Raw genomic sequence first — 56,953 nt, forward strand, 5'->3', positions numbered from 1 at the left:
TGGGACGCGCAAAGGACGCTGTACCATTTTTATTTTGCGCATGATCCTTTCCGAAAATCGACTCCGATTTTCGGGGTCATGCGCAGACGCGTTTAACGCTCTTGTTTGACTTGGATGTAACAGCCCTCTCGGGCCATGTTCACATCGCGTTTCAGTCGATGCAAGCGGAAATCGGCATCAGCTTTGCCGGCGCAAGAAAACGGCGGCTTGAAGCCGCCGCCTTGTGCAAAGTCAATTCGGAATCGAACTTCAGGTGCGCCTGGTCAGCACAAAGTTCTGTCCGCTCGCGCTGGTGCAATTGAGCTGGCTGGTGGAGACCATCAAGCAGTTGAAGCTGATCGGCGTCTGGCGGATCAGCGAAGTGCCATGGATCTCGACCGAGGTGCCGCCGGTCATGGTGTAGCTGCCATCGGCAAGCTTCTGGCCGGTGTCGGTGGCGACGGTCGCGAAGCTGCCGCCCTTGAAGGTGGATAATCCGGTGCCCTGCGCGTCGATCCAGGAGCCTTCGACCCCTTTGGCGGTGATCACCGGTGGCTCGCCCGGGCCGGTGGTGGTGCAGGCCGCCAACGTGACGGCAGCGGCCGCGGCAATGCCAGCCGAAAGCAGTCTTTGCGCAATCGTCATCATCAAGATCCTCTCCTCTCGCATCGGCTCGAAAATCGATCCGATTTTCGGAAAGCACGATGCGCACATTCAAAGTGCTAGAGCGTACTTTGTGCGTCCAAATGGACGCACGTCGCTCTAGGCCGCCCCTCTTCAATCGCCCGATTTCCGGGCGATTGCAAGCTGGCGGAGTGTCGAGGCAACGCTGCTATCGAACGAGGATGTTGCGGAATTGCCACGGGTCTTTGGTGTCGAGGTCCTCGGGAAACAGACCAGGCCGATTGTCGAGCGGTGTCCAGTCCGTATAATAGCTCCTGACCGGCCCCAGATAGGCGTTCTGCACGTCGAGGCAGCGCTTGTAATCCATCTCATCGGCTTCGACGATGCCGGCCTCCGGATTTTCCAGCGCCCAGACCATGCCCGCCAGCACCGCCGACGTGACCTGCATGCCGGTGGCGTTCTGATAGGGCGCCAGCTTGCGCGCCTCGGCCAGCGACAGCTGCGAGCCGTACCAGTAGGCGTTCTTGGCGTGGCCGTAGAGCAGCACGCCGAGTTCGTCGATGCCATCGACCAATTCGTTTTCGTCGAGCACGTGATGCACGGGCTGAGCCTTGCCGGCGGCACCGAACATCTCGTGCAGCGACAGCACGGCGTCGTTGCAGGGATGATAGGCGTAATGGCAGGTCGGCCGGTACTGCACCTTGCCCTTCTTGCCATGCAAGGTGAAGAAATCGGCAATCGAAATCGCCTCATTATGCGTCACCAGGAAGCCGTATTGCGGACCGGCCGTCGGGCACCATGTGCGCACGCGCGTGTTGGCGCCGGGCTGCTCCAGAAAGATAGCGGCCTTCGAGCCGTTCTTGTGCTTTTTGGCGTTCTTCGGCATCCACGCCTCGTGCGTGCCCCAACCGAGCTCGGCCGGCTGCAGGCCTTCCGAAATGAAGCCTTCGACCGACCAGGTGTTCCAGAACACGTTCATCGGCTTGGGTTTCTTGGTGCGCTGGGTGTCGCGCTCGGCGATATGGATGCCCTTGACGCCGGCCTTCTTCATCAGCTTGGCCCAGCCTTTGCGATCGTGCTGCGCGGGTTCCGCGAAGTCGAGGCCAAGATCTGTGGCGAGGTTGACCAGTGCCTGCTTGACGAACCACGAGACCATGCCGGGATTGGCGCCGCAGCATGAGATCGCCGTAGTGCCGCCCGGATTCTTTGCGATTTCGGTACGCACCGTTTCGCGCAACGCATAATTGGTGCGTGAGGCGTTGTCGGCCTTTTCGTCGAAATAAAAGCCGAGCCAGGGCTCGACCACCGTGTCGATATAGAGGACGCCAAGCTTGCGGCAGAGCTTCATCAATTCGAGCGAGGAAGTGTCGACCGACAGGTTGACACAGAAGCCCTGGCCGCCGCCATTGGTCAAAAGCGGCGTCAGCAGCTTCTTGTAGTTCTTCTTGGTCACTGCATCCTGCATGAAGGTGATGCCGCGCTCGTCGAGCAATTTGCGGTCGGCGTCGTCCGGGTCGATGACCGTCATGCGCGACTTGTCGAATTTGAAATGGCGCTCGATCAGCGGCAGCGTTCCCCGTCCGATCGAGCCGAAGCCGATCATCACGACAGGGCCGGTGATCTCACCGTAAACGGGCCAGTTTTCATTCGCCATTTATCGATTACTCCCTCAAAAAACGCTTCGGAACAGCGGCTTGGCCGCGGCGCGACAAACCATAGATCATTGTCACAATAAAGCGAAAAGCGGACGGCCGGCCTCACGCCGCGCCATCCCGGCTACGGCTCGACCAGTCTTGCGAATTCAGGCTTGAAGAGGGCATGTGCCTCGGAGACCGGCAGTTCCAGCAGATCGTCGGCGCAGGCCTGGATGGCATGCGGTAGGGTCTGGAGCCCGAACACCAGAACCTGCTTGTCGCCCTCACGCCAGAGGCTGACCGCCAAATATTCGCCGATGAGATCGTCCATACCGCATTCGGCTTCGTGATCAATATCGGTCTGATCGGTCGGTTTCTTGCGCCGCTGCTTGACCAAGGAGACGAGGGAAGGACCGGGCTTGCCATCCACCGTATCCGAGAAAATGTCCTGAAGGCCAAGCAGGACGCCGCGCCGCACATCCATGATGTAGGCGTCCGAATAGTTGGTCGGATGCGCTCCGCCGCAGAAGATGCCGCCGGACTCCCGCCAGCTCATCAGCAGCGGCGTCAGCGAGCTCACTTCGAATGTGCTGTCCGCATAGCCTCCGAGCGTGCCGTCGTTCACGCCGTCAATCGGCCCGCCTTCGTTGAAACCGGCATATTGCGCCGCCACGCAGCCCAGTGCGCCGATGTTTGCGCGCCAGTGCCTGTCTTGCAGCAGAGCATTCGCGGCCTCGATCGGAACGTTGCCGGACAGTTCGACAATGCGCGGCGTGGCGAATTTGGTGCGGGGGTCGACGATATAGCGGTAGGTCGCGTCCGGCCAGCCAGTCGTCTTGCCGTTATCAAGCTGAGTGTTCAGCCGCAGATAGTCATACGGGGACGTCTCCATGGTGATCGGCGTGTCATTGGCGAAGAACTTCATGAAGCTGAAATCGTAGAGATCGAGCGGGCTGCCGGGCTCGTTCCCGGTCACCTGCCGACTTGCGACCCGCTCCAATCTGAGCGGCAGCGCCCTCTTTCCGTTCCAACTGCCTTCAAGGGTCTTGCCGTTACTGGATGAGGCCAGGCGCCACACGGCGGCAATCGGCGCGGCCTTTCCGTCATCGCAATTGTCGGCGCCGCATGCCTCCTCCTCGGCCAGTTCGAACCTGCTGCCCTTTTGGGACCGGGCCTGCAGCGGGATGTCGACGCCCTTCGAGCGGTAGAAATAGCGGCCGGCCAGCGGGCTGCCGGGCGCCGCGGGGTCGTCGGTGAATTCGACGACGATATCGCTCTTTCCAAGCTTGCCGGCATAAGTCACCGGCTCTGCCTCGGCTGCTGTCGACAGTACCAGGATCGCGGCCATGAACGTGACCGGCCTGCTAAGATGCTGGATCATTGTTCCCCCAAGCCACAAGTTAGAGTTGTCGTCCGCCAGCAGTCACGGTCGGCTGTCAGGCCCTTGTAGTCAAGTTGTGCCTCGTCCAGCACCAGACGCTGCTCAGCGAAAAAAAGCTGCGACGCCGCCCCTGGTGCGGATGCCGCATCCGCCCGTTTCAGCGGATTTTTGTCCTCGGCGCGGCTGTGGAGGCTCGAACCACCAGTTCTACCGGCAGAACGACCTGGCGGGGGGCTTCATTGTCAAGGACCATTCGGGCGGCAAGCCTGCCTTTTCCAATCACGTCTTGTGCGACAGTGGTCATCGGAGGCGTGGTGCGTGCGGATTCGGCGGTGCCATCGAAGCCGACGACCGATACGTGGCCCGGCACGTCTATGCCGCGGCGAACCGCCTCGTCCAATATCGTGATCGCCTGCCAGTCCGACATGGTCAGGATCGCGGTTGCTTCAGGCACCCTGTCGAACACCACTGCTCCGGCAGATGGCTCGCCTGGGATCGTCTCGATGATCGGGACATTATCGATTGACAAATTCGCCTCCGCCAAACCCTGTTTGAAACCGTCGAGCCTTTCATCGTCGAGCGGGAAGCCGGCCAGAAGCCGGCGCGTTGCCTGGCCTGGTATGCGGACAATCGGCGGGCCGGGAGTCCGGCGCACTGAAAGGATGGCAAAATGCCGGTGCCCCAGCCCGGTCAAATGCCGGACGGCAGCTACCGCGCCGCTCCGGCCGTCGATCTTTATCGAGTTGATATCGGGACCTGCGTCGCTTTCGAGAATGACGAAGGGCAGACGCCGTCTCTGCGCCGAAATTATGAGACCAATGTCGGCGCTGTGACCAAGGATAAAGCCGTCAACCAGCGCATCGCGGATGCTGGCGAAACGCGTGTCATCGGTGCCGTTTATAAGGCTGAGCGTCGTACCAGCCTCGTCGCAGGCGAGCGAAACGCCGAGCACCAGCTCGCGGCCGTAGGGGCTTCTCATCACTTCGGAGATGGCGTAGGCGCCAGGCGGCATGAACCCGATGGCATTGAACTTGCCGTCCCGCAGCAATCGTCCTTTCGGATCGGGGCCGCCAAACCCGAGCGCTCGCGCGGCCGCTTCGACGCGCTCGCGCAATTCAGGCCTGACCAGCTCCGGCCGGTTGAAGACGTTGGAGACAGTCCCCCGGGAAACTCCGGCAGCCTTGCCGACATCGGCTAGGGTGGGCATTGGCGATTCACTCATTTTCCCTGAGGTAGACCATTTTTTGGAGCGCTCCAAGAATTTTATTGACTCAAAATCGAAATTGGCGGATCGTGGCTCTTGGAGCGCTCCAAGAACATTTATTCTGAGGATTTTTGCGACTAGACATTGAAGATCGTAAAATGGCGTGGCCGCAGCGGCCATGCCCAAGGAGAGAATGATGGCAGAAACCGATGTTTTTCCAGCCTCGCTCGTCGGCAAGACTTTCGACTGCGTTTTCGGCCCCTTCGTGCCGCGCTGACGTTTCTCTCGCCGCAGGAATTGCACATCCAGGCGTCGATCGGGACCACCGAAATCGACGAGGTGGTCAATGTCGGCCTGACCAGCGTACGCCAGAATCTCGTGCTCGCGAGCTGGACGGAGAAAAGCGGCAACTTCATTGTGCAGTTGCAGGACCACGAGAAGGGGATCGTCCATAATTATGCGCGGCTGGCCGATGGGCAGCTCTTCTGTGCCCAGGGCGCCATTCAAGTCGTTCCTGCATAAGGGAGGAAAATGCGATGGAACTCGCTTACGACAGTCATCTGCTTGCTCGAATTCTGCTGAGCGTCGCGACCGTGGGCTACGGTGTGGTGACGATCAAAGCCGACTTGAACGCCACCCACGCCACCAATCCGCTCTGGACTCCCCACGCCCGGTTTCACGTCGTCTGGCAGGTGTTGAGCTACACCGGAGTGGCGCTGATTGCGCTCGGACTTATCTGGATCAAGGGGCAACTCGAAGCCGAGCGGCTCTATCTCGCCGGGGGATTGGCCGCGGCCATGTATGGGGCGTTCTTCGCGGCCATGCTCTCGGTCTTTACCGCGATGTCCGCGATCCTGCTGCTGGGCGTGGCTGCGATTTAGGGAATCCCAGGAAAAGTGTGAAACGGTTTTCCGTCCGGAATTGCGCAAGAACAAGCAAGGACAAAGAGATAGAGCGGTTCGGCGCTTCCGTGAAACGACGAACTGCTCTAGGACAGCGCCAGCGCCCCGAGCCGCTCGACCAACCGGTCACGGTCGGCGGTCATCCCCTTGTAGTCGAGCTGTGCCTCGTCCAGCGCCAGAAGTTGTTCGGCAAAGGACGCTGCGAGCGCCGCGCGATCGCGGTGGCGCTCCAGCACGGCGAGCGGGTCGAGATGAATGCGGATGGTGAAGAGTATGTCGCCGGAGACCGGGAGCTTTCTCAGCGTCTGACGCTCGACGCGGATGAAAGCATGAGCGTCGATGTCGCCGTCCGGGAATCTCGACGGGCGATTGCTGGCGCGGTCGATGCGTTCGATGTTGGAGAGCGGATGGTAGAGTGCGTCGCCCGCCTGGATCGACCAGTTGTAGCGCTCGACGGCTTGGCCCTGGAGGCCATCGAACATGCGGTTGATGAGATCGGCCGGGCGTGTGCCCGGGCCGAAACCCGGTACCGGCGCGTGGATCTGCTGCAGCGGCTTGCCGAATTTTTCGGTCAGCGACCATGACGACGGGAAGCAGAGCGAGCCGGCGGCCAGACGCCAGCCGCTGTCGTCGCGGCGCATCAGGATCAAATCCTCCTGCACGAGCAACGAGGCCGCGACAAGCGGCGCATCGCTGAAAGAAGCTGAGGTGCCTGAGCCCTCGAGATTGTCGATGCCGCCGATCACCTCGATCGCATTGTCGGTACGCCTGTGGGTCTCAGGAAAGTTCGCCGCCAGATGCGCACCGAGCAGATCGAGCACTTCGCGCTGAGCGTCGCGCGTTGTTTGCTCCTCGACAAAAACCTTGCCGGGAATTTCCGCATAAAGCCGGCGTTTCTCGGCAAGATAGGGCAGCAGATATTCGTCGACCTCGATCCAGCTATCGAGATTGAGCGGCTTCAGCCCGATGGTGAACAGTTTCGACGAGCCGTCATAGGGTGTGTGGGTCGGTGTGCGGAAACTCATGCTTCTTTGTAGGCTTCCAGTGCGGCAGCGGCCATTCTCGGCGTGAATTCGGTGATTTCGTAATCGGCGGCACCTGCCTTGGCGAAGGGATCGTCCGCCAGTCTGGCATCGAGCTCCTCGCGTGGACCGCGCGCGATGATGATGCCGCCGGTCCTTGGCCGCTTTGGCCCGGAGGCGACAAAGATACCTTGCGCATAGCAGGCCTTCAGCCACTCGACATGCGCTTGCTGCAGGCGGTCGATCTCGGTCAGCGGCACCTTGTAGTTCAGCGAAACCACGAACATTGTTGTCTCCAGATGCTTCAGCCCAGCCGCGCCGGGATCAATCCGCGCAGCGAGTTGCCGACGAACAGCGCCTTGGCCGATTGCAGTTCGTTCCACGTGTAGACCGCTTCACCGGCGCGGCCTTGATCCAGCAGTTCGCCGCGCAGGACGCCAGGCAGCAGGCCGCAATCGAGCCGCGGCGTGGCCAGCACGCCGTCGCCGAAATCGGCAAAGACGTTGGTGATCGTGCCCTCGCAGATTTCGCCGCGCTCATTGGCGAGCAGCACCTCGTCGGCGCGGCTGGCGAGATATTCGGCGCGGGCGCGCGTATAGGGTTGTCGGCGGCTGGTCTTGTGACGCAGCAGCGTGTCGCTCGGATCAAGCCGCACCCGTGCCAGTTGAAGTGTCCAGACCTTGTCTGCGGCGAGCGGCTCGTAGGGCTGTACCGAAACCGCTGCTTCGCCATTGCGCGACAGGACGAGGCGGGTGCGCAACACGATCTGTTGGCGGCCGACCGCATTCATCAGCGCTTCGCCGACCCTTTGCGGATCGCAGGCGAAACCGAGTTCGCTTGCCGAGCCGTAGAGCCGCGCGAGATGGCGGTCGAAACGGAGGAAACCGGAGCCGGGTTCCCAGCGCATTGTTTCGATCAGTTCGAAATCGGCAGTGTTCCCGTCGCGAAACGGGCTTTCAGCAGACACTCCTGGTACTCCTCTTCGGCTGTCGAATCGAAGACGACGCCGCCGCCGACATTGTAGACCGCCTCGCCATTGGCAAAGAGCGAGATGGTGCGGATCGCCACGGAAAAACGCATCCGGCCGCCGGGCGCGATCCAGCCTATGGCGCCGCAATAGACATCGCGCGGCCCACTTTCCAGCTCGCGCAGAATCTCCATAGCGCGGATCTTCGGTGCGCCGGTAATCGAGCCGCAGGGGAACAGCGCGGCGAAAATCTGGCGGATGGCGAGGCCGGGCAAAAGTTTTGCCCGCACGCGGCTCACCATCTGGTGGACCGTCGGGTAGCTCTCGATGCGAAAAAGCTCCGGCACATCGAGCGTTCCAACCTCGCTGATCAGTGAGATGTCGTTGCGCAGGAGATCGACGATCATCCGGTTCTCGGCCTGGTTCTTCTCGTCGTTGCGCAAGAACGCTTTCAGGCGATCGTCCTCGGCCTTGGTGGCGCCGCGCGGCGCAGTGCCTTTCATCGGATGCGTCTCGATCATGTCTTCCGCGTCGACCTCGAAGAACAGTTCGGGCGAACGCGACAAGACGATCGGATCGCCGAACGCGACCAGCGCGCCATACTTCACCGGCTGGCGTTCGGTCAGCGCGTTGAAGGCGGCCAGCGGATCGCCCGACCATTGCGCATGGACCGGAAAGGTCAGATTGCCCTGGTAGCAGTCGCCCTTGCGGATGTGGTCATGCAGCCTGGCAAAGCGTTTGGCGTAGTCGTCCGAAGACCAGGCTGCCTTGGCGTCGAAGATTGGGCCGTTGCTAGCCGGCAGATCGCCTGGCGCGACCGTCTCCTCGACCGGCGCATCGAACACGCCGAGGCAAAAAAGCGGGGCGCGGCGGCCGGCCGGCAGCAGCGGAACGAGCTTGGGTTCGAGCAGGTAACCGGCCTCGTAGGAGAAATAACCGGCCAGCCATTTGCCGCCGTCATGTGCTACCTGCGCGGCTTCCAGGGCAGGCAAAAAGTCCGCCTCGCCATGCGCTGCGATTATCTCGGCCGGCCGGTCGAAAACGAGCTGCCGCGCGGTCTCGTCGTTCCTGAAAATTGCAAAGGGCAGGGGCAGGGACATAAGGCTCGAATGCTGCGGTCACCAGCGATCGATCTATATGGGGGCTCGACCGTGTGCAATCGAGGGAGCGGCGTCTCAAGACGCAAAGGCGCGGCGGCAAAAACAAATGCGGCGCCAGTGGGCGCCGCCTTGTTCCAAAATGCCACCTTGCGATGGATCAGGTGTTGCTGGCTTCCCCCGCGGTCGGGAAGCGGCGCGCAAATTCCTTCTCGTCACCAGCGGCAAGCAGTTTCGCCTGCTCGATCCAGCGTTCACGTTCGATGCGGCCGTCGAAATTCAACGTCGCCTCGATCTGCTTGACATCGTCGGGCGTCCAGGCGGCGATCTGGGCATAGGTCGTGACCCCAAGCCCTTTGAGCAGCCGCTCGTTGGTCGGGCCGATGCCGATCAGGCGACGCAGATCGTTGGCTTTGCCTGCCGCGGTGGCTGTTGCCTTGCCGGTCGCGGCTTTCTTTGCAGCTGGCGCGGCCTTGCTTGCCGCTGGCGCAGCCTTGCTTGCCGCTGGCGCGGTCGTCGGCGCGGCGCTCGCTTTCGATGCAGGCGGTTTCGGTGTTGCCGTTTTCGCGGCACTTGCGCGTGGCGCGGTCGCGGCCTTCGCCGTTGCAGATTTCTTCGGCGCCGGTTTGGCTGGTGCGGATGTCGAAATCAGCGTTGACGGCGCCTGCATCGCGGCTTTGGTCGCGCCGGTCTTGGCGGCTGGCGCCTTGGCTGTTGCCGCCTTCGCGGTTGGCGCCTGGGTGGTTTTCGCCTCGCCCAGCCGGCGTTCGAGATCGGCGCGGGCACGGCCGCATGCATCCAACTCACCGGTCAGACGGTCGCTATCGGCCCGCAATCTGTCGCGTTCGCTGCGCGTGCGGTCTAGATCGCCGCGCAAACTGTCGAGTTCGCCACGCAGGCGTCCCCAAATGAACCAGCCAACCAACACACCTACCAGGAACGCCAGGAGCATGTAGAAAAAAGTGCCCATTATCTTTCTCTCTCCAGTCCGATCCGTCCGCCCTGGCCTGTAGAGCCATGACTTCGGCGAAGGACCATTCGATGGTGGTTCCGCAATTTGCAGAACAGCCGGCTTCGATCGAGCTGTCGGCGACCGGTTTGCCCCTGGCCAACAACCGTTGTCGCATCCGCCGACACGCCATGACCGGTCGGGATTTTCCGACGGGATCCATTCGTGCCCGGCTGAGCTTGAGGGCGGACGCTATCATACAGCTTACGGGAATCTAACGGAAAACTTCCATGGAAAGTTATTTAAGAACAAATATCCAAGACAAGAATAGAACCATCGCCAATATGCATTGCAGCTAAACTGTTCTGGAAAACCCGGTCATCCGGTGTTGCGCATCACCCAGTGTTGCGCATCAATTGTCCAGTGCTTCCAGCTCGTCGATCAGTCCGCTGATCACGCCGAGCCCGATCTGCCAGAAGGCAGGGTCGGCCGCGTCGAGGCCGAACGGCGCCAGAAGCTCGGAATGATGCTTGGTGCCGCCGGCGCGCAGCATGGCAAAATATTTCTCCTGAAAGCCGCGCTCGGCGTTCTGGTAGACCGCGTAGAGCGAGTTCACCAGGCAATCGCCGAATGCATAGGCATAGACGTAGAAAGGCGAGTGGATGAAGTGCGGGATATAGGTCCAGAAAACCTCGTACCCGTCGCGCAGCTTGATCGCCGGCCCGAGGCTTTCGGCCTGCACTTCCAGCCAGAACTGGCCGAGCTTGTCGGAGGTCAATTCGCCGCTCTTGCGCTCGGCATGCACCTTGCGCTCGAACTCGTAGAAGGCGATCTGGCGCACGACCGTGTTGATCATGTCCTCGACCTTCTGGGCGAGCATGGCCTTGCGTTCGCGCTTGTCGGTGGTCTGCTCGAGCAGCGAGCGGAAGGTCAGCATCTCGCCGAACACCGATGCGGTCTCGGCCAGCGTCAGCGGCGTCGACGCCATCAAGGCGCCCTGGCCGCCGGCCAGCACCTGGTGCACGCCGTGGCCGAGCTCGTGCGCCAGCGTCATCACGTCGCGCGGCTTGCCCATGTAGTTGAGCAGCACATAGGGATGCGCCGAAGGCACGGTCGGATGTGCGAAGGCACCAGGCGACTTGCCGGGTCTCACCGGTGCGTCGATCCAGTTGCGGTCGAAGAAAGTTCTGGCGATCTCGGCCATGTCGGGTGAAAAGCGCTGGTAGGCGGAAAGCACGGTGTTCTTGGCCTCGTCCCAGCCGATGACCGCCTGCGGGGTCTCCGGCAGGGGCGCATTGCGGTCCCAGTGGTTCATCACCTCCATGCCGAGCCAGCGCGCCTTCATCGCATAATAGCGGTGCGACAGGCGCGGATAGGCGTCGCGAACCGCGGCGGCGAGTGCATCCACCACGCTGCGTTCGACGCGGTTGGCGAGATGGCGGGAATCGGCAATATCCTCGAAGCCGCGCCAGCGGTCAGAAATCTCCTTGTCCTTGGCCAGCGTGTTGGTGACCAGCGTAAAGACGCGCAAATTCTTGCGGAAGGTCGTGGCCAGCGCCTCGGACGCCCGGCGGCGCACCTCGCCGTCGGCGTCCTGCAGGCGATTGAGCGCCGGCTCCAGCGTCAGCTCCTCGCCGTCGAAGTCGAAGCGTAAATCGGTCATCGTCTCGTCGAACAGGCGGTTCCAGGCGCCGCGCCCGGTGATCGACTTTTCGTGGAAGAGCTGCTCGATGCGGTCTTCGAGCTGATAGGGCTTGTCCTTGCGCAGATCGAGCACCCAGGGCCGGTAGTGGGCGAAGGCCGGATCGGCGGCGAGTGCGTTTTCGATCGCGCCATCGTCGATGAGGTTCAGCTCGAGCGCGAAAAACAGCAGGTGGGCGCTGGCATCGGTCATCTTTTCCTGGATGTCGCCATAGAGCTTGGCGCGCTGCGGATCCGACGTGTTGCCGGCATAGACAAGCCCGGCATAGGAGACGATGCGGCCGATCAGCTCCTCCAGCGCTTCATAGGCCTGAAGCGCCTCGCCAAGCCTGCCGGCGCTGCCACGCCCGGCCTCGGCGGCGAGCGTGCCTTTCCAACGACTCTCGAAGGCGACGGCATCGGCGGCGGCCTTGGCGATGTCGCGCTTCAACTCGGGCGCTTCCATGCCCGAATAGAGATCGGCCAGATTCCATTCCGGCAGATCGCCAAGCTCCGCCACGCCCTGACCGGGCGCCGCCGCCAGCTTTCGAGCAAAAACCATGCGCATTGCCGATCCTTCCAGACACAAAAATTCGAGGAAACGAGAAGCCGGTCAAATCCTAAGGAATTCGTTCACCGGGTTTTTTGAAAGCTTATTTAGAACCCTGTGCCAAGATGATCCATAGGGCGCATTCTCGGGCGGGCACGGTCGGATCAGTCATGGCAGCTTCCATACTCATAGTCGATGACGATCCCGTGCAGCGCCGGCTGCTCGAGGCGGCGGTGACGAAATTCGGCCACACCGCGATCGTCGCCGATGGCGGCGAGGCGGGTCTCGAGTTTGTCGACGGACCCAATGCGCGCGACGTGTCGGTGGTCATCCTCGACCTTATGATGCCTGGGCTCGACGGCATCGGCGTGCTGAAGGCGATGCGCGAGCGCGGCATCCACATCCCCGTCATCGTGCAGACCGCGCAGGGCGGCATCGAAACCGTCGTTTCGGCAATGCGTCACGGCGCCTTCGACTTCGTCGTCAAGCCGGCCTCCCCCGACAGGCTGCAGGCGTCGATCGGCAACGCCCTCAAGGTCGAAGCGCTCGAAGGCGAAGTGAAGCGCTCGTCCCGACAGCGCGGCGGCCATCTGACGTTCAAGGACATGATCACCCACAGTCCGGCGATGGATCGGGTGATTCGGCTCGGCCGCAAGGCGGCGGCGTCCAACATTCCGATCCTGATCGAAGGTGAATCCGGCGTCGGCAAGGAACTGGTGGCGCGCGCCATCCAGGGCAGCGGCGACCGCCGCTCGAAACCCTTCGTCACCGTCAATTGCGGCGCCATCCCCGACAATCTGGTCGAATCGATTCTGTTCGGGCACGAGAGGGGCTCGTTCACCGGCGCCACCGAAAAACATACCGGCAAGTTCGTCGAAGCGCACACCGGCACGCTGTTCCTTGACGAAATCGGCGACCTGCCGCTCGACGTGCAGGTCAAGCTGTTGCGCGCGGTACAAGACGGCGAGGTCGATCCGGTTGGCGGGCGCTCGACCGTCAGGGTCGACATCAGGCTGATCTCGGCAACCCATCGCAACCTGCTGCAGCAGGTCAAGGACGGCAAGTTCCGCGAGGACCTGTTCTATCGGCTGAACGTCTATCCAATCTTCGTGCCGCCATTGCGCGACCGTCGCGACGACATCCCCTATCTGGTGGAGCACTTCATGGAGAAGGTGGCGCCCGCCAATCCGCGCCACCGTCTGCGAGGCATCTCGGCTGCGGCGCTTGCCATGCTGCAGGCCTATGACTGGCCGGGCAACATAAGGCAGCTCGAAAACGCCGTCTTCCGGGCCTCGGTGCTCGCCGACGGCGACATGCTGACCGAAGAGGAATTCCCGCAGATCCGGGCGCAGGTCGAGGGCACGGTCAATCTCGATTCGGGTATCGCCTTGCCCAATTCAGTGGGGCCAGCTTCAGGGTGGCCAGTTTCCGGGTTGGCTTCGGGAAGCCTGCCGCGTGATAACATATCGGCCGCTGGCGGCATCGCAGCCGCCGACGCCGATGCACCGGCCAAGCCTCGTTTCGGCACGCTGCGGGCGCTCGACGAGCGCGGCAATGTGCGTGCGCTGGCTGACGTCGAACTCGAAATGATCAAGCTCGCCATCGATCACTACAACGGCCAGATGAGCGAAGTCGCCCGCCGCCTCGGCATCGGTCGGTCGACGCTCTACCGCAAGCTCAAGGAATACGGCATCGACCCGGAAACCGGCCGCGTCGAACGGCTCGCTTCGTGAGTTACAGGGCCAAGCCGGTTCGCATCCGGACATCATTCCACGCAACTGCGCCTCGAAATGATGTGTTCGCCACAGTGTTCACGTATTAAGGCGGATGGTAACAGATCGTGTTTCGAGCTGGCGCCAAAACATGATCTAAACCAGCGGTTTACCAAGATATCCGGCGCAATATTTTTGGCGGGATATCGCCACCGTGTTACCGCATTTCGGCTTCAATAAGCGATGATTAACCATTAGGATCGATATTCGGATGCACACACCACGCATCCGTTTGGTCAAATCCGGGGACAAAACGGCAGCCTGCAAGGCCTTTTGATTTGAACAGAATCGAACGACACGAAAACGGGCGGCATTATCACATGAGCGTCTGGCCGAGATGGCTGGCAGCGGTGATTGTTGCCGTCGGGTTCCTTGCAGCGGCGGCAACCGGCGCCAGCGCCGAGACACGTTCGCTGAAGCTCTATCATCTCCACACGCATGAAAAGGCGGAGATCGTCTACAAGCGCAACGGCCGCTACGACCAGGCGGGCTTGCGAAAGATCAACATCATCCTGCGCGACTGGCGTCGCAACGAGCCGACCAAGATGGATCCGCGACTGCTGGATCTGGTCTGGGAGGCTTATCGGGAGAGCGGCGCCACCGATTACATCCAGGTCGTCTGCGGCTATCGTTCGCCGGCCACGAATTCGATGCTGCGCAGCCGCAGCAGGGGCGTCGCCGAGAAGAGCCAGCACATGCTCGGCAGGGCGATGGATTTCTACATTCCCGGTGTCCCATTGAAGAAGCTGCGTGATATCGGCCTCAGGATGCAGGGCGGCGGCGTCGGCTACTATCCCAGCTCCGGCTCGCCCTTCGTGCATATGGATGTCGGGAATGTGCGCCACTGGCCCGGCATCAGCCGCCAGGAACTGGCGCGCGTGTTCCCCAACGGCAAGACGCTGCATGTGCCGAGCGACGGCAAGCCGCTGCCTGGTTATCAACAGGCGCTCGCCTCCTACAAAGCCCGCAAGGGCGCCGGCGCGCCGGCCATTGAACTGGCCAGCGCAAGCGGCGGCAAAAAATCCCACGGGTTCCTGGCAGCCTTGTTCGGCGGTGGCGACGACGAGGCGGACGACAGCGCCGATGTGGCGATGGCCGAGCCGGCACCAAAGCCCCGTAACGTGAAGCCGGCGCCGTCCGCCAAGAGCAGCAACCTGCCTGGTATTGCCATCGTGGCGCCTCAGGATGCCAAGCGCGCCGAGATTCCGGACGTCGCCGATGCTCCGGCGCCTGAACCGGAGAACGACACGCCGGAGACGATCATCGCGGCATTGCCGGCGCGCAGCATTCCGCTGCCGGATTTTGCTCCGCGTCCGAAGACCGACGTCGGCGCTCAGCCGCCTGAAAACGTTCCGTTCGGCGTGGCGGATGCGGCTGGATCGACTGAACAGGCGGTGGCGACCGCGCAAGCGCCGGCAAGCGTGGCGCCGGCAAGTGTTCCGTTCGGCATAGCAGACCCGTCTGTCGCTGCCGGCCCGGTGCAGGTCGCGGCAAACAACATTCCCGTGCCGAGCTGGCGGCCCGATCATTCGCTGCCGGCCGATCTGTCGCCGGCGGGTCTTGCGCCGCAGGACAAGCAAGTGTTGCTGGCGCTGGCGAGTGCGGCAGAGCGGAGCAACACCGCCACCGACGCATTCTCGGTATTGCCGTCGGCGCGGCCCGACACTTCCCAGCCCGACGAGGTCAAGGCCGTTCTGGAAAGGGTCAGCGCGACCGACGAATACAAGGTCGCGTCGCTTTCCGAGCAAGCATCGGTGTTCGAGGAACCGGCTAGCGACGACCGGGCCTCGAACGACGGGGCATCGCCGCGCGAGGCCATCGTTGCCCGCCCGGCCGGCTCCGATCCGGCTGCCGTCATCGGTGCAGGCGTGAAGACCACACGCAAGGAACCCAGGGCAACCGCCCGCGACCTGAAACCCGGCCCCAAGCCGGTGGTGGTCGCCGCCGCGCCGCAGGCCGCCCGTTGGGCGCTGCACAGCGGTGAGTATGTAGCAACCGTCTCAGATGCGACAACGGCGCCGCGCTACGCCTACGACTTCGTCCGTACGGCGCCGAGCGAGGTCTATACGGTAGGCTTCCAGCCGGGCAACGAGATGGCCGACGCCAACCGGTTCACCGGCAAAGCCGTCAAGTTCATGTCGGTGGCACGCTTCAAGACCGAGTAGGCCCCGCTCGGCACCTCGCGCGGCTGCCTCCACGCCGACACTGGCTTCCTTCATCCCGGGATGCTAACCAGCGGTCAGCATTCTCCCGCTTCGTCTAATGGTAGGACAGCGCCCTTTGAAGGCGTGAATCGTGGTTCGAGTCCATGAGCGGGAACCAGCCGGCGAACGAGATCGGCGGCGACTTTGATGCAGAAGATGCTAGCGCCCGAGCTTGCTTGCCGCGCGTGCCAAGGCTTCGATCTCGTCCCATTTGCCGGCCTTGACCAGATCGTCCGGCGCCACCCAGGAACCGCCGACGCAGATGACGTTGGGCAGGCTGAGATAATCGGCGGCGTTCTTGCCGGTGATACCGCCGGTCGGGCAGAATTTCACGTCGGCAAGCGGCGAGGCGAAAGCCTTGAGCGAGGCAATGCCGCCCGACTGTTCGGCCGGGAAGAATTTCAGAAAGCGCAGGCCGGCTTCGCGCGCGGCCATGACCTCTCCCGGCGTGATGGCGCCGGGCAGCAACGGTACATCGCTGTCGTTGGCTGCCGCGAGAAGCTCGCGGGTGATGCCGGGGCTGACGATGAACTTCGAACCGGCGGCCGCCGCCGCGCCGAACTGCCGGGCGTCCAGGATGGTGCCGGCGCCGACGACGGCGTCTTCGACCTCGCCCGCCACCCGGCGGATCGCCTCCAGCGCGTCGGCGGTGCGCAGCGTAATCTCGATCGCCGGCAGGCCGCCGCGGGCCAGCGCCCGGGCCAGCGGCACCGCGTCGGCGGGATTGGCGATCTTCAGCACTGGTATGACCGGCTGGCCGTTGAGGAGCGACAGGAGCTTTTCGGTCGTGCTGGGCATTCGTCTTCATCTCCTCTGTTGATCAAGTCGATCGGTTAGCAGAAGGCGATTTTTCTGTCCACGAAACGCGGCGTGTCGCGATGTCACGCGTGGTGTTCGAAACCTCCCGGCTCTGCCTTGATCCGGCTGTCGTGAGCGTTTAGTGGCTTGGTGATGACACCGCCCAGCCAAGCCTTCCGCGTTGCGGCGCTTTACCGCTTCGCCCGGCTCGACACCTTCGAGGCGCTGCGCGCGCCGCTTGCTGCCTTCTGCTGCGCACGTGGCATCAAAGGCACGCTGCTGTTGGCGCGAGAGGGCATCAACGGCACGGTCGCCGGCAGTGAAACGGCAATCGCCGCGCTCATCGATCATCTCGAACCCATCGACGGTCTCGCCGGCCTCGAGATCAAATTCAGCAGCGCCGCAACGATGCCGTTCCACCGCATGAAGGTGCGGTTGAAGCGCGAGATCGTCACCATGGGCGTGGACAATATCGATCCGGCAGGTGCAGGCACCTATGTCGCGCCGGCCGACTGGAATGCACTGATCTCGGATACGGGTACCATCGTCATCGACACGCGCAACGCCTACGAGGTGTCGCTCGGCACCTTCAAGGGCGCTGTCGATCCCGCCACCAACAGCTTCCGCGAATTCCCGGCCTGGGTCGAGCAGCATCGGCACGAGCTCGACGGGCGCAAGGTCGCCATGTTCTGCACCGGCGGCATACGCTGCGAGAAGGCGACGGCCTATGTGAAGTCGCTAGGCTTCGAGGATGTGTTCCACCTCAAGGGCGGTATTCTGAAATATCTCGAGGACGTCCCCACCGAACAGAGCCTGTGGCAAGGCGAATGCTTCGTCTTCGACGAGCGCGTTTCGGTGTCGCACGGGCTGGTCGAAGGCGAGGCCGAACTTTGCCGCGCCTGTCGGCATCCGCTAGCCGCAGAAGACCGGCTGTCGCCGAGATATGCTACCGGCGTTTCATGCCCGCATTGCTTCGATGCCCGTTCGGACGAAGATCGCGCCCGTTACGCCGAGCGCCAGCGCCAGGTCGAGTTGGCGCAAGCACGCGGGGACCGCCACATCGGAAGTTAGCTCACGTGAAGCAACTTCACGTCAAGCAACAGAGAAGCGATCGATGACCCACAGCCATGTCCCGTCGTTCTGCCGGCGCGCGACCTCGGTGGTGATCGTGCCGTCGGGAAGCCGGGTCGAGGTGAGCGCCAGGTCGCCATTGATGACAGCCGGGACGCTGATCTCCGGATTGAAATTTTCGGCCGGTTGCGGTGATCTCCGCGAACAGCGCCCGGATGGCTTCGCGGCCGAACGTCAGCTGTCCGCCACCGCTGTCGATGACTGCATGCGGCTCAAAAAGCGCGGCCATGCCGTCAATATCTCCGATCCATTGCCGTGAAATCAGCAGGCGCTCCAGTTCCTGGGGGTCGCGTGCCGGCTGGCGGTCAGTCTCATCGGTCATGCCAGGCTCCTCTCAAGCGACATGCCGCGACATTAGTCGAAGTCGAGGGTGGTTTCGACACGTCAATGTCCAACGCGCCGCCTGTTTTTTGGGCACGGAAGGAGGCTGCAGCAGTTTGATTTCCGCGTGAAATCCCAGCAGATGTCGGTGCGGGTCATGCGTGGCAGCGGGTAAAAGGATGCACCCGTCATTGTAATGTCAAACTGCGGGACCTAGGTCTTCGACGTCCAAACCTGCCCGCGCACCTTCGGCCGGGCCAATTCTGGAGGCATAGATGTTCGATCCCAAGAAGCTCCTCGACGATCTGCTCGGCTCGCAAATTCCTGGCACCGGATCGACCGTTCGCGACAAGGCTGGGCAGGCGGTGCAGATGGCCAAGGACAATCCGCTTGCCGCCGGTGCGCTGGCCGCGGTGCTGCTCGGAACCGGCCCAGGCCGTCAGGTCACCGGTGCGGCGGTGAAGCTTGGTGGGTTGGCTGCGATCGGCGGCCTCGCCTACAAGGCCTACCAGAACTACAAGAACGGCAACGCGCCGGCCGAGACGCAAGCTGCAGGCGAACCGGAATTGCTGCCGCCGCCGGCCGATACCGCCTTCCATCCGTCGCAAGCGCCGCAGGGCGAAGACGAATTCACGCTGACGCTGGTCAGGGCGATGATCTCGGCGGCGAAGGCCGACGGCCACGTCGATGACGAAGAGCGGCAGAAGATCGCCGGCAAGCTCAGCCTCGCCGGCGTCGGCGCCGAAGCGGAGAAATTCCTGATGTCGGAACTGGAGGCGCCGCTCGATCCGGATGTGCTGATCGCAGGAGCCAAGACCGATGCGCAAAAGCTGGAACTCTACACCGCCTCGCGTCTTGCCATCGATCCGGACACGCGGGCCGAACGCGGCTATCTCGACCTGCTTGCCGGCCGTCTCGGCCTGCCGGATGCACTGGTCGACCATGTCGAGGCGACGGTGACGGCGGCGAAGGTGCCGGCAGCGGGCAGCACAGCCAAGCCGGTCGCAGGCTCGCGCTGGTAGCTCGAAAGAGGAAGCCTGGGAACTCGGCGCCGTTGGCGTTAGCTTCTCGTTAACCGCGGAAGCGCATGATTTCAGGCAGTCGGATCGGCTTTCCTCCTCCCATGCCCGGTTCGGATCAGGGGCGGTCGCCAACGGCCGCCCTTTTTGTGAGCACAGGCTTTGGGCCGGCTTGCCATGGTTCTCGCCATTTGCGATGCCTCATCCCTTTCAGGGAGTACAGCCATGACCGACTATAAAACCGCCATCGTCACCGGCGCCGGCACGGGCATCGGCAAGAGCGTCGCCACAGCGCTGCTCAAGGCCGGCTGGAATACGGTCTTCTGCGGTCGCCGCAAGCCGGTGCTGGAGGATGCGATCGCCGCGGCCGGGCCGACGCGGGCCAAGGCATTGGCCTTCGCCTGCGACATCAGCAAGGCCGATCAGGTCGACGATCTGTTCGAGACGGTGGCAGCGGCTTTCGGGCGCGTCGACCTGCTCTTCAACAATGCCGGCACGAGCTACAAATCGACATTGATCGACGACATCCCGGTCGAAGTGTGGAACGATATCGTCGGGGTCAATCTCACCGGCTCGTTCCTGTGTGCTCGCGCCGCGTTCGGCGCCATGCGCAGGCAGCAGCCGATGGGCGGCCGCATCATCAACAACGGCTCGGTATCGGCCTATGCGCCACGGCCGGGCTCGGTGCCCTATACGGCGACCAAGCACGCCATCACCGGGCTGACCAAGACGCTGGCGCTGGACGGCAGGCCCTTCGACATTGCTTGCGGTCAGATCGACATCGGCAACGCGCTGACCGACATGGCGCAAGCGATGACGGTCGGCGTGCCGCAAGCCAACGGCACCATTGCCGCCGAAGCGGTGATGGATGTCGAGCGCGTCGCCGATGCGGTCCTCCATATGGCCAGCCTGCCGCTCGACGCCAACGTGCTGTTCATGACCGTGATGGCGACGAAGATGCCATTTGTCGGGCGAGGCTAAATTAGTCTCGACCCGGTCCTAAATCAGGGCCGGGTGACCGGAAGCGGCACGCCGGGTAAATATAGCGAAATCGGGCGGATTTCGTAGACGGCGGTCGGATTGACGCGGCGAAGGTCGCGCGCAATGTCGATAGCGGCGTCACGGTTGGCGCAGTCGACGACATAGAGTCCCAGCAATTGTTCCTTGGTCTCGGCGAAGGGGCCGTCGATAACCATTCCGGTGCCTGGCCCGCGCAAGGTGCAGGCGTCTTGTGTCGCGCCGAGCCGGGCCGCAGGCCCAAGGGTGCCTTGACGGTAGAGCCGATCGTTGATCTGGAGAAGATCGGTCATCAGCGCCGCATCCTGCTCAGGCGTCAGCGCCGTGATCGCTTCTTCCTCGTGATAGGCAAGAATGGCATAGAACATCTGGCGTCTCCTTTCGTCGTCCTCACTTCGCCAGGAACGCCTCGATCCGCTCCAGCGCGCGCAGGATGTTCTCTTCGGAATTCGCGTAGGACAGCCTGACATAGCCTTCGCCGAGAATGCCGAAATCGGGGCCGCCGATCAGCGCCACGCCGGCATCCTCGAGCAGCGCCGAGGCGAGCTTCTTGGCCTTCCAGCCGGTCTTGGAAACATTAGGGAAGGCATAGAAGGCGCCTTTCGGCGTGATGCATGAAACGCCCGGCAAGGCATTCAACCCCTCAACCACGACCTTCCTGCGGCGGTCGAAGGCGCGCATCATCTTGTCGACGTCGTCCTGCGGGCCGTCAATGGCGGCTATGCCGGCATACTGGCTCGGCGCGTTGACGCAGGACCAGCAATTGACCGCCAGCTTGCGCACCTTGTCATAGAGATGCGCGCCCTTGTCGCCGTTCGGCCAGATCGACCAGCCCATGCGCCAGCCGGTCATCGCCCAGGTCTTCGACCAGCCGTTGAGGACGATCAGCCGATTACGGATTTCGGGGAAGGTGAGCAGCGAACAGTGCGTCTCGCCGTCATAGGTCATCACGTCGTAGATCTCGTCGGAGAGGATGGCGACGTCCGGGTGTGCTTCCAGGCCCCTGACCAGCTTCTCGATCTCGGCTCGGGGGGTGACGCCGCCGGTCGGGTTGGCAGGCGAGTTGAGGATCAGCAGCCTGGTCTTCGGCGTGATCAGCGCCAAGGTCTCCGCGGCCGAAAAGGCAAAGCCGTTCTCCTCGCGCATCGGCACCGGGATGGGGGCAGCACCGGTGAACTCGATCATCGAGCGGTAGATCGGAAAGCCGGGATCGGGATAGAGAATTTCGGCACCCGGCTCGCCAAACATCAGGATCGCCGCGAACATGGTCGGCTTGCCGCCGGGCAGGATCATCACCGCTTCCGGCGAGACTTCGACGCCAGTGGTGGCCAGCGTGCGGCGTACCACCGCTTCGCGCGTCGCCAGCAGGCCGTTGGCCGGCGTATAGCCGTGATGGCCATCGCGTAGCGCCTTGATCGCGGCCTCGACGATATGCTGCGGCGTCTTGAAGTCGGGCTGGCCGATGCCGAGATTGACAATGTCGCGGCCCTGGTGGGCAAGTGCAGTGGCACGCGCCAGCACCGCGAACGCATTTTCCTCGCCGAGGCGGTCGAAGGCCGAAATCGTGTGGAGCATTTTTCCCGTCCGTGTGGTTCTTTCAGCGAGCGTGCGTTTTTGTGAGCGTCCGCCCGAAAAAGTCAACGGATCGGAGCTTCGCGTGTCGGAAAATCTCAAGAATTGGCAACCGCGCCCGCGGCCGGAACGCAAGGTGCTGGAGGGACGAACTGTCAGGCTTGAGCCGCTTAACGCTGAAAAGCACGGCGACGGCTTGTTTGAAGCATCTTCGGTGCCCGACATAGATGGCCGCTTCGCCTGGCTGCCCGACTACCCCCCGCAGACCCGTGCCGCCTTCCAGCCCTGGCTGGACAAGGCCGAAGCCAGCGAGGACCCGCTGTTCTTCACCGTCATCGACAAGGCCAGCGGAAAAATTGCCGGACGCCAGACGCTGATGCGCATCGACGCCGCCTATGGCGTGATCGAGATCGGCAACATCTATTGGGGTCCGCTGATCTCGCGTAAGCCGGCGGCGACGGAAGCGCAGTTCCTATTCATGAAATACATCTTCGATGAGCTTGGCTATCGCCGCTACGAATGGAAATGCAACAACCGCAACGAGCCGTCGAAGCGCGCGGCGGAACGTTTCGGCTTCAAGTTCGAGGGCATTTTCCGCCAGCATCTTGTGGTCAAGGGCGAAAACCGCGATACCGCGTGGTACTCGATCATCGACAAGGAGTGGCCGGCATTGCGCAGAGCCTATGAGGCATGGCTCGATCCGGCCAATTTCGAGGGCGACGGCCGGCAGAAGCGACGGCTCGAGGATTTTCGCGCTGAGTTCGGCGCCTGACCATGATCCCGAAAAGTGGACGCCGGTTTTCGGATAAGATCATGGTCAAACATGAAGACAGAGCCTCCGTCCCGGGTCTGCCGGGATGGATCAGGCTCTAGCAGGAGCTCATAGATGGCGCATACCCACGACCATGCTGCGCAGGGCCACGACCACAGCCATGGCGCAGGTGATGTGCACGGCTCGACCGACAAGAAGCGCGTGCTGATCGCTGCTTGCTTGACCGCCGGCTTCATGGTTGCGGAGACGCTGGGCGCCATCTTCACCGGCTCATTGGCGCTGCTGGCGGATGCCGGCCATATGCTTGCCGATTGCGTCGCGCTCGGCCTGGCCTGGTATGCCTTTCATCTTGCGAGCCGGCCGGCGACCGTGCGCCTCACCTACGGTTTCGGCCGGGTCAAGACGCTGGTCGCCTACACCAACGGCATCGCCATCTTCGCCATTGCGCTGTGGATCGTCTACGAGGCTTGGGGCCGCTTGCTAGCGCCGGCTCCGGTGCTCGGCGGGCCGATGCTGGTCGTCGCGATCGCCGGCCTGCTGGTCAATCTCGGCTCGTTCTACGTGCTGCACGGCGGCGACCGCGGCAGCCTGAATATGCGCGGCGCCATTTTGCATGTGCTGGGCGATCTGCTCGGCTCGGCGGCGGCGATCGTCGCGGCGCTGGTGATCCTGGCGACGGGCTGGACACCTATCGATCCGATCCTGTCGGTCCTGGTCTCGCTGCTGATCCTGTCCACGGCCTGGTCGCTGATGCGCGAGGCTGCCCACGTCCTGCTCGAAGGCGTGCCTGCAAGCCTCGACCGCGACCTGATCGCGAGGGACATCGAAGGTTCGATCAAGGGCGTGCGCGAGGTACATCACATGCATGTCTGGTCGCTCGACGGCTCCAGCAACATGGCGACGTTGCATGCCTGCCTCAATGACGGCGTCGACGCGCATATGGCGGTAAGCGCGATCAAGAAGCGGCTTGCGGCGGAACATGGCATAGCCCATGCCACGGTCGAACCGGAATTCGGTCAATGTGCAGACAGACATGAGTATGATGACGAGCACGAGCATGCGCATGACACGGCAGCGCACCGCGGCCATTATCACTGACTTCGGGAGTTCTGGGCATTGGCAACGATCGACATGAACTCTCGCCGCCCTGGTGCCGCGTGATGGACCGCGACACTCGCAATGCGGCGATCGGCGCCGCCTGGGTTTTGCTGCTGTTCGGCATCGCAGCCTATAATCTTCCAACAGTGATGCTGGCGGTCGGCAAGATCTCGACGGTTCTTGCCGGCGTCGTCGCGGCGATCTTCATGGTGGCAATCTTCGTCGTGTTCTGGCTGCGTAGCCGCAGCCAGCGCAAAAAGGGAAAGTGACATGCGCATTCTGATTACCGGCGCGGCAGGCATGGTCGGCCGCAAACTCATCGCCAGGTTGGCCAAGGACGGGGCGCTCGGCGGCCGCAAGATCGCCGCGCTCGATCTTCACGATATCGTGCCGCCGCAAGCACCGGTGCTCGAAGGTGTCAGCATTACCCCCCACACCGGCGACCTTGCCGCGCCGGGCGCGACGACAAATCTGGTCGCGCTGCGCCCCGACGTGATCTTTCATCTCGCCGGCGTGGTGTCGGGCGAGGCGGAGGCCAATTTCGATCTCGGCTACCGCGTCAATCTCGACGGCACAAGGGCGCTGTTCGATGCCATAAGGCTGGCGGGGTTTGCGCCGCGCGTCGTCTTCACCTCGTCGATCGCCGTGTTCGGCGCACCGTTTCCCGACGTCATTCCGGACGAGTTCCACCCGACGCCGCTGACCTCCTACGGCACGCAGAAGCTGATCGGCGAGGCGCTGCTTGCCGACTATACGCGCCGCGGTTTCTTCGACGGCATCGGCATCAGGCTGCCGACCATCTGCGTCAGGCCGGGAAAGCCGAACAAGGCGGCCTCGGGCTTCTTCTCCGGCATCATCCGCGAGCCGCTGAGCGGCCATGAAGCGATCCTGCCGGTGCCGCGCTCGGTCATCCATACACACGCCAGCCCGCGTTCGGCGGTGAATTTCCTGATCCATGCGGCTCAGATCGACGGTGCCGCCGTCGGGCCGCGCCGCAACCTGACGATGCCGGGCGTCGCCGTCAGCGTCGGCGAGCAGATCGAAGCGCTGGAGCGTGTCGCCGGCGCCAAGGCGGTGAAACTGATCCGCGAGGAACCCGACGAGACGATCTGGGCGATCGTCAAGGGCTGGCCGACACGCTTCGAGGCGCGGCGCTCGAAGGAGCTTGGCTTTGCCGCCGAAACGAGCTTCGACGAGATCATACGCGTCCATATCGAGGACGAGTTGGGCGGCAAGATACCTAGCTAAATCGCCCCGATCGCACGCAACTAGGTCAGGCGCCAGTCAGGCTGGCCGAAAGCAGCAGCAGGCCGAACAGGAAGACGAAGGCGGCGCCGCCAATCTCGACGAAGGAATGGATGCGGTTGCCCATGCGGCCGTCGCCGGCAAAATACACCGCCCAGTTCTTCGCGGTCACCGCAAGCGTCGCCAGAGCCGAGACGGTGATTGCGGTGCCGAGGGCCATGGCCAGCACCGACAGGATGCCGCCGAACCATAGCCCGTTCAGCAAGGCGAAGCTCAGCACGATCAGCGCGCCGGAGCAGGGGCGGATGCCGACGGCAGCGACAGCCGACCAGGCCGTGCGCCAATCGAAGCGATCGCCCGAAAGCAGCGCCGGGTCGGGCGCATGCGAGTGCCCGCAGGTCTCGCAGACCTCGCCAGCCGCATGACTGTGGTGATCGTGCGCAGCATGGGCGTGGTCGTGTGCGCCGTGGTCATGATGGTCATGCGCATGGTCGTGATCGTCATGCGCATGAAGCGCGTGGGAATGTGCCGCATGGGCATGCGCGGAATGTGAATGGCCGGCATGTGAATGGCCGGCATGGGCAGCCGAGAGGCTGTAGCCGGGGCTTGCGCCGAACAGGCGAAGGATGGCCGGGCCGGCCTTGCGCCAAAGCAGCCAGGCGCCGAACAGGGTGACGAAGACATAGCTCATGATTTCGAGGAACCATGCGGCGTCGGTCATCGATATCGCGGTGCCGCGCAACACGAAATAGGCGAGCAGCATCACCACGATCGCGGTCAGCGCCTGCAACAGGGCCGAGACGAAGGACAGCATGATGCCGCGCTTGAGCGCCACCTCATTGGCCACCATGTAGGACGAGATCACCGCCTTGCCGTGACCGGGGCCGGCGGCGTGGAAAATGCCATAGGCAAAGGACAGGCCGATGAGCAGCCACAGCCTGCTGCCATCCTGGCGCATCGCCTTCATCGCGCCGGCAAGCGCATGATAGAATTCCTGCTGGCGCAGATTGATCCACATCAGGATGTGGGCGAACGGGCCGGTGGCGGTTGGAGCCATGCCGTCATTGGTGCCGATGCCCAGCGAACTCTGGGCGTGGGCGGAGCCGAGAAAGTGCGTCATCACAAAGGCGGCGGCCAGAAGACCGAATGCCAAACGCAGGGACGGTTTCGCCACTGGATCTATCCTTCCGGCTGACAGGTCAGTTCGAGCTTGGTGGCAAAGATCTTGCTCATGTCGGTGCCTGTCGGATCGTTGAAGAAGGCCTCGGTCAGGGTCTTCTGGTTCTCGGCGATCGCCTCGTCCGGGTTGGGGCGGACAACCTTGCTGGTGCAGGCCGGCGGCAAGCCATCGACCTGCAGATTGGCATCCTCGGTGAAATCGATCGCGGTGTAGAAGGTCGGATCGTAGACGCCGATATCGATCTTGCCGCTAAGTTTGATCGGCACCTTCGGTTCGGATTCAAACAGGATGATCAGCTGGTCATTATCGAAATTGGCCATCAAATGCGGCGGCGGGGTCATTGCCACGTCCTTGCCGTCAACGGTGACGAGCTGGAAGTAGTTGAATTCGGCAAGCGAGGCATGGACGGTGTCGGCAACATCCTTCAGCTCCTTGTCGTCGAGCTTCAGGTCGGAATTCTTGTCGAACTCCATCATCACCGTGCTCGAAAACAAATCGTCAAACCGCCAGACATGGCGCAATGCCTTCACAGTTTGGTGATCCGGGCCGAGGACCACTTCGAGGCGGGCTTCGGCGAAGACGTGGGGATGCACCTCAGCCGGTCCGACGGCGGCAAACGTCGCGGTCAAGGCCGAAGCCAGCATGATGGCTTGCTGTTTCAGGTGCATTCTCGGTCGCGATTCAATCGGCTTCGGTGAATTGCCGACAGTTACCAGAAAGGGGGCGAAAATGGGACCGCAAGGCGGCTGAAAGCTCATGCGTTGTCCAGCGCCTTGAACCACTGCACCAGGAAGTCGACGAAAACGCGAACTTTCGCAGGCAGATAGCGCCGGTGCGGATAGACGGCGAAAATGCCGCCACCAGGCAGGATGCGGTCATCCAGCGCAGTCACCAGCTTGCCGCTTTCGATGTCGGGCGCGGCGATGAAATCCGGCAGGATGGAAAACCCCAAGCCCGCCACGGCCGCCGCCCTTGCCGTCATCGGGCTGTTGACCTCCATCGGGCCGGAGACCGAAACGCTCACCGTATCGCCGCTGTCGCCCTTGAAAGGCCAGTTGGTCAGCCAGCGGCCATTGGTGTCGATAATGCAGGGCACACGGGCCAGATCCTGCGGCCTGACCGGCATGCCGTGCTTGGCGATCAGCTCGGGAGACGCGCAAAGCCGCACCGAAAACGGCGCCAGGCGCCTGGCGATCAACGAGGAATTTTCCAGCCGCGAAATGCGCACCGCCAGATCGAAGCCCTCCTCGACCAGATCGACGAAACGGTCGTCGAGTTGAACGTCGAGTATGATATCGGGATGCTGCTTGGCGAAGTCGATCAGCGACTGGCCGATCGGCGCGTCGGCGAAAGTGCGCGGCGCCGATAGCTTGATCCTGCCGCGCACGTCGCCAGAGGATTCGCGCACCGCATCGGCAAGGCTGTCGACCTCGCGCACGATCTCCGAGGCGCGCCGGTAATAGGTGTGGCCCGCCTCGGTCAGCGAGAACTGCCTGGTGGTCCGATTGAGCAGCAGCGCGCCGAGTTCGTCCTCCAGTTCGCGCACATATTTTGACAGCAGCGCCTTGGAGCGGCCGATCTTGCGCGCCGCCGCCGAAAAGCCTTCGGCCTCGACCACGTCGATGAAGGCGCGCATGCGGGTCAGCGTATCCATGTCATGCGCCTCCTTGGTGGGCTGAAAGGATGCGGGCGGCCAGCGCAATCAACTGCCGGTCGCTGTTCTTCGGACCGAGCAGCGAAAGGCCGAACGGCGCCCCGTCGACCTTGCCGAGCGGCAGCGTGATTTGCGGAAAGCCGGACAGGCCGGAAAGACACAGCAGTCTCAGCGCCCGCTCGCGATAGGCCTGCAAATCGTCGAATGACGCGGCCTTGAGCGGCGCGGCACCCGGAGCGGTCGGAAGCACAAGAACGCCGTCGTCGCCAAGCAGGCCGGCCAGTTCGAGGCGAAACGAAACGCGACGTTCCGTTTCACATTGCGCGGTTGCCGCGTCGATTGTCGCGCCGTGCTCGAAACGCTCCTTGACACCGGGTCCCAGCATGCGGTCGCCGCCGGCGATCCAGGCGCCGTGACTTTGCCAGGCTTCATAGCCTTGCAGCTTGCGGAAGCACCAATAGAGATCGTCGGTCGAATGCGACAGCGGGCCGACGCTGCGCGGTGCGCCCAGCACCGAAGCGACACTGCGGAGCATGGCGCGATATTCGTCGGCCTCGTGCGGGCCGAGCACGAGGCCGTCCAGCGCATCGAGGGCAAGCGGGCGTACCAGTTCGTGGGAATGCGGATCATCGCCGAGCAGCAGCGTGCCGACCTTTTCATAGATGACGATGTCGCTTGCGAACCAGCCGAACGTGTCCAGCGAAGGCGCCAGCGGCATGGCGCCGTCGAGCGAGATGCGGCCATGCGTCGTCCTGAGGCCGATCAGGCCGCAGAAGCTTGCCGGCGCACGGATCGAGCCGCCGGTGTCGGACCCGGTGGCGATGTCGGCCAGCCCGCCGGCGACTGCCGCGGCAGAACCAGAGGACGAGCCGCCGGTGACGCGGTCGGGTGCTGCCGGGTTGACCGGCGACGGGAAATGCGCGTTCAACCCAAGCAGGGAAAATGCGAGTTCGTCGGTCTGCGTCTTGCCGACGAAGCGCGCGCCCGAATCAAGCAGCGCCTGGACGGCCGGCGCGGTCGCCATGGCCGGTGAAGCGTCCCGGTACTTCTGCGGGTTGCCGCAGCCGGTGCGGTAGCCGGCGACGTCGAAGATGTCCTTGACGGCCAGCCGCAAGCCGGCAAGCGGGCCGGATTGCGCATTGGCTACAGGGATTGGATCAAGGTCGAGAAAAGCGTTCAGCGGGCCGCGAGTGCCTGTCATGCGTTCGATATCCGGATGTGCTTGCCGCAGCATTTTTCTTCTGGTTGCCGCAGCATTGTTCGATGCCACAAATTTTACAACCTGCCATACGATTTTTATTGATTGTGAAATCTTTCGATCTTATATCGCGCTTGCCCAAAGTCGCACGTGCCTGTGGGTGTCCGCCGATCCTCGAATGGTGAGGGCAATCGGTAAGGTAACTGGAGCCAACCCCTCCAGTCGGTTTAGCGGCCAACCGCCAACCGAGGACACCTTGAAGCAACGACGGTGCGGGCCTTTCTGGTGTTCTGCCGGTCGTCCAAAGACCGGGGTTACTGAAGAGGCACACCTTCATTGCCGGCAGTGCGGACGGGCCTCCCATCCAAGCCAAGGCAGACAAAGCGAACCGAGGCCGGGCAAGGCCAAGGTTCACCGCCGCGAGACGGCGCTTCATGGTTCCGGGGTCTCCACCGGCTGGTTCCATGGATTTGACGTCCCGCCTTTGTCCACCGCGTGTTCGCGAGGCCGAGAGCCCGCGTCCGCAAGCCTTTGTGCGCGCCGAAAGGCGCTGATGGAGAGACCCGATGGCTACCCAGCGCATCCTTGACTTTCTCGCCACCCGACGTCCAAACGGCCCGTGCCTCGTCGTCGACCTCGATGTCGTGCGCGACAATTTCCGCGCCTTCGAGAAGGCGCTTCCCGATTCCAAGATCTACTATGCGGTGAAAGCAAATCCGGCGCCGGAAATCCTGCGCCTGCTTGCTGCGATGGGCTCGTCCTTCGACACCGCTTCCGTTGCCGAAGTCGAGATGGCGATGGACGCCGGTGCGCCGGCGGACCGCATCTCCTTCGGCAACACCATCAAGAAGGAGCGCGACATCCAGCGCGCCTACCAGCTCGGCATCCGGCTGTTTGCGGTGGACTGCGTCGAGGAAGTCGAGAAGATCGCACGTGCTGCTCCCGGCGCCCGTGTGTTCTGCCGCGTCCTGACCGACGGCGAGGGCGCCGAATGGCCGCTGTCGCGCAAGTTCGGCTGTGTGCCGGCGATGGCGGTCGACGTGCTGCGCCATGCCAAGGCGCTCGGCCTCGACGCCCATGGCGTGTCGTTCCATGTCGGCTCGCAGCAGACCGACCTGACTGCCTGGGATCGCGCGCTCGCCGATGCCAAGAAGGTGTTCGCGACGCTGGCCGACGAAGGCATCGTGCTGAAGATGGTCAATATGGGCGGCGGCTTCCCGACCCGCTATCTCAGGGATGTGCCGGTGGCGCAGGCCTATGGCCAGGCGATCTTCTCGGCGCTCAGGAAGCATTTCGGCAACGCCATCCCCGAGACGATCATCGAGCCGGGCCGCGGCATGGTCGGCAATGCCGGGGTGATCAAATCGGAGGTCGTGCTGATCTCGAAGAAGGCCGACAACGACAATGTGCGCTGGGTGTTCCTCGACATCGGCAAGTTCGGCGGTCTCGCCGAGACAATGGACGAGGCGATCCGCTATCCGATCGTCACCGCGCATGACGGCAGCGAGACCGCGCCTTGCGTGCTCGCCGGCCCGACCTGCGATTCGGCCGACGTGATGTATGAAAAGACGCCGTATCCGCTGCCCTTGTCACTGACCATCGGCGACGAGGTGCTGATCGAGGGCACCGGCGCCTACACGACGACCTACGCCTCGGTCGCCTTCAACGGCTTCGAGCCTCTCCGATCCTACGTGATCTGAAGGCTTCGGCCCTCAGATCACCCCGAGGTGGGCGCCTTTCGCCTGCCCGGGTTCGCCTGTGGAACAGATCTCCGCTCGTGAAGGATCGCGGAAATGGACATTGTAGATTTCATTGTTGAAGGCGCCTGGCTGGTCTCCCCCCTTGAGGGGGAGATGGCCGCGAAGCGGCCAGAGGGGGTCGGTTCGGCTGCGTCGACCTCTCTTGGACTGTGCGGGGCCAGCGCTTCACGCGCGGCAACCCCCTCTGTCGCCTGCGGCGACATCTCCCCCTCAAGGGGGGAGATAACCGGCGCTTTTGCGATCGTCGCCGAAACTGCGGCAGATATTGCATCGCGCGAGGCTTTGCTCGATCGCGCCATGGGGCCGAAGCGCCGGAAAAAGTCGTCGGAAAAGCTGCGGCGCGGCCGCCGGCCTTCGGAGGGCCTGGCCTTTGTCGCGCGCGACGCGTCGGGCACTGTTGCCGGCACGGTACGGCTGTGGGACGTGGTACTGGGCGAAGGCGGCAAGACAGCGTTGCTGCTCGGCCCGCTTGCGGTCGACCCGGCGCTCAAGAATGCCGGCATTGGCTCGGCGCTGATGCACCACGCGATCGCTGAGGCCGCGCGCCTTGGCCATGCGGCGATCCTGTTGGTCGGCGACGCGCCCTACTACAAGCGCTTCGGGTTCTCGGCCGCGAAGACCGGCCCTCTGGCCATGCCGGGACCTTACGAACGGCACCGCTTGCTGGCGCTGGAACTGGTGGAAGGCGCGCTCGACGGCGCGCAAGGCACGCTGAAGGCGGCCGGGCGCAAGCTGAAGGCACAGCGGCTGCCGCTCGCTGCGTGACGGATCAGAAACAAGCCGCCCATTGCACGGCGGCTTGTTTTCATCCCGGACCGGAGTGGATCAGCCGATCAGCTGGCTCAGTGCCATGGCGACGCTCATGTCGCCTTCGACCTTTATCTTGCCGGACATGAAAGCCATGGTCGGGTTGAGATCGCCTGAGATCAGCGAGTCCAAATCATCGAGTGACAGCTTTATCGTGCAATCGGCCGGCGCATCGGTGGTCGAGACATCGGCGCCGTCGATGACGATGACGCCGTCGCTGCCGGTGTCGAATTTCACGGAGCGATCGAACCCGGCGCTCGCCACGCGCGCGCTGATCTTGTCGGCAATCTCCTGAACGCTCATGGCGGTTCTCCTCGTCTCGTTGCGTTTGTCGCACATTGGCACTTCGATCCGCGACACTTCGATCTGGCCGAAGTCGCCGTCTTGCGCATTTCGCGATCACGGTCGCCGGCGCATATAGCTTCGGGTTGACGTTTACGTCAACGCGGCTCCCCGAGATGAAGATGGGGTTTATCGCCGCAGCATCACGCGGGCATGACACCTTGGCGGCCGGCATGTTGCCATGCGATGTTGCCGAGGGTATCAGGCACCACTCCCCCCTTGGATATCGGCGAGCCGCCCGGTGCTTTCCAGAAAAGAACCGCCCAGAAACGAACCGCAAGTCTATGCCCGCCGGTTGCGCGCGGTGCTGATCAGATCTATCCCGCTGCTCGAGGCACGCGGCATTGCCGTGGTCATTCTGGCGGCCCTGGTCGGGATGATGGCGGGTGCGCTGGTCACCGGCATGAGCGGACTGGTGCAGGTCCTGCATGGGCTCATGTTCGGCGTTCAGCCCGGCGGTCGGCTTTCGGCGATGTTTTCGCTGCAAAGGCCGGAGCAGGCGCTGATACCGGCGATCGGCGGCATCCTGCTCGGGCTGACGGTGATCTGGCTGAGAAAGCGAAAATTCCGCACGCCGGTCGATCCGATCGAAGCCAATGCACTTTACGGCGGCCGCATGTCGCTGACCGACACCTTCATCATCGCCGGGCAGACGATGATCTCGAGCGGCTTCGGCGCTTCGGTCGGGCTCGAGGCCGGCTATACGCAGGTGGGTTCGGGCCTGGCGTCGCGGCTGGCGCGCCTATTCAGGCTGCGCCGCAACGATGTCCGCATCCTGGTCGGCTGCGGTGCCGCCGGCGCGATCGCCGCCGCTTTCGACGCGCCGCTGACCGGCGCCTTCTACGGGTTCGAGCTGGTCATCGGCATCTACTCGGTCGCCAATGTCGCGCCGGTGATGGCCGCCGCGATCTCAGCCTCGCTTACCGCCGAGGTGTTCGGCGGCGTGCCGTTTCCGCTGGAACTCGCCGGTTTGCCGCAGCTCACCGTCAGCCAGTATCTGCCGTTCATGCTGCTCGGGCTTCTGGGCGGCGGCGCTTCCATCGCCATCATGCATCTGGTGAGCATGATCGAGCGCGTCTTTGCGCGGCTGTCGATCGACGCCTCGCTGCGCCCAGCCATCGGCGGCGTGATGGTCGGGCTGATGGGGCTGGTCACGCCGCAGGTCCTGTCCAGCGGCCATGGCGCGCTGCACCGCGAATTCGCAATGAATTACGGGCTGGCCGTGGTGGCCAGCGTCTTCGTGCTGAAGCTGGCGGCGTCGGCGATCTCGCTCGGCTCCGGCTTCCGTGGCGGCTTGTTCTTTGCCTCGCTGTTCCTCGGCGCGCTGCTCGGCAAGATGTTTGCCGGCGCTATGGCATTCGTCTCGCCGGCGACCGGCATCGACCCGGCCGTCGCCGCGGTCGTCGGCATGACCTCGCTCGCCGTAGGCGTCGTCGGCGGCCCGTTGACGATGACCTTCCTGGCGCTGGAATCGACCCGTGACCTGACGCTGACCGGCGTGGTGCTGGCCGCCTCGCTCATGGCGGCGATCCTGGTGCGCGAAACTTTCGGCTATTCCTTCTCGACATGGCGTTTTCACCTGCGCGGCGAAACCATCCGCAGCGCGCATGATGTCGGCTGGATGCGCAGCCTGACTGTCGGCTCGATGATGCGAAAGGATGTCCGCACCATCGACGCCTCGACGACGCTTGCACAATTCCGCAAGCAGGTGCCGCTCGGTGCCTCGCAGCGCGTCATCGCGGTCGACGCCGACCTGCATTATGTCGGCGTGCTGATCGTCGCCGAATTGCACAGCCATTTGTCGGATGACGAGATGCCGGTGCTGTCCTTCGTCAAGTTCAAGGACGCGGTGCTGGTGCCGAGCATGAACGTGCAATCGGCCGCCGAGACTTTTCAGCGCGCCGGCGCCGAGGAATTGGCGGTGGTCGAGGATTTCACCGACCGCAAGGTGGTCGGGCTGCTGACCGAAGGCCATCTGATGCGGCGCTATGCCGAAGAACTCGACAAGGCGCGGCGCGATCTGGCGGGCGAGGGGTAGCGCACGTGACAGGCCAAGTCTTGGTCATCGATGGTAGTGAGACGGTTGTCCCGGTTTTCCCCCCTAAAGACGCGGCATCAACGCTGCCTCGACAAGGTCGGCCTTCCATGCTTCGGGTTCGCCGGTAATCATCGAAGGAGAGCATCAAGGTGAACGAAAACACCAAAAGTCCAAGGCCGCTTTCGGAAATTGTCAGCTATCACGCGCACATCTACTATGACGGGCAGGCCGAGCGGCAGCATGCCGAATGGCTGCGCCTGCGCATCGGCGAGCGTTTCCGCGTGCGCCTGGGCAATTGGCGCGACGAGCCGGTCGGCCCGCACGAACAGGCCATGTACCAGGTCTCGTTCGCCAATGAGATTTTCGCTACGCTGGTTCCATGGCTGATGCTGAACCATGGCGGCCTGAGCATCCTCATCCACCCCAACACCACCAACCCCAAGCGCGACCATCTGGTCGACCCGATCTGGATAGGGCGGCCGTTGGGGGTGAAGGGCGAGGTGCTTGGCGAGGAGGATGAGGCGGAGGAGGCGCTGGAGGTGAATACGCAGCCGACGGTGGGGGTGTAGCAGGGCAATCGCATAGGCAACCAAGGTCTTCGCTCTACGAGTACCCCCACCCCTAACCCCTCCCCACAAAAGGGAGGGAAACTTCTGTTGGCGCTGACCTCGGCAAATTGCATGCCCTTTCAATGCCAAGGAGGACGTAAAGGTGCGCGGCAGCGTTCCCTCCCCCTTGTGGGGAGGGTTAGGGTGGGGTCCTCCTCGCAAGAATCTCATATGCGGTTGTCGGGGCGGGCGAAGAGTGCGGTAACTTTGGGCCGGTGTCTGCTTGACGAAGATCGGTGCTCTGTTGAGAACGGGAGCTGCATGGGCAGACAAGCAAGCGGTGGGCAAACTGTGAGGCGCGTTCTTCGAATACTGGCCGCGCTGACCATGGCGTTCGGGGTGGCCGGCTGCACAAGCATCTCCTACTACGCGCAGTCGCTGGAGGGTCATGTACGCATCATGGCGGCGCGCAAAAATATTGGAAGGCTGATCCGCGATCCTTCGACGCCCAGACCATTGCGCAGCAAGCTGACGTCGGCGAGCGCCATAAGACAATTCGCGACAGATGAACTGGCCCTGCCTGACAACAGCAGCTACCGCAGCTACGTCGACATCCACCGGGACGCTGTGACTTGGGCCGTTTTTGCCGCGCCGCAATTCTCGCTCGCGCCGAAAACATGGTGCTTTCCGGTTTTTGGCTGCGTTCCGTACCGGGGTTACTTCTCCCGGAAATCCGCGACGGACAGCGCTGTCGCGCTTCAGAGACAGGGGCTGGACGTCTACGTCACAGGCATCACCGCCTATTCCACCCTGGGCTGGTCCAGCGACCCGCTGCTCAGCACCATGCTTGGTCAGGATGACACCTATCTTGCAAGCCTTGTCTTTCATGAACTGGCGCATCAGCGCCTCTATGTGGAGGGCGATTCCGCGTTCAACGAGGCTTTCGCGGTTGCCGTCGAAACCACCGGCACAAGGAAATGGCTCCGCGCCGCCGGCGATCGGGCCGGATTGCGCCGCTACGAAGTCGCTCGCAAGCGCAACGCCGATTTTCTCAGGCTGGTGGCGAAAACGCGCGACGAGCTGGCCCGGGTCTATGGAAGTGCCCGTACCCCGCAGCAGATGGCGGCCGCCAAGGCAACGGCGATCGACACGCTGCGGACGCGCTACCGGCACATGCGCGACAGGCGCTGGGCCGGATACCGGGGATACGACCGCTGGTTCGATACGCCGATCAACAACGCAAAGCTCGCCGCGACGTCCCTCTACGGCGAACAGGTTCCGGCATTTCTCCACTTGTTCGACCTGTGTGGCGGGGACTATCCAAGGTTCTACGCGTCTGTTCGACGCATCGCGGACAAACCGTCCCGTGCCGAAGCACTGAAGGCGGTGAATCGGTGTGAGTGAGATGAACAAGCACGGCAATTGAAACCACAGGCTTATTTCACCGAGGATGGAAACCGGCGATCAGATATAAGCTAGACGTAGAACCGATATGACGGCTTGGGCGTCGCATTGTCCGATAGTTCGCACATCAGCTCGCCGACCTTACGCGCAAAGAGGAGCGTGATTGGCAGGCGCGCAATTCCATCGCTGGAGTTCCAATTCATCTTGGTGAGCGTGAGGATTTCCTTGGCACGCTCCCGAAGATCGCCAGGCCCCGCACAGCCAATCTCCAAGGGGGCCGGAATATGCATGCCTGGATATTCATTCCACCACGGCACGTAACCGCCTGTGAAAAGGTACGATTGATCTATGAGCGTGCACAGTGTGCCCCGCCATGGCTCCTCCAAGCCTTTCCTGACCATCCGAAACGCCGTCGAACGCATCCAAACGCAATCGACGGTCGCAACCCGATCCTTCGCAGCTTTCCTGAAGCCTTCCAATTCTTCGGGCTGATACCCAGTCGTCTTATGGATTACGACACGGTCGGGCATCACCCCGGCTCGGTCGTTATATTGTGCGAGCACGTCTTCCAGAAGAGCCTTCGCCTGACCGTCATTAAGATAAGGCTGCCGGTCACGGCGCTGTTCATAATCGATGTTTGCGCCTTTCAGGGCAAAAGGCTGTACGTCTGTCGAGTAGGCCTGTGCCACGCTGGCGTAAACGAGGTGGCCGCTTCGTTTCTTCATGTGATGAAAGGATATGCCGACGAAACAGACGTTCTTGGGCAGATCTGTTGGCCGCCACGGAATGCCACGCGCCTTGTAGTAGATAGAGGTCGCGATATTCCAGAAGCGGGTCGCGTGGCTTTGGCCCTTATCGTCGGGCCGATCAATCGCGTCGCGCCTCAGGATCTGAATAGGCACGGCTTCATCGTGGGTCATCGTCCGCGCTTTGATGGCGCGGTAGAACGTCCGAAATAGAAGATCATCCGCCATCGTATATAGCGCCTCGGCGGCCTTCAGTTCGTCGGGCGACGGCTGGAAGAGAGCGAGCTGGTCGCTTTCTTCTTCCGCCCGAAGCACCTCGAGTGCTTTACGCTCCTCTGGCGTCAGTCCGGGGTTGGCAACCCGCAAATCTCCAAGTTCTGGCTTGATACACACGACGACGCAGTCGGGGGCGTCATCGCCAAACAGGCTACTAATCCGGCCATCGAATAACTCAACCAGCTCATTGAAGGCCTTCCCGGTCAGCGCATCCCGAAAATGCGTGTTGTAGACGCCCGGTTCCACCGGCCGCAGGAACGCATCTTCTACGACGAATCGGCTATTCAGTGCCTTCTCAAGGCCAGGCCAGTCGCGGAAGCGGTTTGAGTTTCCTTCGACGGCAGCCGCGAATTTTTCCATCCGCCTTATCCAAGCACGAGCGGCTTCGACGTCCTCAGGCAGACCTACGAGCCCGAGCCGTATCGTCCGCAAACCCCTGTTGTCCACAGGGCCATTTGCGGCGAGGCCCCGACGTGGATCGATATCACGCGCGGCATTAGAGAATTCCAGAGTCGGTTCAGGCAGAACGTCGATCTTGAGCGGCAGAGCCATCGAGTAATCCTCCTTCCTGAACGTCAACCGTCACAAACCCTCCATCAAGCAGTAGGTCATCGATGTACCGGCCGCCGATATTGATCGTATGTGCTCCCATTGACAGGAAGCGACCCCAGAATGTGAGATCGCTTTCAACATTGGCGTTTCGGTCGAATTTGATGCGGCGGGTAGCTTTGCTCGTGCGCATGTAGCCTGGGAGCGGCGATATTCCGTCACGCTTGGCGAACATGTAGAATGGCTTGATGCGGATGCCCCAGACATTGGCTTGCCGCACTACCTCGTAGCCGAAGCCTTCGCATTCGAACCACAGATTGTGATCTTCGCCGCGACGCTTTACGACATCGCGTCGGATGTTCTTTCTGCTTGGGCTGTCATAGATGAGCGTTCGGTTGTTCCCCCGGAACGCCGTGAAGTACGCGCGCCGCGCCAGATGGCCTTTCTTGTCCTTCTCAATGATCAGCCCTTGGCTCTCAAACTGCTTGAGGTGGTTCTCAAAATGGCGCCGTGTCAGCCAGGAGAATTTGGCTAGGAGAACCCGGTCCTGTTCCACCTCAGCCAATGGGATCGAGCGGGCCGGCGCGGCTGCGGCAGGGCCAAAAATTGTGTTAGCGACGACCGCAGGCAGAAAGCACCAAAGATCGCCTGTACGCCACTCAAACACGAAAGTACCTGCCTCATCGAAAGGAACTTTCCTTTCAAGCTCATCCCAGCGATGAGCCGTTAGTGGGATATGCGTAAGATACTGCGGGGTCGCCACGAACGGGAGTAAATTCAGGACGTAGGTTCCAACCGGGCGGTGGTCACGTGCCACAGATGCGGAGCCTGCCGAAGCTTCGACGCGGAATAGTTCTGCGACGAAGCTATCCTCCCCAGGCGGATAGGCAAAACTTGCAGCTCCGCCGAATTCAGATGCAAGCTTGCAGGTGTCGGTAAGGCCCGTGCCGGCGCGTTCCATAGCGCTCATCCCAAAAAAGATGTCGCACAGGGCACGGTTACGCAGATCGCTGAATTCAGGTACAGGCACAAAGGCTCCATCTGGCCCCATCCGCAGGCGGTCTGTTGCGTCCTGCAATGCTGCACCGGGATTGGAAAAGCGTACCGAATGACCCGGGACAACATCAATTTGCGACGGCTTTGCCGCCGCATAGTCGCGATGAACAATCATGTTCACGAGAAGTTCGACCAAGGCGCGCTCGGGATAGGCCAGCCGAGTTTCATGCTGGCGGCGGCCTTTTACTTTCAGCACAGGGTTGATCTTTTCTTCTTCAAACCAGTCCAGTATCGCTCGATACTGCCCGATGAGGTTGCCGGCAAAAAGCTTGCGTTTTTTCCTCGCGATTGTGGCTGACACCACGCCATACGAAAAAAATCGGCCAGGTTCCCGACCAAACAGCAACACACATGCGACGCTCGGCCGCTCGACGCTGCTATCGCCCGCGAGAAGGCCCAGTTCCCGCATCAATGGTTTCAACTGCGTGGAATCGATGATTCCACGTTCCAGCTTTGAGCAGTATTGGCGTAACGTACTCAGTGCGAGATCAGCATCGATATCTGCCCATGCCGCGCCGGCAACCGGCTCATCATCGAATTGCCGAACGGCTTCCGGCATAATGACCGGCGCAAACCGCTGCACGCCGGCGAGGTCGCGGTTCAGGTCGCAGAACAGTTCGTCAAATCCATCGATATCGAGGTACTGGAAATTAGTGCCGAGCCGCTCGGCAAGGGATTCGACGCTAGGGTGGGGCACATCGCCTGTGCGTCGACACCAGAAAATACCCTGCCTGAATTTGAGACCTGTTTCCGCTCCAAGCAGCGACTTCATCACAGATTGCTCCGCTCCTCGATAACCAACAACCACCAAGGGCGTGGCCTCGAGTAGTGGCAAAAGTTTCTGCACCAGAACCGGGTCAAGTTCCCGCGTCTCACTGATCAGGTTTCGGTCCGTATACTGCTCAGCCTTGCCGTGCAGCCAAACAATCTGGGCGCGCGCGAATGGCGAGAATTCATTGAAATCACCCGGTGCCCGATTAACCTCGGCGACATGCCGAATATGCGGTTGCTTGTCATGCAGGGCCTTTGGCAGGCAGATGTCGAAATTTGTGGTCAGGATCGTACCGGTAAGTCCGCGTAAGACTAGCTCTGCCACAGCGCGGTAACCCACGCTCAACTCTTGTTTCAACGCAACAAGGTCGAGTAGCACGGACCTGCGATAGGCTTCTGGCTTTAGCTGATGCTCGATAACGAGGGGGAAATTCTCTGCAAGATGATCTTCACCACGGACAAACCATGCCTGGCCCTGTAACCAGGATAACCATTCCGACATCTTGATTTGCTCGGGAAGCGTCTTCCCGCCAAGGACCCGATCGGCGTAGGCCTGCTTCGCTAGGCGCTTGACGCTTTCTGCCGCTAGTGGCACGCCTGAAGTGAACGATGCTCCAGCCCCGAACAAAAACGTCGGTCGGGCATCATTGTCCGGCCTCAGCAATGAACAGAGCAATGCAACGCTTGCAGAGTGATTCATCCTCTAATTCTGCGCCGATTCGCGTGAACAAAACAAGCACAGATGTGCCATTTTGCCCCGAGTAATAGGTTTTCAACAGCTAACTCTGCGCCAAGCCGGAGCAGCCTGATGGTCTTTCGTCGTGTTGGCCTGCATCACCGCCACAACGGCGCTCAATCATTTTACTGTATAGGCATTCCAAGGTAGAATCAGCCGGCTAGTAGGGGGATGGTATCGTGTTCAGTATTGTGATGGCAGGCAATGATTCCGCTTGGAATGTTGAGGTAGGAACGGCGCACAACGACACGTTCACGCTCTCGCGGTTTCTGGAATACACGGACCCTTCGATTGCGGCCAGCTTCCAACCCATTTCCGCAAGCAGCCTAGCGTACCTCGCACAACTCCCCACTGTGTTTATGAGTGAACTCGACCGCGATGATGACAACAACGAGATCTTCCGCATCAGACTTGGAAACGTCTCAGATCTGTCCGTCGTCGGAGGCGAGATTCACTATAGGTTCCAATTAACTCATAACTTCGGCGAGGTGCTAATCCCGAGCCGGGAAGCGTTCCGGAAGGCTTTTCGAATGGACAAGTTCGAACTGCATCGGACCCATTGGGCTATCAAAGCTGCGGATTTAGCCGCTGCTTTGCAAGAAATCGTTCCGCTGCAGCCAGTTGTAGCCAATGTAGCCGCACCAAGCCCGCCGCAGCCAGAACAACCGGATATTCCAGCTGTCGAGACCCTCCAGGCGTATATGGCTCAGGTTCTAGGACTCGCCGAAAGACCTGGAGAGGAAATATTTTACCGCGGGCATTCAAACTTCAACTATCGGTTAGCACCCTCTCTTTTCCGCCTGAATGAAGAGGGTGGATATCGCTATCTTCCCAAAGAAGAGATACTGGTCCGTGAACTTCTAAGCGACCAGGACGCCCAGTTTGCTAACGATCGCTCAATGCTTGATAAATTGGTTCGTATGCAGCACTTCGGGCTTCCGACGCGACTGCTTGATGTGAGTTCCAACCCGCTTGTTGCTCTGTATTTTTGCTGTTCTGAAACGAAAAAAGATGAGGCAGGGAACGAGCTTGAAGGCGAGGTCATTGTCATGCGGGCACCTAGCGAGGATGTTCTGCATTTCGATTCCGACCGAGTGAGTTGTATTTCAAACCTCTGCTTAATGAAAGATGAGGAAAAGAATGCGATGGACCTTACAATGTCTCAGACGGAATTCAATACCCAGCCAGAAGTTCAGAAGCTGCTCCACTTCATCAAGCGTGAGAAACCCTATTTTGAGAATCGCATAAAGCCTTCCGATCTGCAAAAGATCGTCTTTGTAAGGGCCCGAAAAACCCATGAACGGATGGTCGCTCAGTCTGGCGCCTTTCTGCTGTTCGGAAAAGATGCCATCCTGCCCGAGACGGGACACAGCAGCCTTGAGGTGTCGCGAATACGCGTCCGGCAGAAAGCGGCGATCCTGGCCCAATTGGACAAGCTCAATATTAAGGCCAGCACAATCTACCCTGGCATCGAGAAGGCGGCGAGTGATATCGCCCGAAAATACGAGGTAGCTTAAGCGGTGATTGAAGCGGCCGTTTCGTAACCAGCTATACCGCGTAAGCGCATACGTCAATCATTGGAACTGTTGCGAGTGGCGAAGTCCCTTTTTGGGAATCGCCAGTCACTTGCTTTCGCTGGGATGAGGCGCAAGCTTTGCCTCCAATTGCACAAAAATGTCGAAGGGAGTCGGAGCCAGGCGTCTCAAAACCAAACTGCGCTGTTAGTTCTTAAGCAGCAATCCACTCACCCCCCAGCCAACCGCGGCAACAAAAAAATCTCCGCCCCTTCCGGCAGTTCCTTCGACCAGGTGTCGCGATAGATCGTCCCGTCGATGGCGACGGCGATGCCGCGATCGATGTATGGCTCGAGGCCGGGATACTGTTCGGCCAGTTTCCTGAACAGCTCCCGAATATCCTTGGCCTCGATCTCGACCTTGCTCTTGCCTCCGGCGATCGCGCCGAGCGACCCCCAGAGCGTTACTTCGACCATCAGCCTCCCCGTTCAGCCTCGAGCGCCGCCAGGATGCGCGGCGGCGACATCGGGATATGCGTCATCCGCACGCCCGCGGCGTTCGACACCGCATTGGCGATCGCCGCCAGCGGCGGCACGATCGAGGTCTCGCCGACGCCGCGCACCCCGTAAGGATGGTTAGGATTGGGGATCTCGAGGATCTGCGTGTCGATCATCGGCAGGTCCGAGCAGACCGGGATGCGGTAATCCAGGAAGCCAGGGTTCTGCAGCCGCCCGTCCTTGCCGTAGATATACTCCTCGTTGAGCGCCCAGCCGATGCCTTGCGCGGCACCGCCCTGGTACTGTCCCTCGACATAGGTCGGATGCACCGCCTTGCCGGCGTCCTGAACGACGGTGTAGCGCAGCACCCTGGTCGAGCCTGTCTCGGGATCCACCTCGATATCGCAGATATGGGTGGCGAAGGAGACGCCGGCGCCGTCGGCGACGAGCTCGCTATGGCCTGCGATGGGTCCGCCCGTCTTTCCGGAAGCGGCCGCGATCTCCTTCATCGACAGCGGCGAGAGGTTGCCGTGCGTCGCGCCCTTGGCAATCGCATGACCCTCTTCCCAGACCACGTCGTCGACGGGTATGTCCCACATCTGCGCGGCGCGTTCTCGCAGGATCTTGATGGCGTTGCGAGCGGCGGAGATCGTCGCCATCGAAGACGAGAAGGTGCCGCGGCTGCCGTCCGTCATATCGTTGTAGCCGAGGCTGGAGGTATCAGCGACCACCGTCTTGATCTGCTCATAGGGGATACCGAGCTCCTCCGCCGCCACCAGCGACAGCGACGCGCGGGAACCACCCACATCGACCGTGCCGACGGCAAGCGAGACCGAGCCATCCATGCCGATGTTGAGGTCGGTGCAGGTCTGGCCACCGAAGTTGAACCAGAAGCCGCAGGCCATGCCGCGGCCCTGGTTCTTGCCGAGCGGCGCCTTCATGTGCGGATGGTTCTTCGCCGCCTCCAGCGTCGGGCCGATGCCGATCGGCCCATATACCGGGCCGTAGGACGATCTGGTGCCTTCCTGCGCCGCGTTCCTGATCCGAAACTCGACCGGGTCCATGCCGATCTCCTTGGCCAGCTCGTCGACCGCGCTTTCCACCGCAAACGCTGCCATCGGCGCCGACGGCGCGCGATAGGCCGCGGTCTTGGGCCGGTTGACCAGCACTTCGTAACCGACCGTCTTGACGTTCTCGAGCTTGTAGCAGGCAAAGGCGGTCATGGCGCCGATCTCGGCCCACATGCCGGCATAGGGGCCGCAGGAATAGCGCAGCGTCGCCTCGGCCGCGGTGATCGTGCCGTCCTTGCGGGCGCCGATCCGAACATCGATCGAGGTGGCGCTGGTCGGGCCGGAGGCGCGGAACACCTCGTCGCGCGTCATGACCAGCTTGACCGGCCGCCCGGCCTTGCGTGACAGCGCCAGGGCCACCGGCTCGGCCCAGACATGGGTCTTGCCGCCGAAACCGCCGCCGATCTCCGACGAGGTGACGCGCAGCTTCGAGGCTTCCATGCCAAGCAGCTGGGCACAGTGCTGGCGGTAGACAAAATGGCCCTGCGTGCAGACCCAGAGGTCGGCGGTGCCGTCGGAGCTGACATTGGCCACGCAGGCATGCGGCTCGATATAACCCTGGTGCGTCTGCTCGGTCTTGAAGGAGCGTTCGACGACGAAATCGGCCTGGCCGAAGCCTTCATGGATGTCGCCATGGCCATACTGGGTGCGCTTGGTGACGTTTGAAGGCTTGACGGGCTTTTCCTCGAGGCCCTCGGTGAAGATGGCGTCGTTGATCAGGGGTGCGGAGTGCTTCATCGCCTCGTCGACGTCGGTGACATGCGGCAGCACCTCGTAGTCGACCTCGATCAGCTTCAGTGCCTGCCTCGCCGTGCGGGCATCGACCGCAGCGACCGCGGCCACGGCATGGCCGTCATAGAGCGCTTTCTTGCGCGCCATGCAGTTGTCGAGGATGTCGTACATGGCGGCATCGCCGTCGGTCAGGTCGGGCAGGTCGGCCGCGGTGATCACCGCCTTGACGCCGGGAAGCATCTGCGCCTTCGACGTGTCGATCTTCCTGATCATGGCATGCGCATGAGGGCTTCTGAGAACGCGCCCGACCAGTTGCCCGGCCATGTTGAAGTCGGCGCCATAGCGTGCGCGGCCCGTCACCTTGTCGACGCCATCGGGACGAATGGGACGCGTGCCGACAGAGGTGAAATTGCGTCCGGAGTAACGCGGATCGAAATTCATCGTCATGCTCCCTTCATCACGCTTGTTTCATTACGATGGCGGCGTCCTGGACGGCACGCACGATCTTGTCATAGCCGGTGCAGCGGCAGAGGTTCCCGGCGAGGCCGAAGCGGATCTCCTCCTCGGTCGGATCGGGGTTCTTGGCCAAAAGGTCCTTGGCCGCCATGAGGAAGCCCGGCGTGCAGACGCCGCATTGAAGTGCGGCGTGCTCCAGGAATTTCTGCTGCAGCGGATGCAGCCTGTCGCCATGCGCCATGCCCTCGATGGTCTCGAGGTGCCGGCCCTCGGCCTCAGCGCCGAGCACCAGACATGAGCATACCAGCCGGTCGTCGAGGATGATGCTGCAGGCCCCGCAGTCGCCGGTGCCGCAGCCTTCCTTGGCGCCCGTCAGCCCCAGGCGATCGCGCAGGACATCAAGCAGCGTCTCGTCCGGCTGGCAAAGGAACTCGACATTGTCGCCGTTGATTGTCGTTGATACTGCTACACCGGCCATCACTTGCCTCCTGCACGTGTATAGGCGGTCGTGGCGGCCCGCTTGGCCAGCACACCCGCAACTTTCCGTCTGAATTCGATAGTGCCTCGCTTGTCGTCGATCGGACGGCAGGCGCCCGAGCAGACCTTGGCGAGCCTCTCCAGCGTGGCTTCGTCCAGCTTGGAGCCGATGAGAACCTCGGCGGCCTCCTCGACCAGAACCACCGTCGGCGCCACGGCGCCCAGCGCCACGCGGGCCGATTTGACGACACCCGCCTCATCGAGCGTCAGGTTCACGCCGGCGCTGACCACCGCGATGTCCATCTCGGTGCGCGGAATGAAACGCAGATAGGCATCGCCCGAACGCGGCAGACGTTTGTCGAGCAGGATTGCCTCGATGATCTCGCCCTTGGCCAGCGACGTCTTGCCCGGCCCAGTCGGCACCGCTTCCACGGCAATCGTGCGCCTGGTTCCCGGGCCGACGACCACCGCCTTGGCGCCAGCGGCCACCAGTGCCGGCACGCTGTCGGCGGCCGGCGAGGCGTTGCAGAGATTGCCGACGATGGTGCAGCGTCCCTGCACCTGCTTGGAGCCGATCAGCTTGGCTGCTTCGACGACGCCAGGCCATGCCTTCTGCAGGGCCGTGTTCTCGCCCAGCACGGCGCAGGGGACCGCCGCGCCGATGCTGAAGCCCTCGGCTGTTTCCCTGATCTCGCCAAGCCCGTCGATCGCCTTGATGTCGACGATCAGGTCGGGTTCGATAAAGCCGCCCTTCATTCTCACCAGGAGGTCGCTGCCTCCGGCGAGGATGGCGGCCGTGCCGGCCGAACTGGCCAACAGGCCGGCGGCGTCTTCAATTGAAAGCGGACGTATGTAACGCATCGTCTCCCCTTACTCGTCATAGTCACATCAACTGATATAACCGTCTCTCGACAATGGCCATCCTGTTCGTGCATTCGCGGATTGGGCCAGGCGCCGCAATTTCATTTTGCTCGTCCAACTGGACGCACCGCCAGCCACTAATGCTCGATCGGCCCCTTCGGCATGACCAGCGCCGTGCCAGCCGTCGTCGGGCGCTCGATCATGCGGCGGACGCGCGGTGGCTCGTTGCCGCTGTGCAGCGCCCTTATACGCTCGCCGATGACGGCGTCCGCGTAGGTGGCGCGCCTGTTGTGGCGGATATATTCGACCCAGGTCGGCGTGTGGTAGTGCTCGATCCATATCGACGGATTTTCGAGATCGCGCGCCAATGTCCAGTTGCGGGCGCCGTCACGGCGGCGGATGCGGCCGCGCTCGGCCATGGTGGCGAGGAATTCCGGCACGTCCTCGTTACGGATGACATATTCGATCATGATGGCGATTGGACCGCTGCGCGGCTTGAGATCAAGCGCCAGATGCGGCTCCTGGAAGCGGTTGAGCGGATCGAGGTTGAGCACAGCCTGCTGCGGCAGCGGCAGGAGCAGGCCGATGGCACCGCCCGCCAGCATGGCGACGCTGGCCGCCATCAGGGCGACTTCGGCGCCATGCGCGTCGGCGACGACGCCCCAGACCCAGCTGCCGAGCGCGATGCCGCCGAAGGTCGCGGTCTGGTAGACCGAAAGCACGCGGCCGACCACCCAGCGTGGCGTCGACATCTGTACGGTGACGTTGAAGTGCGACAGCGCCGTCACCCAGCAGGCGCCGCCGACCAGCAGGCCGAGCGACGTCTGCCAGGCATGATCGCTGACGGCGGCGTTGAAGGCGCAGACGGCGAAACCGGCGAATGCCGTGCGCACCATGGTTTCGCTGGACAGCAGCTGCCGTAGCCTGACGCTGATCAGCGCGCCGCCGACGGCGCCGATGCCGAAGGCACCGAGCATGATGCCGTAGATCAGGGCATCACCCTTGACGACGTCACGCGCGACCAGCGGCAGCAATGCCAGGACCGCGCCGGCGCTGAAGCCGAAAGCGGAGCTCCTGACCAGCACCTTACCGATATTAGGCGACATGGCGACGTAGCGCAGGCCGGCGCCCATTGCGGCGCCCAGCGTCTCGCGCGGCAAGGTCGATGCCGGCAGTTCCGGCTTCCAGCGGGCCAGCACGACGATGAGGCCGACATAGCTCAGCGTGTTGACGGCGAAGGCCGCGGCGGCACCTGCCGCGGCAACGATGATACCACCGATCGCCGGGCCGACGCTGCGCGTCAGGTTGAAGCCCATCGAGTTGAGCGCGATTGCCGCCGGCACCTTGGTGCGAGGCACCATGTCGCCGACCGAAGCCTGCCAGGACGGACTGTTGAGCGCGGTGCCGCTGTCGATCAGGAAGGTGAAGGCGAGCAGCGTCCACGGCGTCATCAGGTCGAGATAGGTGAAGACGGTCAGAAGAGCCGAGACGACCAGCATGAAGATCTGCGCGATCAGCATGATTTTGCGCCGGTTGAAGCTGTCGGCGATAGCGCCGGCCAGCAGCGCAAACAGCATGATCGGCAAGGTGGTCGAGGCCTGGACCAATGCCACCTGGTAGGACGAGGTGGCGATCGTCGTCATCATCCAGGCGGCGCCGACGCCCTGGATGAGGCCGCCGAAATTGGAAACCAGGCTGGCGGACCACACCGCCCGGAAGATGCCGTGCCGGAATGGCGCCAGCGCCGAGGCGCTTTCGTTTTCCGGTGTGTCGTCCCTCATAAATGCTTTCCCGGGGCTCAAATGCGTTTGTTCTTCCGATGAATTCGGCCCCTCAAAGCCATGGATTCAAAAAATAGAACATCATTTCGCAAAGGGCGAACGCATTCTGGAAAAACATCATGGTCCAACAACACGATAGCGCCGGCCCGCCGTGGCGCTCGCCGCGCCGAGTGCGCCATATGAGTTGCGGGCACCGGCAGCGCCTCTAGCGGTCCTCGAAACCGGTCAGCACGCCGACGGCGTTGATGCCGATCTCCTCGACGGCGTAGCCGCCTTCCATGACGAACAGCGTCGGCAGGCCGAGCCTGGCGATGCGGCGGCCGATCCTGGGATAGTCGCCCGTTTTCAGCTTGAACTGGCTGATCGGGTCCTTCTCGAAGGTGTCGACGCCGAGCGAAACCACGACGACGTCAGGAGCATAAGCCAAAAGCCTCGTGCAGGCGTCCTCAAGTGAGGCGTTCCACACCTCCCAGCCGGTGCCGAAGGGCATCGGATAATTGTCGTTGAAGCCTTCGCCGTCGCCCTCGCCGCGCTCGTCGGCATGGCCGAGGAAGAAGGGATATTCGGTCATCGGATCGCCATGCAGGTTCAGCACCTGCACGTCGCCGCGGCGGTAGAAGATCTCCTGGGTGCCGTTGCCGTGGTGATAATCGACGTCGAGGATCGACACGCGCCCGGCGCCATGGTCGCAAAACCATTGCGCGGCGACGGCGGCGTTGTTGATGAAGCAATAGCCGCCCATGAAGGCTGCGCCGGCATGGTGCCCCGGCGGTCGGCAGAGCGCGAAGGCCGAACGGTCACCGGCCTTGACCAACGCGGCGGCTGTCAGCGCGACGTCATAGGACGACTTGATCGCGTCCCATGTACCTTTGACGAACGTCGCGCCGCCATCGAAGGAGTAGAAGCCGAGCAGCGCATCGATGCCTTTCGGTCGCACGTCGCCGCGCAGGCCGCGCGTCGGCCAGGTGAAGGGAATGGCCGAACCGCTGCGGCCCGATGCTTCCCAGAGCGGCCAGACGGTCGGCAGGAAATCGATGTAGTCGCTGTCATGCACCTTCCTGGCGGCGGCGAGGTCGTGGATTTCCGGCGGCAGGATCGGACCGAGTTTTTCGCTCTCCACCCGCGCCCTGATGAACTCGGCGCGCGAAGGCTTTTCAAATGCGGGCACGATGGCGCCGGCGATCAATTCGACATTGCCGGAATGGCCGGCATGGAGAGGCGAAAAAACAGTCTTCATGAACTTGTTCCGTGGTGAGACGCGGCGACCCTAACCGTCCTGCATGGCCCTCCACAAGGCGCTGGGCCAACCGGCCATGGCTTGCTGGCCCGGCAGCCGGTCGTCTAGCCTGTCGGCAGCGCAACCGAACCGCGGGTAATCATGAGTTCAAATGCCGACCTGATCGTCACCAATGCCCGTGTGCTGACCATGGACGAAGGCAATCCGACGGCCGAGGCGGTGGCGATAAAGGACGGCAACATCCTGGCGGTCGGCGATCGCCGGACGGTCGAGGCGCTGAAAGGGCCGGCCACGAAGGTCATGGATGCGCAAGGCGGGTCGGTGGTGCCGGGCTTCATCGAAGCGCATATGCATCTTTTCGGCGGCGCGGCCGAACTCGACAATCTGCACCTTCAGGGCGTGCATGGCTTCGATGCGCTGAGCGACGCGATCCGCGCCTACGCGGCGGCACGGCCGAACGCCAAATTGCTGCTGGGGGCCGGCGTCGACTACACTATCCTTTCCAAGGAAGAGCCGGTCACCCGCCATCATCTCGATCGCATCATCGCCGACCGGCCGTTCGCCATGTCGGCTTCCGATCACCACACGATGTGGGCCAATACCAAGGCGCTGGAGCTGGCCGGCATCCTGCATGGTAAGCAACTCGGGCCCGGCAACGAGATCGTCATGGGCGCCGACGGCCTCGCGGCCGGCGAATTGCGCGAGGGCGAGGCGTTCGGGCCGATCCTCGAGCTTTCCGGGCAGAACCGCGTGCGGCTCGGCCTTGCGACAGGCGGCGAGCCCGACCCTTATCCTGCCGCCGCCGAAGTCGCGGCCGATCGCGACCTCATGCGTCGCGGGCTGGAATGGTGCGCCCGGCACGGCATCACCTCGATCCAGAACATGGACGGCAACCTCTACCAGCTCGAGCTGCTTGCCGGTTTGGAGCAGGAAGGGCGGCTGCTCTGTCGCACCAAGATACCTTTTCATTTCAAGAACTTCATGACGCTCGACAGGCTGGAAAGAGCGTCGAGGATGGCCTCCGCCTACCGATCGGAATGGCTGTCGTCCGGCATGGTCAAGATGTTTTACGACGGCGTGCTGGAAGGCTGGACCGCGGTCATGGTCGATGACTATGCCGACCGGCCGGGCTGGCGCGGTGAGCCGCTGTTCACGCCGGAGCATTTCGCCGAGGTGGCGCTGGAGGCCGACCGACGCGGCCTGCAGATCGCCGTGCATTCGATAGGCGACGGCGCGGTGCGCGCGGTCCTCGACGGTTACGAGGCGGCGCGGCGGAAGAACGGCAGGCGCGACAGCCGGCACCGCGTCGAGCACATCGAGGTCATCACCGGCGCCGACGTGCCACGCTTCGCCGAACTTGGCGTCATCGCCTCGATGCAGCCGCCGCACCCGCCCGGCGCAATGGACTTCCCGCTGGAACCGACGCTTTCGCGCATCGGCCGCGAAAGATGGCCGCTCAGCTATGCCTGGCGGACGCTGAAGCAGGCGGGCGCGCATGTCGTTTTCGCTTCCGACTGGCCGGTGTCGCGGGTCGACCCGATCCTGGGCATTCAGGCGGCGCTGCTGCGCAAACCATGGGCAGAAGGCGACCCCGACCAGAGCTTCTCGCTGATCGAGGCGCTTGCCGGCTACACGGTCGAAGGCGCCTATGCCGAATTCATGGAGCACCGTAAGGGCCGGCTGAAACCAGGCTATCTGGCCGATCTGGTGGTGCTGTCGGCCGATATCGAGGCAACTGAACCGCCTTCCTTGCACAAGGTGCATCCGGTCAGCACCATCTGCGGCGGCAAGATCACTTATCAGGTTTGATGATGGCGCTGACGATGGCACGGAGCTTGCGTTTTGAACCGAGGCCCAGATGCATGGTTGCCAAGCCGACCGGCATATGCTGACAATCGAATGGGAACTGGATCCGCCATCAAGAGCGGACATGAAAATGGGGTAATGCGTGCCGGATCAACCGGGTAAGAGTGCAATCGAGGTTCGCGGCGTCCGCAAGGTGTTCGGTATCGGGGACGCACAAGTCGCCGCCCTCGACACGGTTTCGGTGTCGATCCGCGAGAACGAGTTCTTCACGCTGCTGGGGCCGTCGGGCTGCGGAAAGACGACGCTGCTGCGGCTGATCGCCGGCTTCGACTTCCCCAGCGACGGCGAGATCCTGCTGCACGGCCAGGACATCGCGCCGCTGCCGCCGTTCAAGCGGCCGGTCAACACCGTCTTCCAGTCCTATGCGCTGTTCCCGCACATGACGGTGGCCGAGAATATCGGCTTCGGCCTTGAGATGCTGGGCAAGCCGAAGATCGAAATCAAGGCGCGGGTCGCCGAGATGCTGAAGCTGGTCAAGATGGAGGCGCTGAGCGCCCGCCGCACCAGCCAGATCTCCGGCGGCCAGCAGCAGCGCGTGGCACTGGCGCGCGCGCTGGCACCGCAGCCGAAAGTTCTGTTGCTCGACGAGCCATTGTCGGCGCTCGACTACAAGCTGCGCAAGGAAATGCAGATCGAACTGAAACGGCTGCAGCACCAGACCGGCATCACCTTCATCTTCGTTACCCATGACCAGGAAGAAGCGCTGACCATGTCGGACCGCATCGCCGTGATGTCGGCCGGCAAGATCCTGCAAGTCGGCACGCCCTGGGACATCTATGACAAGCCGGCCGAGCGCTTCGTCGCCGACTTTATCGGCGAAACCAATTTCCTGACCGCGGCCATCACCGGCATCGGCAACGGCAAGGCGCGCGCGACACTAAAATCCGGCGCGACGATCGACGCGACGGTGGCTGATGGCTTCCAGCCGAAGGCGAACGCCACTCTGGTGGTCAGGCCGGAACACGCAAAGCTGACCGGCGGCAAGTGCGATCTTTCCGGAACCGTCGAAAACATCGTCTATTTCGGTACCGACACGCATATTCATGTCCAACTGGACAGCGGCGAAGCCTTCACTGTGCGCCAGCAGAACACGCGCAGCGCAGGCTGCGGTTTCGAGCGGGGCGACAAGGTCGGCGTCTCGATCGGCAACGACGCCGCGCAAGTGCTGAGGGATTGATGGCGAGCGCGGAAGAAGTCGCCAAGGCGGCCGAACGGCGCGACATCCGCGACCGGTGGCTGCTGTCGGCGCCGGCCCTGCTGATCATCTTCCTGGCAGCGACCGGCCCATTGCTGATCGTGTTGGTCTATTCGTTCCTGACACCCGGTCCTTATGGCGACGTGAAGTGGCAATTCTCGCCGGAGGCGTGGATTTCGGTGTTCATGGAACGCGACATCTTCGACGACACGCTGTCGCTCGCCGCTGCCCATGTCACCATCTTTTGGCGCTCTATCAAGCTTGCCATTGTGACCACACTCGCCACGTTGGTGCTTGGTTTTCCTACCGCCTATTTCATGGCAACGCGCAGCGAGAAGACGCGCGATCTCTGGCTTTTCCTGATCACCATTCCGTTCTGGACCAACCTGCTGATCCGTACCTTCGCCGTGCTGCAGATCATCCGCAACGAGGGTTTGATCAACACGGTGCTGCTCAAGCTCGGCATTATCTCCGCGCCGATCCAGATACTCTTCACCGACACGGCGATCCTTATCGGCATGGCCTATGTCTATCTGCCGCTGATGGTGCTGCCGATCTATGCCAGCATGGAGAAGCTCGATTTCCGGCTGGTCGAAGCCGGCTACGATCTTTATGCGACGCGCTTCCAGGTGCTCAGGCGCATCATTTTCCCGCTGGTCAAGCCCGGCGTCGTCGCTGGCTCGATCCTCGTCTTCATCCCGGCGCTGGGCGCCTATGTTACACCGAGCCTATTGGGCGGCGGCAAGAACATGATGCTTTCCAACCTGATTGAATTGCAGTTCGGGCAAGGCCGCAACTGGCCGCTCGGCTCGGCGCTGTCGATCGCCGTGATGGTCATCGTCATGGTGGCGCTGCTTGCCTATGTGCGCAATGCCGGACAATCGGAGATGCGTCATGGCTAGCAGCTTCTCCATCAAGCATCAGTCCGGCTTTACCGCGATCGCCGCCACCTGCTTCGTCGTGCTTTATCTGCCGATCGTCGTGCTCGTCGTCTATGCCTTCAACGCCGCGACCTCGACGTCGGAATGGGGCGGCTTTTCGCTCAAATGGTTCCAGTCGGCGTGGCAGAACACGCAAGTCATAGACGCCACCTTGCGTTCCTTTCAGATCGGCGCCACGGCGGCGATCCTGGCCACCGTCTTCGCCACCATGGCGGCGCTCGCTACCACGCGCACGCCGCCCTATCCCGGCCTGACCTTCAAATATGCCGCCATCAACCAGCCTTTGATGGTGCCCGAGATCGTCACTGGCGTGGCGTTGCTGATCTTTTTTTCGCGCATAAAGATATTCACCGGCTATTCGGGGCTCGGCTATCTGATCGCCGCGCATACGGCGTTTTGCATTCCCTTTGCCTATCTGCCGATCCGGGCGCGGCTGGAGAACATGGACCTGACGCTGGAGCGCGCCGCCGCCGATCTCTATGCGACGCCGTGGCAGACGTTCAGGCGCATCACGTTGCCGCTGCTGTGGCCCGGCATTCTGGCCGGACTGATGTTGGCCTTCGTCATCTCGCTCGACGATGTTGTCATCACCGAGTTCGTGAAATCGGGCGGCCAGGACACGCTGCCGACCTACATGCTTGGCCAGATACGTCGAGGGATAACGCCGGAGATCAACGCGATATCGACCGTGTTCCTGCTCTTGTCGGTCGCCATCGTGACGTTGTTTTTCTTCATCAGCAGGAAACGGGACTAGACATGAAAATGGGAGCTAAGACCATGAACTGGAAGACCACGGCGACCGCCATCGGGCTGGCGCTGCTCGCCTCGACGAGCCTTGCTCGCGCCGACGGTGAGCTCAACATCTACAATTGGGGCAACTACACCAGCCCCGACGTGATCAAGAAGTTCGAGCAGAAATACAACGTCAAGGTGACCATCACCGATTACGATTCGAACGATACAGCGCTGGCCAAAGTTCGCCAGGGCGGCACCGGCTTCGACATCGCGGTGCCTTCGCAAACCTTCGTGCCGATCTGGATCAAGGAAGGCCTCGTGCAGGAGACCGATCCCGGCAAGATGGAGAACTTCAAGAACGTGGCGCCAGAATGGGCCAATCCCGATTTCGATCCCGGCCGCAAATATTCCGTGCCGTGGGCCTGGGGCACGGTGGGCATCGTAGTGAACACCGAGGTCTACAAGGGACCGTCGGACAGTTGGGGCGTCATCTTCAACACACCCGACGAATTGAAGGGCAAGGTCAACGTCGTGCCGGAAATGAACGACGTCATGTTCGCGGCGACCAAATATGTCGGCGGCGCGCAATGCGCCAGCGACAAGGAAACGCTGAAGAAGGTGCGTGACACACTGGTTGCTGCCAAGCCGAACTGGATCGCGATGGAATACAATACCATCGAGAAAATGGGCGCCGGCGACTTCAAGGCAACCAGCGACTGGAACGGCTCAGCCCTGCGCCAGCGGCTGGCGAATCCCAAGATCCACTATTTCTATCCCAAGGAAGGTTTTGGCCTCTGGAGCGACAATGTCATGGTCCTGAAGGACGCAAAGAATGTCGAGAACGCCAAGCTGTTCCAGAACTTCATCATGGATCCGGAAAACGCCGCCGGCCTGTCCGCCTTCCACCGCTACGCCAACGGCATTGCCGGTTCCGACAAGTACATGCCAGCCGATATGAAGGATGCGCCGGAAGTCATCATCCCGGAAGACGTCAAGGCGCATGGCGAGCTGCAAAAATTGTGTTCAGAGGAAGTGCAGGCCATCTACAGCAAGATCTGGACCGAACTGCAGAAGTAATCCACATCCGGACGAAACCCGGCGGCAATTGCCGCCGGGCCTTTTCCCGGCGATCGGACTGCCTATGATTTCTTATCGCAACAGCGAACCGGCGCCGCCGATCATGCAGGGTTCGCCGCCGCGGATGGTGCCGCCGAAGCTCGACTGGGACCGGCCGCCATGGAACCGCTGGGCGTTTCAGCATATTCGCGAAATCCTGCCGACCGTCGAGGTCTGGCGCGGCAATGGCCATCGCCACAGGCTGGAGCGAGCCGAGGTCAACCTCGACGTGCTGCCGGTGGGCGACAGCATGGGGCAGCCGACGACGCTGGCTGGACTGCTTGACGAGACTTACACCGACGGCTTCCTGGTGCTGAAGGGCGGCAAGGTCGCCTATGAGCGCTACTTCAACGGCATGACCGAGCGCAAGCTGCATCTGTCGCAGTCGATGGCGAAGTCGGTCACCGCATCGGTGTTCGGCATTCTGGTCGGACGCGGACTGATCGATCCGGGTTTGCCGGTGACCACCTATCTGCCGGAGCTGGAAGCGACCGGCTGGGAGGGCGCCAGCGTGCAGCATGTTCTCGACATGACGAGCGGGGTGCGCTTTTCCGAGGAATACACCGACCCCTATTCCGACATCGGCCAGGTCGATGTCGCCACCGGCTGGAAGCCGGTGCCGCCGGACAGCGATCCGCAATTGCGCTGGCCATCGCATATGTTCGAACTGATCTTGGGGCTCAAGGAAAAGAGCCGGCCGCACGGCGCTGCCTTCGAATACCGCTCGATCGAGACCGACGTGCTTGCCTTCATCATGGAACGGGTGAGCGGCAAGCGCCTGGCGCAGCTGGTCTCGGACGAGCTCTGGCAAAAGCTCGGCGCAGATGAAAGTGCCTGCTTCACCGTCGATAGCGCCGGTTATGCAGTTGCCGACGGCGGCTTCAACGCCACGCTGCGCGACTATGGCCGCTTCGGCCAGCTGATCCTCGACAATGGCGGCGGCGTCGTGCCGGCCGAGTGGATCGAGGCGACGCGCAACGGCAGGCATGGGCCGGACTTCAGCCCCAGCCTGCCGGAAGGCAGCTATCGCAACCAGTTCTGGATCGAGGATCCGCGCTCGCGGGCGCTGATGTGCCGTGGCGTGTTCGGGCAGCTGATCCACATCGACTGGGATACGAAAATGGTCGTGGTCAAGCTTTCGAGCTATCCGGATTTCACCAACGTCGCCTATTCTGTGGCGACGCTGAAAGCGGTGCACGCCACCGCCGCGGCGCTCGCCTGACACTCGGCCAAAAGATACTGAAGGAACGCTATGACCGGCAAGACCGCGTTTGAGACCAGGTATGGCTTTGCCCGAAACCAAGTGCTGCTCGGCAATTGGCGGGAAAGCCCGTTCAGCCGGTGGTCGTTCCAGAATGTCGGCGAGCTGGTGCCGAGCGCTGCCGTGACGGCAAGGCCGGGCAGCAGCGAGGCGCCGGCGCAGGATTTCGGCGGGCTACTTGGCGAAAAGGTCGCTCTTGCAGGCGGCGCGGAGACTGTCGCGGCGTTTCTCGCGCGCTCCGATACCGACGCGCTGACGATCATGAAACGCGGCAAATTCGTCGGCGACTGGTTCGCGCCGCATATGGAGTTCGGTTCACGCCACATCGTCTTTTCGATCAGCAAGTCGCTGACCGCCATTGTTGCCGGCATATTGGAAGGGGAGGGAATTTTCGATCCGCAGGCTCCGGTAAGCCGCTACCTGCCCGAAGCTGCCGGCTCGGCCTATGGCGATGCGAGTGTGCGGCACGTGCTCGACATGGGTGTCAGCCTCGACTTCGAAGAGGCCTATCTCGATCCGGAAAGCGCCTTCGCCCGCTATCGCCGCGCCATGCTGTGGAATCCAGGCGGGGGCACCGAGAGCCTGGCCACTTTCCTCATGACGCTGCAGGGCCTGGCCGAGCCGCATGGCCGGACGTTCCGCTACCGTTCGCCCAATTCCGACCTGCTCGGCATCCTGCTCGAACGTGCGTCGGGCCGGCGCTTCGCCGATCTGATGCGCGAGAAATTATGGGAGCCGCTCGGCGCTGTCAGCGAAGCTTCGGTAACCGTGGACATGGAAGGCACGGCGCGTACGGCCGGCGGCATTTCGGTGACGCCGCGCGACCTCGCCCGGGTCGGCGAGATGATGCGGCAAGGCGGCATGGCCAATGGCTGCCGTATCGTGCCGGAGAGCTGGGTGCGCGATACGACCGAAACTGGCGGTGACGCCGAGGCTTGGCAACGCGGCACGATGGCGTTCCTGTTTCCGCGTGGCCGCTATCGCAACAAATGGTACCAGACGGGCGCGGCAAGCGGCGCCTTCTGCGGCATCGGCATCCACGGCCAGTGGCTTTACGTCAATCCGAAGGCCGAAATTGTAATCGCAAAGATGTCGTCGCAGCCGGTACCGGTCGACGATCCGCTCGATCTGGATATGATTTCTTTCTTCGAGGCGCTGAGCCGGATGGTCTGATCCGATCCAGACAGCCCGCAGCTTCCTGTGGACCTCTC

Annotated in this window: 51 protein-coding genes and 1 tRNA gene; 25 read left to right on the plus strand and 27 right to left on the minus strand. The window is 62.4% G+C overall.

Translation table 11 applies throughout. The annotated features are described in order from the left end of the window. Positions 1-249 precede the first annotated feature (249 nt). The 4 genes from omp10 to NKJ13_RS01125 form a co-directional block, all read right to left on the minus strand. Positions 250-624, minus strand: a complete 375-nt coding sequence (gene omp10 / locus NKJ13_RS01110) for an outer membrane lipoprotein Omp10 (protein WP_254817073.1) — start codon at positions 622-624, stop codon at positions 250-252. Positions 625-811: 187 nt separating this feature from the next. After that, entirely contained in the window at positions 812-2,257 is a 1,446-nt protein-coding gene (locus NKJ13_RS01115) for a homospermidine synthase (protein WP_352736993.1), read from the minus strand. A 122-nt stretch (positions 2,258-2,379) separates the two neighbouring features. Continuing rightward, on the minus strand, positions 2,380-3,618 hold the full coding sequence (locus tag NKJ13_RS01120; protein WP_352736992.1) for a hypothetical protein: 1,239 nt from the start codon (positions 3,616-3,618) through the stop codon (positions 2,380-2,382). Between the two features lie 157 nt (positions 3,619-3,775). Then, a complete protein-coding gene (locus tag NKJ13_RS01125; protein ID WP_502901856.1) occupies positions 3,776-5,002 on the minus strand; it encodes a LacI family DNA-binding transcriptional regulator in 1,227 nt (408 codons plus the stop codon). A 117-nt stretch (positions 5,003-5,119) separates the two neighbouring features. On the opposite strand from NKJ13_RS01125, the gene NKJ13_RS31555 reads away from it, so the two are divergent. Then, positions 5,120-5,344 carry a MoaF-related domain-containing protein gene (locus NKJ13_RS31555; protein ID WP_502901868.1) on the plus strand — a complete coding sequence of 75 codons (225 nt, stop codon included), beginning with the start codon at positions 5,120-5,122 and terminating at the stop codon, positions 5,342-5,344. Between the two features lie 14 nt (positions 5,345-5,358). Then, positions 5,359-5,703 carry a DUF6640 family protein gene (locus NKJ13_RS01130; protein ID WP_352736990.1) on the plus strand — a complete coding sequence of 115 codons (345 nt, stop codon included), beginning with the start codon at positions 5,359-5,361 and terminating at the stop codon, positions 5,701-5,703. 107 nt (positions 5,704-5,810) lie between these two features. Here NKJ13_RS01130 and NKJ13_RS01135 read toward each other — a convergent pair whose 3' ends face one another. From NKJ13_RS01135 to NKJ13_RS01160, 6 genes are all read right to left on the minus strand, one after another. Further along, positions 5,811-6,749, minus strand: coding sequence for a heme-dependent oxidative N-demethylase family protein (locus tag NKJ13_RS01135; protein WP_352736989.1), 939 nt, complete (start codon positions 6,747-6,749; stop codon positions 5,811-5,813). Beyond that, positions 6,746-7,033 (minus strand): YciI family protein, encoded by a 288-nt coding sequence (locus NKJ13_RS01140; protein ID WP_352702789.1) that lies wholly within the window; start codon positions 7,031-7,033, stop codon positions 6,746-6,748. The genes NKJ13_RS01135 and NKJ13_RS01140 overlap by 4 nt, the downstream gene beginning before the upstream one ends. A gap of 17 nt (positions 7,034-7,050) precedes the next feature. Further along, complete coding sequence (locus tag NKJ13_RS01145; protein ID WP_352702791.1) at positions 7,051-7,713, minus strand: aminotransferase class IV family protein; 663 nt, start codon at positions 7,711-7,713, stop codon at positions 7,051-7,053. Beyond that, positions 7,662-8,813: an aminodeoxychorismate synthase component I gene (locus NKJ13_RS01150; RefSeq protein WP_352702793.1), complete on the minus strand. Its 1,152-nt coding sequence runs from the start codon at positions 8,811-8,813 to the stop codon at positions 7,662-7,664. Before NKJ13_RS01150 ends, NKJ13_RS01145 begins: the two co-directional genes overlap by 52 nt. 157 nt (positions 8,814-8,970) lie before the next feature. After that, entirely contained in the window at positions 8,971-9,780 is an 810-nt protein-coding gene (locus tag NKJ13_RS01155) for a helix-hairpin-helix domain-containing protein (protein WP_352776977.1), read from the minus strand. A 391-nt stretch (positions 9,781-10,171) separates the two neighbouring features. Beyond that, a complete protein-coding gene (locus NKJ13_RS01160; RefSeq protein WP_352736987.1) occupies positions 10,172-12,007 on the minus strand; it encodes a M3 family oligoendopeptidase in 1,836 nt (611 codons plus the stop codon). Positions 12,008-12,159: 152 nt separating this feature from the next. Here NKJ13_RS01160 and NKJ13_RS01165 point away from each other — a divergent pair, with 152 nt between their 5' ends. From NKJ13_RS01165 to NKJ13_RS01175, 3 genes are all read left to right on the plus strand, one after another. Then, positions 12,160-13,722 (plus strand): sigma-54-dependent transcriptional regulator, encoded by a 1,563-nt coding sequence (locus tag NKJ13_RS01165; protein ID WP_352736986.1) that lies wholly within the window; start codon positions 12,160-12,162, stop codon positions 13,720-13,722. 359 nt (positions 13,723-14,081) lie between these two features. Beyond that, positions 14,082-15,926, plus strand: coding sequence for a peptidoglycan L,D-endopeptidase MepK (gene mepK / locus NKJ13_RS01170; protein ID WP_352736985.1), 1,845 nt, complete (start codon positions 14,082-14,084; stop codon positions 15,924-15,926). Between the two features lie 83 nt (positions 15,927-16,009). After that, a tRNA-Gln gene (locus NKJ13_RS01175) sits at positions 16,010-16,083 on the plus strand. Positions 16,084-16,124: 41 nt separating this feature from the next. Here NKJ13_RS01175 and NKJ13_RS01180 read toward each other — a convergent pair. Next, the gene (locus tag NKJ13_RS01180; protein ID WP_352752549.1) at positions 16,125-16,763 is read right to left on the minus strand and encodes a 2-dehydro-3-deoxy-phosphogluconate aldolase; all 639 of its coding nucleotides are present in this window, start codon (positions 16,761-16,763) and stop codon (positions 16,125-16,127) included. Positions 16,764-16,916: 153 nt separating this feature from the next. Between NKJ13_RS01180 and trhO the strand changes: the two genes are divergently transcribed. Continuing rightward, positions 16,917-17,834: an oxygen-dependent tRNA uridine(34) hydroxylase TrhO gene (gene trhO / locus NKJ13_RS01185; RefSeq protein WP_352776978.1), complete on the plus strand. Its 918-nt coding sequence runs from the start codon at positions 16,917-16,919 to the stop codon at positions 17,832-17,834. A 16-nt stretch (positions 17,835-17,850) separates the two neighbouring features. Here the strand turns inward: trhO and NKJ13_RS01190 are convergent, their stop codons facing one another. Continuing rightward, positions 17,851-18,216, minus strand: a complete 366-nt coding sequence (locus NKJ13_RS01190; protein ID WP_352736982.1) for a YybH family protein — start codon at positions 18,214-18,216, stop codon at positions 17,851-17,853. Between the two features lie 274 nt (positions 18,217-18,490). On the opposite strand from NKJ13_RS01190, the gene NKJ13_RS01195 reads away from it, so the two are divergent. Further along, on the plus strand, positions 18,491-19,237 hold the full coding sequence (locus tag NKJ13_RS01195) for a tellurite resistance TerB family protein (protein WP_352776979.1): 747 nt from the start codon (positions 18,491-18,493) through the stop codon (positions 19,235-19,237). A 222-nt stretch (positions 19,238-19,459) separates the two neighbouring features. Beyond that, complete coding sequence (locus NKJ13_RS01200) at positions 19,460-20,215, plus strand: SDR family oxidoreductase (protein ID WP_352688061.1); 756 nt, start codon at positions 19,460-19,462, stop codon at positions 20,213-20,215. A 23-nt stretch (positions 20,216-20,238) separates the two neighbouring features. On the opposite strand, the gene NKJ13_RS01205 is transcribed toward NKJ13_RS01200, so the two are convergent. Continuing rightward, the gene (locus NKJ13_RS01205) at positions 20,239-20,619 is read right to left on the minus strand and encodes a YciI family protein (RefSeq protein WP_254816974.1); all 381 of its coding nucleotides are present in this window, start codon (positions 20,617-20,619) and stop codon (positions 20,239-20,241) included. Between the two features lie 22 nt (positions 20,620-20,641). Further along, on the minus strand, positions 20,642-21,826 hold the full coding sequence (locus NKJ13_RS01210; RefSeq protein ID WP_254816975.1) for a pyridoxal phosphate-dependent aminotransferase: 1,185 nt from the start codon (positions 21,824-21,826) through the stop codon (positions 20,642-20,644). Between the two features lie 82 nt (positions 21,827-21,908). Between NKJ13_RS01210 and NKJ13_RS01215 the strand changes: the two genes are divergently transcribed. The 4 genes from NKJ13_RS01215 to denD all read left to right on the plus strand — a co-directional run bounded on the left by NKJ13_RS01215 (position 21,909) and on the right by denD (position 24,941). Then, positions 21,909-22,595, plus strand: coding sequence for a GNAT family N-acetyltransferase (locus NKJ13_RS01215; protein ID WP_352647573.1), 687 nt, complete (start codon positions 21,909-21,911; stop codon positions 22,593-22,595). Positions 22,596-22,709: 114 nt separating this feature from the next. After that, the gene (locus NKJ13_RS01220) at positions 22,710-23,693 is read left to right on the plus strand and encodes a cation diffusion facilitator family transporter (protein ID WP_352736981.1); all 984 of its coding nucleotides are present in this window, start codon (positions 22,710-22,712) and stop codon (positions 23,691-23,693) included. Between the two features lie 62 nt (positions 23,694-23,755). Next, positions 23,756-23,962, plus strand: coding sequence for a hypothetical protein (locus NKJ13_RS01225; protein ID WP_254816978.1), 207 nt, complete (start codon positions 23,756-23,758; stop codon positions 23,960-23,962). Between the two features lies 1 nt (position 23,963). Further along, on the plus strand, positions 23,964-24,941 hold the full coding sequence (gene denD / locus NKJ13_RS01230; RefSeq protein ID WP_352736980.1) for a D-erythronate dehydrogenase: 978 nt from the start codon (positions 23,964-23,966) through the stop codon (positions 24,939-24,941). Between the two features lie 25 nt (positions 24,942-24,966). Here denD and NKJ13_RS01235 read toward each other — a convergent pair whose 3' ends face one another. The 4 genes from NKJ13_RS01235 to NKJ13_RS01250 all read right to left on the minus strand — a co-directional run bounded on the left by NKJ13_RS01235 (position 24,967) and on the right by NKJ13_RS01250 (position 28,973). Then, complete coding sequence (locus tag NKJ13_RS01235) at positions 24,967-26,121, minus strand: nickel/cobalt transporter (protein WP_352506400.1); 1,155 nt, start codon at positions 26,119-26,121, stop codon at positions 24,967-24,969. After that, positions 26,118-26,786 (minus strand): DUF1007 family protein, encoded by a 669-nt coding sequence (locus tag NKJ13_RS01240; protein WP_254816980.1) that lies wholly within the window; start codon positions 26,784-26,786, stop codon positions 26,118-26,120. Before NKJ13_RS01240 ends, NKJ13_RS01235 begins: the two co-directional genes overlap by 4 nt. A gap of 86 nt (positions 26,787-26,872) precedes the next feature. Next, the gene (locus tag NKJ13_RS01245; protein ID WP_352506314.1) at positions 26,873-27,772 is read right to left on the minus strand and encodes a LysR family transcriptional regulator; all 900 of its coding nucleotides are present in this window, start codon (positions 27,770-27,772) and stop codon (positions 26,873-26,875) included. 1 nt (position 27,773) lies between these two features. Next, positions 27,774-28,973 carry an amidase gene (locus tag NKJ13_RS01250; RefSeq protein WP_352736979.1) on the minus strand — a complete coding sequence of 400 codons (1,200 nt, stop codon included), beginning with the start codon at positions 28,971-28,973 and terminating at the stop codon, positions 27,774-27,776. A gap of 563 nt (positions 28,974-29,536) precedes the next feature. On the opposite strand from NKJ13_RS01250, the gene odc2 reads away from it, so the two are divergent. Next, positions 29,537-30,670 carry an ornithine/lysine decarboxylase gene (gene odc2, locus NKJ13_RS01255; RefSeq protein WP_352506312.1) on the plus strand — a complete coding sequence of 378 codons (1,134 nt, stop codon included), beginning with the start codon at positions 29,537-29,539 and terminating at the stop codon, positions 30,668-30,670. Positions 30,671-30,931: 261 nt separating this feature from the next. Then, positions 30,932-31,495 carry a GNAT family N-acetyltransferase gene (locus NKJ13_RS01260; RefSeq protein ID WP_352688095.1) on the plus strand — a complete coding sequence of 188 codons (564 nt, stop codon included), beginning with the start codon at positions 30,932-30,934 and terminating at the stop codon, positions 31,493-31,495. Between the two features lie 60 nt (positions 31,496-31,555). Here NKJ13_RS01260 and NKJ13_RS01265 read toward each other — a convergent pair whose 3' ends face one another. Beyond that, positions 31,556-31,840 (minus strand): SCP2 sterol-binding domain-containing protein, encoded by a 285-nt coding sequence (locus tag NKJ13_RS01265; RefSeq protein WP_254816984.1) that lies wholly within the window; start codon positions 31,838-31,840, stop codon positions 31,556-31,558. 343 nt (positions 31,841-32,183) lie between these two features. Here NKJ13_RS01265 and NKJ13_RS01270 point away from each other — a divergent pair, with 343 nt between their 5' ends. The 3 genes from NKJ13_RS01270 to NKJ13_RS01280 all read left to right on the plus strand — a co-directional run bounded on the left by NKJ13_RS01270 (position 32,184) and on the right by NKJ13_RS01280 (position 35,869). Further along, positions 32,184-33,917 (plus strand): chloride channel protein, encoded by a 1,734-nt coding sequence (locus NKJ13_RS01270; RefSeq protein WP_502901870.1) that lies wholly within the window; start codon positions 32,184-32,186, stop codon positions 33,915-33,917. Positions 33,918-34,066: 149 nt separating this feature from the next. Then, positions 34,067-34,486, plus strand: coding sequence for a DOPA 4,5-dioxygenase family protein (locus NKJ13_RS01275; protein WP_352736977.1), 420 nt, complete (start codon positions 34,067-34,069; stop codon positions 34,484-34,486). A gap of 366 nt (positions 34,487-34,852) precedes the next feature. Continuing rightward, on the plus strand, positions 34,853-35,869 hold the full coding sequence (locus NKJ13_RS01280) for an aminopeptidase (protein ID WP_352776980.1): 1,017 nt from the start codon (positions 34,853-34,855) through the stop codon (positions 35,867-35,869). A 71-nt stretch (positions 35,870-35,940) separates the two neighbouring features. Here the strand turns inward: NKJ13_RS01280 and NKJ13_RS01285 are convergent, their stop codons facing one another. Both NKJ13_RS01285 and NKJ13_RS01290 read right to left on the minus strand, forming a co-directional pair. Then, positions 35,941-37,443, minus strand: coding sequence for an argonaute/piwi family protein (locus NKJ13_RS01285; protein ID WP_352736975.1), 1,503 nt, complete (start codon positions 37,441-37,443; stop codon positions 35,941-35,943). Further along, positions 37,409-39,967 carry an SIR2 family protein gene (locus tag NKJ13_RS01290; protein WP_352736974.1) on the minus strand — a complete coding sequence of 853 codons (2,559 nt, stop codon included), beginning with the start codon at positions 39,965-39,967 and terminating at the stop codon, positions 37,409-37,411. The genes NKJ13_RS01285 and NKJ13_RS01290 overlap by 35 nt, the downstream gene beginning before the upstream one ends. Before the next feature lie 215 nt (positions 39,968-40,182). Here NKJ13_RS01290 and NKJ13_RS01295 point away from each other — a divergent pair, with 215 nt between their 5' ends. Then, on the plus strand, positions 40,183-41,520 hold the full coding sequence (locus NKJ13_RS01295) for an FRG domain-containing protein (protein WP_352736973.1): 1,338 nt from the start codon (positions 40,183-40,185) through the stop codon (positions 41,518-41,520). Between the two features lie 227 nt (positions 41,521-41,747). Here NKJ13_RS01295 and NKJ13_RS01300 read toward each other — a convergent pair whose 3' ends face one another. From NKJ13_RS01300 to NKJ13_RS01325, 6 genes are all read right to left on the minus strand, one after another. Then, positions 41,748-41,993, minus strand: coding sequence for a MoaD/ThiS family protein (locus tag NKJ13_RS01300; protein WP_023675441.1), 246 nt, complete (start codon positions 41,991-41,993; stop codon positions 41,748-41,750). Further along, positions 41,993-44,257 (minus strand): xanthine dehydrogenase family protein molybdopterin-binding subunit, encoded by a 2,265-nt coding sequence (locus tag NKJ13_RS01305; protein ID WP_352737028.1) that lies wholly within the window; start codon positions 44,255-44,257, stop codon positions 41,993-41,995. Before NKJ13_RS01305 ends, NKJ13_RS01300 begins: the two co-directional genes overlap by 1 nt. Before the next feature lie 16 nt (positions 44,258-44,273). Continuing rightward, positions 44,274-44,750 carry a (2Fe-2S)-binding protein gene (locus tag NKJ13_RS01310; RefSeq protein ID WP_352478287.1) on the minus strand — a complete coding sequence of 159 codons (477 nt, stop codon included), beginning with the start codon at positions 44,748-44,750 and terminating at the stop codon, positions 44,274-44,276. Further along, entirely contained in the window at positions 44,750-45,610 is an 861-nt protein-coding gene (locus NKJ13_RS01315) for an FAD binding domain-containing protein (RefSeq protein WP_352506301.1), read from the minus strand. Before NKJ13_RS01315 ends, NKJ13_RS01310 begins: the two co-directional genes overlap by 1 nt. A 137-nt stretch (positions 45,611-45,747) precedes the next feature. After that, on the minus strand, positions 45,748-47,391 hold the full coding sequence (locus NKJ13_RS01320; protein ID WP_352506300.1) for an MFS transporter: 1,644 nt from the start codon (positions 47,389-47,391) through the stop codon (positions 45,748-45,750). 205 nt (positions 47,392-47,596) lie between these two features. Further along, positions 47,597-48,628, minus strand: a complete 1,032-nt coding sequence (locus tag NKJ13_RS01325; RefSeq protein WP_352736972.1) for a histone deacetylase family protein — start codon at positions 48,626-48,628, stop codon at positions 47,597-47,599. 141 nt (positions 48,629-48,769) lie between these two features. Here NKJ13_RS01325 and NKJ13_RS01330 point away from each other — a divergent pair, with 141 nt between their 5' ends. The 7 genes from NKJ13_RS01330 to NKJ13_RS01360 all read left to right on the plus strand — a co-directional run bounded on the left by NKJ13_RS01330 (position 48,770) and on the right by NKJ13_RS01360 (position 56,915). Further along, the gene (locus tag NKJ13_RS01330; RefSeq protein ID WP_352736971.1) at positions 48,770-50,437 is read left to right on the plus strand and encodes an amidohydrolase; all 1,668 of its coding nucleotides are present in this window, start codon (positions 48,770-48,772) and stop codon (positions 50,435-50,437) included. Between the two features lie 139 nt (positions 50,438-50,576). Beyond that, entirely contained in the window at positions 50,577-51,671 is a 1,095-nt protein-coding gene (locus tag NKJ13_RS01335) for an ABC transporter ATP-binding protein (protein WP_352776981.1), read from the plus strand. Next, positions 51,671-52,591, plus strand: coding sequence for an ABC transporter permease (locus NKJ13_RS01340; protein ID WP_352478299.1), 921 nt, complete (start codon positions 51,671-51,673; stop codon positions 52,589-52,591). Before NKJ13_RS01335 ends, NKJ13_RS01340 begins: the two co-directional genes overlap by 1 nt. Next, positions 52,584-53,384, plus strand: a complete 801-nt coding sequence (locus NKJ13_RS01345; protein WP_352478301.1) for an ABC transporter permease — start codon at positions 52,584-52,586, stop codon at positions 53,382-53,384. The genes NKJ13_RS01340 and NKJ13_RS01345 overlap by 8 nt, the downstream gene beginning before the upstream one ends. A 23-nt stretch (positions 53,385-53,407) precedes the next feature. Continuing rightward, a complete protein-coding gene (locus tag NKJ13_RS01350; protein WP_352776982.1) occupies positions 53,408-54,442 on the plus strand; it encodes an ABC transporter substrate-binding protein in 1,035 nt (344 codons plus the stop codon). A 64-nt stretch (positions 54,443-54,506) separates the two neighbouring features. Continuing rightward, positions 54,507-55,703 (plus strand): serine hydrolase domain-containing protein, encoded by a 1,197-nt coding sequence (locus tag NKJ13_RS01355; RefSeq protein WP_352736969.1) that lies wholly within the window; start codon positions 54,507-54,509, stop codon positions 55,701-55,703. A 30-nt stretch (positions 55,704-55,733) separates the two neighbouring features. Continuing rightward, positions 55,734-56,915 carry a serine hydrolase domain-containing protein gene (locus tag NKJ13_RS01360; RefSeq protein WP_352736968.1) on the plus strand — a complete coding sequence of 394 codons (1,182 nt, stop codon included), beginning with the start codon at positions 55,734-55,736 and terminating at the stop codon, positions 56,913-56,915. Positions 56,916-56,953 lie beyond the last annotated feature (38 nt).

It is taken from the genome of Mesorhizobium sp. M0174 (assembly GCF_040322275.1).
GTDB lineage: Bacteria > Pseudomonadota > Alphaproteobacteria > Rhizobiales > Rhizobiaceae > Mesorhizobium.

What these genes read in the sequence shown, in the direction of transcription:
- NKJ13_RS01115 (WP_352736993.1), bottom strand. Translation starts at nt 2,257, where the DNA reads ATGGCGAATGAAAACTGGCCCGTTTACGGTGAGATCACCGGCCCTGTC.
- trhO (WP_352776978.1), top strand. Translation starts at nt 16,917, where the DNA reads ATGACACCGCCCAGCCAAGCCTTCCGCGTTGCGGCGCTTTACCGCTTC.
- NKJ13_RS01195 (WP_352776979.1), top strand. Translation starts at nt 18,491, where the DNA reads ATGTTCGATCCCAAGAAGCTCCTCGACGATCTGCTCGGCTCGCAAATT.
- NKJ13_RS01355 (WP_352736969.1), top strand. Translation starts at nt 54,507, where the DNA reads ATGATTTCTTATCGCAACAGCGAACCGGCGCCGCCGATCATGCAGGGT.
- NKJ13_RS01150 (WP_352702793.1), bottom strand. Translation starts at nt 8,813, where the DNA reads ATGTCCCTGCCCCTGCCCTTTGCAATTTTCAGGAACGACGAGACCGCG.
- NKJ13_RS01205 (WP_254816974.1), bottom strand. Translation starts at nt 20,619, where the DNA reads ATGTTCTATGCCATTCTTGCCTATCACGAGGAAGAAGCGATCACGGCG.
- NKJ13_RS01340 (WP_352478299.1), top strand. Translation starts at nt 51,671, where the DNA reads ATGGCGAGCGCGGAAGAAGTCGCCAAGGCGGCCGAACGGCGCGACATC.
- NKJ13_RS01265 (WP_254816984.1), bottom strand. Translation starts at nt 31,840, where the DNA reads ATGAGCGTTCAGGAGATTGCCGACAAGATCAGCGCGCGCGTGGCGAGC.
- NKJ13_RS01130 (WP_352736990.1), top strand. Translation starts at nt 5,359, where the DNA reads ATGGAACTCGCTTACGACAGTCATCTGCTTGCTCGAATTCTGCTGAGC.
- NKJ13_RS01330 (WP_352736971.1), top strand. Translation starts at nt 48,770, where the DNA reads ATGAGTTCAAATGCCGACCTGATCGTCACCAATGCCCGTGTGCTGACC.
- NKJ13_RS01155 (WP_352776977.1), bottom strand. Translation starts at nt 9,780, where the DNA reads ATGGGCACTTTTTTCTACATGCTCCTGGCGTTCCTGGTAGGTGTGTTG.
- NKJ13_RS01280 (WP_352776980.1), top strand. Translation starts at nt 34,853, where the DNA reads ATGGCGTTCGGGGTGGCCGGCTGCACAAGCATCTCCTACTACGCGCAG.
- NKJ13_RS01285 (WP_352736975.1), bottom strand. Translation starts at nt 37,443, where the DNA reads ATGGCTCTGCCGCTCAAGATCGACGTTCTGCCTGAACCGACTCTGGAA.
- NKJ13_RS01200 (WP_352688061.1), top strand. Translation starts at nt 19,460, where the DNA reads ATGACCGACTATAAAACCGCCATCGTCACCGGCGCCGGCACGGGCATC.
- mepK (WP_352736985.1), top strand. Translation starts at nt 14,082, where the DNA reads ATGAGCGTCTGGCCGAGATGGCTGGCAGCGGTGATTGTTGCCGTCGGG.
- NKJ13_RS01220 (WP_352736981.1), top strand. Translation starts at nt 22,710, where the DNA reads ATGGCGCATACCCACGACCATGCTGCGCAGGGCCACGACCACAGCCAT.
- NKJ13_RS01180 (WP_352752549.1), bottom strand. Translation starts at nt 16,763, where the DNA reads ATGCCCAGCACGACCGAAAAGCTCCTGTCGCTCCTCAACGGCCAGCCG.
- odc2 (WP_352506312.1), top strand. Translation starts at nt 29,537, where the DNA reads ATGGCTACCCAGCGCATCCTTGACTTTCTCGCCACCCGACGTCCAAAC.
- NKJ13_RS01315 (WP_352506301.1), bottom strand. Translation starts at nt 45,610, where the DNA reads ATGCGTTACATACGTCCGCTTTCAATTGAAGACGCCGCCGGCCTGTTG.
- NKJ13_RS01300 (WP_023675441.1), bottom strand. Translation starts at nt 41,993, where the DNA reads ATGGTCGAAGTAACGCTCTGGGGGTCGCTCGGCGCGATCGCCGGAGGC.
- NKJ13_RS01210 (WP_254816975.1), bottom strand. Translation starts at nt 21,826, where the DNA reads ATGCTCCACACGATTTCGGCCTTCGACCGCCTCGGCGAGGAAAATGCG.
- NKJ13_RS01135 (WP_352736989.1), bottom strand. Translation starts at nt 6,749, where the DNA reads ATGAGTTTCCGCACACCGACCCACACACCCTATGACGGCTCGTCGAAA.
- NKJ13_RS01305 (WP_352737028.1), bottom strand. Translation starts at nt 44,257, where the DNA reads ATGAATTTCGATCCGCGTTACTCCGGACGCAATTTCACCTCTGTCGGC.
- omp10 (WP_254817073.1), bottom strand. Translation starts at nt 624, where the DNA reads ATGACGATTGCGCAAAGACTGCTTTCGGCTGGCATTGCCGCGGCCGCT.
- NKJ13_RS01165 (WP_352736986.1), top strand. Translation starts at nt 12,160, where the DNA reads ATGGCAGCTTCCATACTCATAGTCGATGACGATCCCGTGCAGCGCCGG.
- NKJ13_RS01240 (WP_254816980.1), bottom strand. Translation starts at nt 26,786, where the DNA reads ATGCACCTGAAACAGCAAGCCATCATGCTGGCTTCGGCCTTGACCGCG.
- NKJ13_RS01120 (WP_352736992.1), bottom strand. Translation starts at nt 3,618, where the DNA reads ATGATCCAGCATCTTAGCAGGCCGGTCACGTTCATGGCCGCGATCCTG.
- NKJ13_RS01325 (WP_352736972.1), bottom strand. Translation starts at nt 48,628, where the DNA reads ATGAAGACTGTTTTTTCGCCTCTCCATGCCGGCCATTCCGGCAATGTC.
- NKJ13_RS01245 (WP_352506314.1), bottom strand. Translation starts at nt 27,772, where the DNA reads ATGGATACGCTGACCCGCATGCGCGCCTTCATCGACGTGGTCGAGGCC.
- NKJ13_RS01250 (WP_352736979.1), bottom strand. Translation starts at nt 28,973, where the DNA reads ATGACAGGCACTCGCGGCCCGCTGAACGCTTTTCTCGACCTTGATCCA.
- NKJ13_RS01125 (WP_502901856.1), bottom strand. Translation starts at nt 5,002, where the DNA reads ATGGCCGCTGCGGCCACGCCATTTTACGATCTTCAATGTCTAGTCGCA.
- NKJ13_RS01290 (WP_352736974.1), bottom strand. Translation starts at nt 39,967, where the DNA reads ATGAATCACTCTGCAAGCGTTGCATTGCTCTGTTCATTGCTGAGGCCG.
- NKJ13_RS01360 (WP_352736968.1), top strand. Translation starts at nt 55,734, where the DNA reads ATGACCGGCAAGACCGCGTTTGAGACCAGGTATGGCTTTGCCCGAAAC.
- denD (WP_352736980.1), top strand. Translation starts at nt 23,964, where the DNA reads ATGCGCATTCTGATTACCGGCGCGGCAGGCATGGTCGGCCGCAAACTC.
- NKJ13_RS01190 (WP_352736982.1), bottom strand. Translation starts at nt 18,216, where the DNA reads ATGACCGATGAGACTGACCGCCAGCCGGCACGCGACCCCCAGGAACTG.
- NKJ13_RS01310 (WP_352478287.1), bottom strand. Translation starts at nt 44,750, where the DNA reads ATGGCCGGTGTAGCAGTATCAACGACAATCAACGGCGACAATGTCGAG.
- NKJ13_RS01160 (WP_352736987.1), bottom strand. Translation starts at nt 12,007, where the DNA reads ATGCGCATGGTTTTTGCTCGAAAGCTGGCGGCGGCGCCCGGTCAGGGC.
- NKJ13_RS01140 (WP_352702789.1), bottom strand. Translation starts at nt 7,033, where the DNA reads ATGTTCGTGGTTTCGCTGAACTACAAGGTGCCGCTGACCGAGATCGAC.
- NKJ13_RS01350 (WP_352776982.1), top strand. Translation starts at nt 53,408, where the DNA reads ATGAACTGGAAGACCACGGCGACCGCCATCGGGCTGGCGCTGCTCGCC.
- NKJ13_RS01225 (WP_254816978.1), top strand. Translation starts at nt 23,756, where the DNA reads ATGGACCGCGACACTCGCAATGCGGCGATCGGCGCCGCCTGGGTTTTG.
- NKJ13_RS01320 (WP_352506300.1), bottom strand. Translation starts at nt 47,391, where the DNA reads ATGAGGGACGACACACCGGAAAACGAAAGCGCCTCGGCGCTGGCGCCA.
- NKJ13_RS01345 (WP_352478301.1), top strand. Translation starts at nt 52,584, where the DNA reads ATGGCTAGCAGCTTCTCCATCAAGCATCAGTCCGGCTTTACCGCGATC.